57 protein-coding genes, 2 tRNA genes and 3 pseudogenes (2 of these 62 cut by a window edge) are annotated in these 57,671 nt (G+C 38.6%); 20 read left to right on the top strand and 42 right to left on the bottom strand.

What is annotated here, in order from left to right:
- Window positions 1-872, top strand: the 3' portion of a protein-coding gene (gene dprA, locus B9T28_RS12990; RefSeq protein ID WP_086204411.1) for a DNA-processing protein DprA. Its footprint begins 253 nt before the window's first position; the window shows 872 of its 1,125 coding nt (coding positions 254-1,125); the start codon falls outside the window, past its left edge; its stop codon occupies window positions 870-872.
- 46 nt (window positions 873-918) lie between these two features.
- A complete protein-coding gene (tsaC, locus tag B9T28_RS12985) occupies window positions 919-1,488 on the top strand; it encodes an L-threonylcarbamoyladenylate synthase type 1 TsaC (RefSeq protein ID WP_086204410.1) in 570 nt (189 codons plus the stop codon).
- A 444-nt stretch (window positions 1,489-1,932) separates the two neighbouring features.
- Here tsaC and B9T28_RS12980 read toward each other — a convergent pair whose 3' ends face one another.
- On the bottom strand, window positions 1,933-2,844 hold the full coding sequence (locus B9T28_RS12980; protein WP_086204409.1) for a DMT family transporter: 912 nt from the start codon (window positions 2,842-2,844) through the stop codon (window positions 1,933-1,935).
- A gap of 448 nt (window positions 2,845-3,292) precedes the next feature.
- Here B9T28_RS12980 and B9T28_RS12975 point away from each other — a divergent pair, with 448 nt between their 5' ends.
- From B9T28_RS12975 to B9T28_RS12955, 5 genes are all read left to right on the top strand, one after another.
- Entirely contained in the window at window positions 3,293-4,057 is a 765-nt protein-coding gene (locus B9T28_RS12975) for an AraC family transcriptional regulator (protein WP_086204408.1), read from the top strand.
- 191 nt (window positions 4,058-4,248) lie between these two features.
- A complete protein-coding gene (locus B9T28_RS12970; protein ID WP_086204407.1) occupies window positions 4,249-4,773 on the top strand; it encodes a PM1805 family lipoprotein in 525 nt (174 codons plus the stop codon).
- 144 nt (window positions 4,774-4,917) lie between these two features.
- Window positions 4,918-5,460, top strand: coding sequence for a glutathione peroxidase (locus tag B9T28_RS12965; RefSeq protein ID WP_086204406.1), 543 nt, complete (start codon window positions 4,918-4,920; stop codon window positions 5,458-5,460).
- Between the two features lie 154 nt (window positions 5,461-5,614).
- Entirely contained in the window at window positions 5,615-6,211 is a 597-nt protein-coding gene (locus B9T28_RS12960; RefSeq protein WP_086204422.1) for a PM1805 family lipoprotein, read from the top strand.
- Between the two features lie 185 nt (window positions 6,212-6,396).
- Window positions 6,397-6,840, top strand: coding sequence for an AAA family ATPase (locus B9T28_RS12955; protein ID WP_086204405.1), 444 nt, complete (start codon window positions 6,397-6,399; stop codon window positions 6,838-6,840).
- Between the two features lie 4 nt (window positions 6,841-6,844).
- On the opposite strand, the gene B9T28_RS12950 is transcribed toward B9T28_RS12955, so the two are convergent.
- From B9T28_RS12950 to B9T28_RS12900, 11 genes are all read right to left on the bottom strand, one after another.
- Window positions 6,845-7,147, bottom strand: a complete 303-nt coding sequence (locus B9T28_RS12950; RefSeq protein WP_086204404.1) for a hypothetical protein — start codon at window positions 7,145-7,147, stop codon at window positions 6,845-6,847.
- Between the two features lie 213 nt (window positions 7,148-7,360).
- Window positions 7,361-7,780: a F0F1 ATP synthase subunit epsilon gene (locus B9T28_RS12945; RefSeq protein ID WP_086204403.1), complete on the bottom strand. Its 420-nt coding sequence runs from the start codon at window positions 7,778-7,780 to the stop codon at window positions 7,361-7,363.
- A 27-nt stretch (window positions 7,781-7,807) separates the two neighbouring features.
- Entirely contained in the window at window positions 7,808-9,202 is a 1,395-nt protein-coding gene (gene atpD / locus B9T28_RS12940) for a F0F1 ATP synthase subunit beta (RefSeq protein WP_086204402.1), read from the bottom strand.
- Window positions 9,203-9,228: 26 nt separating this feature from the next.
- Window positions 9,229-10,098: a F0F1 ATP synthase subunit gamma gene (atpG, locus tag B9T28_RS12935; RefSeq protein ID WP_086204401.1), complete on the bottom strand. Its 870-nt coding sequence runs from the start codon at window positions 10,096-10,098 to the stop codon at window positions 9,229-9,231.
- Window positions 10,099-10,174: 76 nt separating this feature from the next.
- Window positions 10,175-11,719: a F0F1 ATP synthase subunit alpha gene (gene atpA, locus B9T28_RS12930; RefSeq protein ID WP_086204400.1), complete on the bottom strand. Its 1,545-nt coding sequence runs from the start codon at window positions 11,717-11,719 to the stop codon at window positions 10,175-10,177.
- A 43-nt stretch (window positions 11,720-11,762) separates the two neighbouring features.
- On the bottom strand, window positions 11,763-12,299 hold the full coding sequence (locus B9T28_RS12925; protein ID WP_086204399.1) for a F0F1 ATP synthase subunit delta: 537 nt from the start codon (window positions 12,297-12,299) through the stop codon (window positions 11,763-11,765).
- 12 nt (window positions 12,300-12,311) lie between these two features.
- Window positions 12,312-12,782 carry a F0F1 ATP synthase subunit B gene (locus B9T28_RS12920; RefSeq protein ID WP_086204398.1) on the bottom strand — a complete coding sequence of 157 codons (471 nt, stop codon included), beginning with the start codon at window positions 12,780-12,782 and terminating at the stop codon, window positions 12,312-12,314.
- A 38-nt stretch (window positions 12,783-12,820) separates the two neighbouring features.
- Window positions 12,821-13,072 carry a F0F1 ATP synthase subunit C gene (gene atpE / locus B9T28_RS12915; protein WP_039620623.1) on the bottom strand — a complete coding sequence of 84 codons (252 nt, stop codon included), beginning with the start codon at window positions 13,070-13,072 and terminating at the stop codon, window positions 12,821-12,823.
- A gap of 84 nt (window positions 13,073-13,156) precedes the next feature.
- Complete coding sequence (atpB, locus tag B9T28_RS12910) at window positions 13,157-14,032, bottom strand: F0F1 ATP synthase subunit A (RefSeq protein WP_086204397.1); 876 nt, start codon at window positions 14,030-14,032, stop codon at window positions 13,157-13,159.
- A 100-nt stretch (window positions 14,033-14,132) separates the two neighbouring features.
- Window positions 14,133-14,531, bottom strand: coding sequence for an ATP synthase subunit I (locus tag B9T28_RS12905; protein WP_086204396.1), 399 nt, complete (start codon window positions 14,529-14,531; stop codon window positions 14,133-14,135).
- A gap of 170 nt (window positions 14,532-14,701) precedes the next feature.
- The gene (locus B9T28_RS12900) at window positions 14,702-15,544 is read right to left on the bottom strand and encodes a metal ABC transporter substrate-binding protein (protein WP_086204395.1); all 843 of its coding nucleotides are present in this window, start codon (window positions 15,542-15,544) and stop codon (window positions 14,702-14,704) included.
- A 138-nt stretch (window positions 15,545-15,682) separates the two neighbouring features.
- On the opposite strand from B9T28_RS12900, the gene B9T28_RS12895 reads away from it, so the two are divergent.
- From B9T28_RS12895 to znuB, 3 genes are read left to right on the top strand one after another with little or no spacing between them, the layout of a single operon-like run.
- Entirely contained in the window at window positions 15,683-16,180 is a 498-nt protein-coding gene (locus tag B9T28_RS12895; RefSeq protein ID WP_086204394.1) for a transcriptional repressor, read from the top strand.
- On the top strand, window positions 16,153-16,941 hold the full coding sequence (gene znuC, locus B9T28_RS12890; protein WP_086204393.1) for a zinc ABC transporter ATP-binding protein ZnuC: 789 nt from the start codon (window positions 16,153-16,155) through the stop codon (window positions 16,939-16,941). The genes B9T28_RS12895 and znuC overlap by 28 nt, the downstream gene beginning before the upstream one ends.
- Window positions 16,942-16,944: 3 nt before the next feature.
- The gene (gene znuB / locus B9T28_RS12885) at window positions 16,945-17,745 is read left to right on the top strand and encodes a zinc ABC transporter permease subunit ZnuB (RefSeq protein ID WP_086204392.1); all 801 of its coding nucleotides are present in this window, start codon (window positions 16,945-16,947) and stop codon (window positions 17,743-17,745) included.
- A gap of 268 nt (window positions 17,746-18,013) precedes the next feature.
- On the opposite strand, the gene B9T28_RS12880 is transcribed toward znuB, so the two are convergent.
- Together B9T28_RS12880 and B9T28_RS12875 are read right to left on the bottom strand one after the other, a co-directional pair.
- Window positions 18,014-18,403: a hypothetical protein gene (locus B9T28_RS12880; protein WP_143222619.1), complete on the bottom strand. Its 390-nt coding sequence runs from the start codon at window positions 18,401-18,403 to the stop codon at window positions 18,014-18,016.
- Window positions 18,404-18,532: 129 nt separating this feature from the next.
- The gene (locus tag B9T28_RS12875) at window positions 18,533-19,021 is read right to left on the bottom strand and encodes a hypothetical protein (protein ID WP_086204390.1); all 489 of its coding nucleotides are present in this window, start codon (window positions 19,019-19,021) and stop codon (window positions 18,533-18,535) included.
- Window positions 19,022-19,143: 122 nt separating this feature from the next.
- Here B9T28_RS12875 and B9T28_RS12870 point away from each other — a divergent pair, with 122 nt between their 5' ends.
- The gene (locus tag B9T28_RS12870; RefSeq protein ID WP_086204389.1) at window positions 19,144-19,569 is read left to right on the top strand and encodes an IS1 family transposase; all 426 of its coding nucleotides are present in this window, start codon (window positions 19,144-19,146) and stop codon (window positions 19,567-19,569) included.
- Window positions 19,570-19,889: 320 nt separating this feature from the next.
- On the opposite strand, the gene B9T28_RS12865 is transcribed toward B9T28_RS12870, so the two are convergent.
- The 5 genes and pseudogenes from B9T28_RS12865 to B9T28_RS12845 form a co-directional block, all read right to left on the bottom strand.
- The gene (locus tag B9T28_RS12865) at window positions 19,890-20,492 is read right to left on the bottom strand and encodes a hypothetical protein (protein WP_086204388.1); all 603 of its coding nucleotides are present in this window, start codon (window positions 20,490-20,492) and stop codon (window positions 19,890-19,892) included.
- 28 nt (window positions 20,493-20,520) lie between these two features.
- The gene (locus B9T28_RS12860; protein ID WP_086204387.1) at window positions 20,521-20,763 is read right to left on the bottom strand and encodes a hypothetical protein; all 243 of its coding nucleotides are present in this window, start codon (window positions 20,761-20,763) and stop codon (window positions 20,521-20,523) included.
- Window positions 20,764-20,962: 199 nt separating this feature from the next.
- Entirely contained in the window at window positions 20,963-21,877 is a 915-nt protein-coding gene (locus B9T28_RS12855; RefSeq protein ID WP_086204386.1) for a hypothetical protein, read from the bottom strand.
- Window positions 21,878-21,920: 43 nt separating this feature from the next.
- Window positions 21,921-22,757 (bottom strand): annotated as a pseudogene (locus B9T28_RS12850) (phage late control D family protein); the annotation flags it as partial.
- A 153-nt stretch (window positions 22,758-22,910) separates the two neighbouring features.
- Complete coding sequence (locus tag B9T28_RS12845) at window positions 22,911-24,608, bottom strand: NAD-dependent malic enzyme (RefSeq protein WP_086204385.1); 1,698 nt, start codon at window positions 24,606-24,608, stop codon at window positions 22,911-22,913.
- A 276-nt stretch (window positions 24,609-24,884) separates the two neighbouring features.
- On the opposite strand from B9T28_RS12845, the pseudogene B9T28_RS12840 reads away from it, so the two are divergent.
- The 3 genes and pseudogenes from B9T28_RS12840 (at window position 24,885) to B9T28_RS12830 (ending at window position 28,208) form a co-directional block, all read left to right on the top strand.
- A pseudogene (locus B9T28_RS12840) lies at window positions 24,885-25,462 on the top strand (YfjT/YkfB family phage-associated protein).
- A 304-nt stretch (window positions 25,463-25,766) separates the two neighbouring features.
- Complete coding sequence (gene argS / locus B9T28_RS12835) at window positions 25,767-27,572, top strand: arginine--tRNA ligase (protein WP_086204384.1); 1,806 nt, start codon at window positions 25,767-25,769, stop codon at window positions 27,570-27,572.
- Between the two features lie 27 nt (window positions 27,573-27,599).
- Complete coding sequence (locus B9T28_RS12830; RefSeq protein ID WP_086204383.1) at window positions 27,600-28,208, top strand: SPOR domain-containing protein; 609 nt, start codon at window positions 27,600-27,602, stop codon at window positions 28,206-28,208.
- A 39-nt stretch (window positions 28,209-28,247) separates the two neighbouring features.
- Here B9T28_RS12830 and B9T28_RS12825 read toward each other — a convergent pair whose 3' ends face one another.
- The 3 genes from B9T28_RS12825 to B9T28_RS12815 form a co-directional block, all read right to left on the bottom strand.
- A complete protein-coding gene (locus tag B9T28_RS12825) occupies window positions 28,248-28,850 on the bottom strand; it encodes an alpha/beta fold hydrolase (RefSeq protein WP_086204382.1) in 603 nt (200 codons plus the stop codon).
- A 14-nt stretch (window positions 28,851-28,864) separates the two neighbouring features.
- Window positions 28,865-29,506 (bottom strand): glutathione S-transferase family protein, encoded by a 642-nt coding sequence (locus tag B9T28_RS12820; RefSeq protein ID WP_086204381.1) that lies wholly within the window; start codon window positions 29,504-29,506, stop codon window positions 28,865-28,867.
- Window positions 29,507-29,798: 292 nt separating this feature from the next.
- Window positions 29,799-30,746, bottom strand: coding sequence for a pirin family protein (locus tag B9T28_RS12815; RefSeq protein ID WP_086204380.1), 948 nt, complete (start codon window positions 30,744-30,746; stop codon window positions 29,799-29,801).
- Window positions 30,747-31,086: 340 nt separating this feature from the next.
- Here B9T28_RS12815 and B9T28_RS12810 point away from each other — a divergent pair, with 340 nt between their 5' ends.
- Window positions 31,087-32,358: a GGDEF domain-containing protein gene (locus B9T28_RS12810; RefSeq protein WP_086204379.1), complete on the top strand. Its 1,272-nt coding sequence runs from the start codon at window positions 31,087-31,089 to the stop codon at window positions 32,356-32,358.
- Here B9T28_RS12810 and B9T28_RS15075 read toward each other — a convergent pair.
- The 3 genes and pseudogenes from B9T28_RS15075 to B9T28_RS12800 all read right to left on the bottom strand — a co-directional run.
- Window positions 32,359-32,560: pseudogene (locus tag B9T28_RS15075) on the bottom strand (restriction endonuclease); the annotation flags it as partial.
- 189 nt (window positions 32,561-32,749) lie between these two features.
- Window positions 32,750-34,318: a glutamine-hydrolyzing GMP synthase gene (gene guaA, locus B9T28_RS12805; protein WP_086204378.1), complete on the bottom strand. Its 1,569-nt coding sequence runs from the start codon at window positions 34,316-34,318 to the stop codon at window positions 32,750-32,752.
- 151 nt (window positions 34,319-34,469) lie between these two features.
- On the bottom strand, window positions 34,470-34,886 hold the full coding sequence (locus B9T28_RS12800; RefSeq protein WP_086204377.1) for a DoxX family protein: 417 nt from the start codon (window positions 34,884-34,886) through the stop codon (window positions 34,470-34,472).
- Between the two features lie 194 nt (window positions 34,887-35,080).
- Between B9T28_RS12800 and B9T28_RS12795 the strand changes: the two genes are divergently transcribed.
- Entirely contained in the window at window positions 35,081-35,713 is a 633-nt protein-coding gene (locus B9T28_RS12795) for a DedA family protein (protein WP_086204376.1), read from the top strand.
- Between the two features lie 32 nt (window positions 35,714-35,745).
- On the opposite strand, the gene B9T28_RS12790 is transcribed toward B9T28_RS12795, so the two are convergent.
- The 5 genes from B9T28_RS12790 to B9T28_RS12770 all read right to left on the bottom strand — a co-directional run bounded on the left by B9T28_RS12790 (window position 35,746) and on the right by B9T28_RS12770 (window position 38,580).
- Window positions 35,746-36,336 (bottom strand): LysE family translocator, encoded by a 591-nt coding sequence (locus tag B9T28_RS12790; protein ID WP_086204375.1) that lies wholly within the window; start codon window positions 36,334-36,336, stop codon window positions 35,746-35,748.
- A gap of 209 nt (window positions 36,337-36,545) precedes the next feature.
- Window positions 36,546-36,935, bottom strand: a complete 390-nt coding sequence (locus B9T28_RS12785) for a hypothetical protein (RefSeq protein ID WP_086204374.1) — start codon at window positions 36,933-36,935, stop codon at window positions 36,546-36,548.
- Window positions 36,936-36,949: 14 nt separating this feature from the next.
- Window positions 36,950-37,786, bottom strand: a complete 837-nt coding sequence (locus tag B9T28_RS12780; RefSeq protein ID WP_086204373.1) for a ParA family protein — start codon at window positions 37,784-37,786, stop codon at window positions 36,950-36,952.
- Between the two features lie 80 nt (window positions 37,787-37,866).
- Window positions 37,867-38,259: a SirB2 family protein gene (locus tag B9T28_RS12775; RefSeq protein WP_086204372.1), complete on the bottom strand. Its 393-nt coding sequence runs from the start codon at window positions 38,257-38,259 to the stop codon at window positions 37,867-37,869.
- Window positions 38,260-38,271: 12 nt separating this feature from the next.
- The gene (locus B9T28_RS12770; RefSeq protein ID WP_086204371.1) at window positions 38,272-38,580 is read right to left on the bottom strand and encodes a BolA family protein; all 309 of its coding nucleotides are present in this window, start codon (window positions 38,578-38,580) and stop codon (window positions 38,272-38,274) included.
- A gap of 239 nt (window positions 38,581-38,819) precedes the next feature.
- Here B9T28_RS12770 and B9T28_RS12765 point away from each other — a divergent pair.
- Both B9T28_RS12765 and B9T28_RS12760 read left to right on the top strand, forming a co-directional pair.
- Window positions 38,820-38,895 (top strand) — tRNA-Gly (locus B9T28_RS12765).
- 43 nt (window positions 38,896-38,938) lie between these two features.
- Window positions 38,939-39,014 (top strand) — tRNA-Gly (locus B9T28_RS12760).
- A 60-nt stretch (window positions 39,015-39,074) separates the two neighbouring features.
- Here the strand turns inward: B9T28_RS12760 and B9T28_RS12755 are convergent.
- The 7 genes from B9T28_RS12755 to B9T28_RS12725 all read right to left on the bottom strand — a co-directional run bounded on the left by B9T28_RS12755 (window position 39,075) and on the right by B9T28_RS12725 (window position 47,693).
- The gene (locus B9T28_RS12755) at window positions 39,075-40,424 is read right to left on the bottom strand and encodes an MFS transporter (RefSeq protein WP_086204370.1); all 1,350 of its coding nucleotides are present in this window, start codon (window positions 40,422-40,424) and stop codon (window positions 39,075-39,077) included.
- 120 nt (window positions 40,425-40,544) lie between these two features.
- Entirely contained in the window at window positions 40,545-41,579 is a 1,035-nt protein-coding gene (locus B9T28_RS12750) for an enoyl-CoA hydratase/isomerase family protein (protein ID WP_086204369.1), read from the bottom strand.
- Window positions 41,580-41,589: 10 nt separating this feature from the next.
- Window positions 41,590-42,363, bottom strand: a complete 774-nt coding sequence (locus B9T28_RS12745) for an enoyl-CoA hydratase (RefSeq protein WP_086204368.1) — start codon at window positions 42,361-42,363, stop codon at window positions 41,590-41,592.
- Between the two features lie 21 nt (window positions 42,364-42,384).
- Window positions 42,385-43,512, bottom strand: coding sequence for an acyl-CoA dehydrogenase family protein (locus tag B9T28_RS12740; RefSeq protein ID WP_086204367.1), 1,128 nt, complete (start codon window positions 43,510-43,512; stop codon window positions 42,385-42,387).
- A gap of 21 nt (window positions 43,513-43,533) precedes the next feature.
- Window positions 43,534-45,189 carry an AMP-binding protein gene (locus tag B9T28_RS12735; RefSeq protein ID WP_086204366.1) on the bottom strand — a complete coding sequence of 552 codons (1,656 nt, stop codon included), beginning with the start codon at window positions 45,187-45,189 and terminating at the stop codon, window positions 43,534-43,536.
- 85 nt (window positions 45,190-45,274) lie between these two features.
- Window positions 45,275-46,165 carry a 3-hydroxyisobutyrate dehydrogenase gene (gene mmsB / locus B9T28_RS12730; protein ID WP_086204365.1) on the bottom strand — a complete coding sequence of 297 codons (891 nt, stop codon included), beginning with the start codon at window positions 46,163-46,165 and terminating at the stop codon, window positions 45,275-45,277.
- Between the two features lie 10 nt (window positions 46,166-46,175).
- Window positions 46,176-47,693 carry a CoA-acylating methylmalonate-semialdehyde dehydrogenase gene (locus B9T28_RS12725; protein ID WP_086204364.1) on the bottom strand — a complete coding sequence of 506 codons (1,518 nt, stop codon included), beginning with the start codon at window positions 47,691-47,693 and terminating at the stop codon, window positions 46,176-46,178.
- Between the two features lie 168 nt (window positions 47,694-47,861).
- Here B9T28_RS12725 and B9T28_RS12720 point away from each other — a divergent pair, with 168 nt between their 5' ends.
- Window positions 47,862-48,743 carry a LysR family transcriptional regulator gene (locus B9T28_RS12720; RefSeq protein ID WP_086204363.1) on the top strand — a complete coding sequence of 294 codons (882 nt, stop codon included), beginning with the start codon at window positions 47,862-47,864 and terminating at the stop codon, window positions 48,741-48,743.
- Window positions 48,744-48,864: 121 nt separating this feature from the next.
- Here the strand turns inward: B9T28_RS12720 and B9T28_RS12715 are convergent, their stop codons facing one another.
- The 3 genes from B9T28_RS12715 to B9T28_RS12705 all read right to left on the bottom strand — a co-directional run bounded on the left by B9T28_RS12715 (window position 48,865) and on the right by B9T28_RS12705 (window position 53,725).
- On the bottom strand, window positions 48,865-50,016 hold the full coding sequence (locus tag B9T28_RS12715; RefSeq protein ID WP_086204421.1) for an HlyD family type I secretion periplasmic adaptor subunit: 1,152 nt from the start codon (window positions 50,014-50,016) through the stop codon (window positions 48,865-48,867).
- A gap of 92 nt (window positions 50,017-50,108) precedes the next feature.
- Window positions 50,109-52,241, bottom strand: coding sequence for a type I secretion system permease/ATPase (locus B9T28_RS12710; protein WP_086204362.1), 2,133 nt, complete (start codon window positions 52,239-52,241; stop codon window positions 50,109-50,111).
- Entirely contained in the window at window positions 52,238-53,725 is a 1,488-nt protein-coding gene (locus B9T28_RS12705; RefSeq protein WP_252053641.1) for a TolC family protein, read from the bottom strand. The genes B9T28_RS12710 and B9T28_RS12705 overlap by 4 nt, the downstream gene beginning before the upstream one ends.
- Before the next feature lie 433 nt (window positions 53,726-54,158).
- Here B9T28_RS12705 and B9T28_RS12700 point away from each other — a divergent pair, with 433 nt between their 5' ends.
- On the top strand, window positions 54,159-55,529 hold the full coding sequence (locus B9T28_RS12700; RefSeq protein ID WP_086204360.1) for a phosphohexomutase domain-containing protein: 1,371 nt from the start codon (window positions 54,159-54,161) through the stop codon (window positions 55,527-55,529).
- 60 nt (window positions 55,530-55,589) lie between these two features.
- Here the strand turns inward: B9T28_RS12700 and galE are convergent, their stop codons facing one another.
- Both galE and pgi read right to left on the bottom strand, forming a co-directional pair.
- The gene (gene galE, locus B9T28_RS12695; RefSeq protein ID WP_086204359.1) at window positions 55,590-56,609 is read right to left on the bottom strand and encodes a UDP-glucose 4-epimerase GalE; all 1,020 of its coding nucleotides are present in this window, start codon (window positions 56,607-56,609) and stop codon (window positions 55,590-55,592) included.
- A gap of 3 nt (window positions 56,610-56,612) precedes the next feature.
- Window positions 56,613-57,671: the 3' portion of a glucose-6-phosphate isomerase gene (gene pgi, locus B9T28_RS12690; RefSeq protein ID WP_086204358.1), read on the bottom strand. It continues 600 nt past the right edge of the window; only the last 1,059 of its 1,659 coding nucleotides appear in the window; its start codon lies beyond the right edge, outside the window; its stop codon occupies window positions 56,613-56,615.

The following is a 57,671-nucleotide window of genomic DNA, read 5'->3' as shown; positions in this document are numbered from 1 at the left end:
ATTTTGTCATACTTGAATCTGAAAGCCATTACCCACCACAACTGCTCCCCTACTCAGATCGGCCACCCATTTTGTTTGGAAAGGGCTCCGTCCAAAATTTGAGTCAACCGCAAATTGCGATCGTTGGTAGTCGTAAACCCAGTCCACATGGTAACCAAGTCGCTTATTATTTGAGTGAAAAAGGATTTTTTATTACCAGTGGTTTGGCTCAAGGCATAGATGCAGCTGCACATTTAGGTGGAATCAAACATCATCGAAGTATTGCCGTTATTGGTACTGGACTCGATCAAGTTTATCCATCTCAAAACCATCATTTACAAGATCAAATTTTACTGAACTCCGGTACTATCTTGAGTGAATTTCTACCCGAGTCCAAGCCTTTACAGCATCATTTTCCACGTCGAAATCGCATCGTTAGCGGTCTCAGCTTAGGCGTACTTGTTGCCGAAGCCGCCTTGAATAGCGGTTCTCTGATTACAGCCAAGGCTGCTGCAGAACAAGGAAAAATCATCTTTGCTATTCCGGGGCATATTTACAGCGAATCTCATCAAGGCTGCCATCAATTGATTCGTGAGGGTGCGATTTTAGTCGATCATCCTGAACAAATTATTGAAGACCTCGCGTTACCGACCCAATGGCATTATCAGCAGCAATCTGAATCTGTAGAATCTGAAACAGCAAAACTCGATATTCCTACACATTTACTCCAAATCTATCAACAACTGGAATGGGTTGGGCAAGACTTAGACTCACTGGTCAAAAAACTCAACATAGAGACCGCCGAACTTACGAGTAATTTGATGGAACTGGAACTATTGGGTCTCTGCATGCAACAAGCTGGGTTGTATTTACGTTGCCGCAATAGTTATTAAGGTTCACAATAGCCCTCTTTCTGAATAAATAACAAGGTAAGGATTCATGCTTACAACCTCTGTCGCTGAAGCAGCTCAAGTTTTACAAAGCGGCCACGTTTTAGCCTATCCAACAGAGGCAGTTTGGGGTTTAGGTTGTGACCCTTATAATGAGCTCGCTTTTTTAGAAATCCTACGTTTAAAACAAAGACCGATTGAAAAAGGGGTCATTTTACTGGCAGGTCAAATTAGTCAAGTTGAACATCTTTTGGTTGACTTAGATCCCAATATTCGCAAGCAAGTACTTGACTCTTGGACCGAGCGCTCCACGCTTGATCGCGCCACCACGTGGTTACTTCCAGCAGATCAAAATATTCCAGAATGGATTAAAGGACAACATACTCAAGTTGCTGTACGGGTCACCAATCACCCGTTATGTATCGCATTATGCAATGCTTTTAATGGCTTCATTGTTTCAACCAGCGCCAATCCAGCGGGTTCAGAGCCAGCCCGATCACTACAACAAGCCAGTCAATATTTTGGTTCAGAATTAACTTATTTAAATGGCGACTTAGGACTCAGTCATGCCCCCAGTAGAATTATTGATGCAGTGACGGGTAGCATCATGCGTGAATAAAAAAATTTATATTCTTTTTCCACTTTAAATGAATCAAACCCTTTCACTAAAACTAAATTTTAAACAAAAAAAAAACTCAGTCATATAGAGTATGACTGAGTATAAAAAGGATGTGATAAATCACATCCAGAGGGTTCGTTAAATCTGATGCCAGCAAAATAAGTTTAGACAAACTTAAATATCTGCTCTCTGCAAGGCACGCATTATGCAATAAACCATATTGATATACAAATATAATATTTATATACACCTTATGATGCACCAGCTTCTTGAGATAAAGAAATCAACCCGATAATAAAATTAAGTACTTCTATTTATTTTACAAATTTTTAAATTAATTGAATGAACTATAAACAATGAACCAATTTAGATACAAAATTCATGTAAATAATAATATAAAAAATAATTCAATTGAACATTTTACAATCAATTATATATTAAAAATCAAGTTGGACTCAGCTTTTCTACAGCTTTAACTTTCTTTTGCGCCAGTACAATCCCAATAAGAATAATCACACCACCAATGGAGTGATAAATCGTCCAGGCTTCTTTTAACCAAAAATAAGCAATAATTGCAGTAAAAACTGGCATTAAATTCATGAATATACTGGTTCGATTGGGTCCAATATATTGCACCGCCATCATCCAAAGTAACGGTGCGAAGAGCGAAGCAAATGCACCAGCATAGAATACACTGGCAGCATTTTCTACATTAATGGCATCTAGACCAAACCACAGCAGAAAAGGTAAATGATAGATTAATGCAAAACCGATCTGGATATAAAGACTCAATAAGAGTGGAACCTTTAACTGCCATTTTTTTAAAAAGACGCCATAAAATGCATAGAAAAATACCGCAATAATCATGATGATATCGCCAGAATGCCCCCCCATTTGCAACAAACTAGCAAAGTTTCCTTGCCCCATCACGTAGAGCAAACCGCAAAATGATAAAAGGCTACCAATGATCGCAAAGCGATTTGGAATTTCTTTTAAGATCGCCATTGAAACAAAAATAGTGAAAATTGGAATAAATGCATTAATAATGCCCATATTCGTCGCAGTGGTATAATGCGATGCTGAATAGGCTAGGCCCTGATAAAGCACCATGCCAAAGGCACTTAATACTGCAAATTTAAAGAAATACTGCCGAAGAAGATGACGTTGCTTCCATGCTTTAACCAGCATAAATGGAGTCAAGATAATAAAAGCAATCAGCCAGCGGTAAAAACTAATACTTACAGGTGAAATATAATCTGCAACATAACGCGTAACAGCAATATTCATCGACCAAATTAAAACAGCGATCACCGGCAAGCTAAATGCCCACCAATGATTTTTAAGCTTTAAATTCATTTAAACTGATTCGGTATTAAGATAGGTACTATTTTCAATTAAGTCTGATTTAATTAATATAATGAATTTCAGACATCGGTATGGATATTAAGACATCTCAAATTATTTTCAATCCAACCTCACCCAAGATTGCATAACGTAGCTGACAAGCTGATGCAATTTTTTGTATAACGATATCTCTTGGCTGTAAAATCCGACCATGAATAATAATCTGCCGTTAAACGCTCAATCATGAGATGAATTTGATGCTTTGTCCTTAACCACGCACTAGAATTTCCCATTTAGTAGAGCTCGTTTTGATCATTTTAATACCTATACTTTGTTGTATAGTGTACTTAGCTTTGGGGTTTTAGCAATCATTCCAATTTTCATTGAGTCACGCGGTCTAAACAACTTCAAAATAGATTATCAGGCTTAAATTTATAATAAATATGATGTATTCAAAACTATGCAAATTCCATTACCTTTATTAAGCACTTATATTGAAATTGAAGAATTTCATTATCAAAAAAATGATACCGTCACGCCCCATAGCTGTTTATGGGGAGATTTTAATTTCAGTTTCAATGGTTTGTTAGAGTTTTCGATTAATCATCAATCCTTTTTATCGCCACCAAGTTACGGTTTCTGGATCCCCCCGAAAACCGAACATTGTTGCGTCGCTGTAGATGAACATATTACGCATTATATTTGTATTCGCATTCATCCAGAACTCTGCAATAAATTTGCTTCTAGCTGTAAGACCCTGAGTATTCGTCCATTTTTCAGACATACTGTGGCTGAACTCTTGGCACAAAAAAAATTAAATTATCCTTCCGCTGAATATCAACAACATCTTTTACAAGTTTTATTGGATCAAATGCAATTTGCACCTTGCTACGACCAATATTTACCACAAAGCAATCATCCCATTTTAGAACCTATTCTAAAAAAACTCGCAGACCCATTACTCTTTACCCAAAGTCTGCAACAAATTTTTGCAAGTTTTGATGTTAGTGAACGACATATTTTGCGCTTAAGCCAACAAGAGTTACACATTTCAATTTCGGAATGGCGTAATCGAGTCAAAATTATTTATGCAATCTCACAACTGAAACATAGTCTAAGTATTAAGCGTATTGGTTATGAACTGGGTTATCAGCACAGCTCTAGCTTTATTGAATTTTTTAAACGCTATACGGGACAAACACCCTCACAAATGCGCGAAACTTAAAATTATTGATTATATATTTCATCGTTAGACTTTCATTTTTCATCGACTTATCTACAAAAAAACTATAGAACTCTGCATGATAAATATGCAACTTTAGGCGAATGCTTAATTTTTAGCATCAATAGTTTTTTTAATGTGAATAAATAAACTTAACTTTATCAATAATGATTTGAAAAAATAAGGATCAATAAATGAAAAAATTATTACTTGCATCACTGTGCATGGCTTCAATCACCTTAACCGCTTGTGATAAAAAACCACATGAATCGACTTCAGGCTCAACTACTGCATCAGAAAAAGCCATGGCTAGCTTAAGTACCCATAATGCAGCGGACATTAAAAGTGATTTAGCTCAAATTCAAACCCTTTCAACCTCCAAGGCACAAGAAGCAATCGATTTTCAAACAGAAATGATGCACGCAGCACAAAAAAAAGATAAGCAAGCGATTGTTGCAGTCTTTGATAAAATGAAAAGCTATATCGAAACCCTCAACAAAGATCTGGATAAATTAACGCTAAAAAGTACCGAAGTCCAAGCACTCCGCGAGAAAATGAAAGAATCAAATAAACTCAGTATTGAACTAACAGAAGCCACTACTGCGAATCCACCGGATATGAACAAGCTCACTGAACTACAAAAGAAAGCAGCTGAAATTCAAAAAAGCTTATTAGCAGATATGCAAACTTTGCAAACAACCGCAAATACTGCAAAATAATTTTCAAAAAACAAACAGCAGATGACTGAAGCTGCTGTTTGACTCAGCAAACGTTCTTCCTTCAAAAGAAAGACTTGTTGTTATTCTGAATTCAAGCTAAAACATTACAGTAATTCACACAGCATATTTTGTAAGGATAGCTCTATGACTTCAGTTTATAACATTCCAGTCAAAACCATAACCAACGATGAAATCACATTAAATTCATATCAAGGTCAGGTTTTACTCATTGTGAATGTCGCCTCAAAATGTGGTTTAACTCCACAATACGAAGGCTTAGAAAAACTGTATCAAGCAAAAAAACAAGATGGTTTAGAAATTTTAGCTTTTCCGGCTAATAACTTTTTAGCACAAGAACCAGGTAGCAATGAAGATATTCAACAGTTCTGCTCTGTAACCTATGATGTACATTTCCCACTTTTTGCCAAAATTTCAGTGGCAGGTGAAGATAAACACCCACTTTATCAAACTTTGATTAATGCTATTCCTGAACGTATCGGTGAAGGCCCATGGTGGAAAGATTTAGTCGATTATGGTCTAACGCCAAATCCTAAACCTGAAGTGCTATGGAACTTTGAAAAATTCTTAATTAATAAAAAGGGTGAAGTTGTCGCACGCTTTGCACCAGACATTACCGCAGATGATCCACGGATTGTGGATGCGATTAATGCCGAACTCGCGAAATAAATAATCGGTTTAAAAAGAGTGTTCTAAACACTCTTTTTAAACTTTAGACGATCAACTTCAATATTATTCTGTTATTACTTTGCAACAATTCGATTTTTCTTCACATTTCACATCTATATTGAAGCGATATACTCTATTTTGAATTTCAAAGATGATGAAAAAGCTTTTCCACGGTGCAATACTGCCCTTTGTAATTTTTACTTCGGGTATTTTACTGATCGGTTGTGATCAATCTCCACAATCTAGTGCTGATCAAAGTGAGCAAGCTGAAATTCAAGCCAATCAATCTGATTCAACTATCGAAAAGCAAGCTACATCAGCTCCATCCGAGTTAAAAGGCGGAAATATGTTCTACATCGCGCGTGATGTTGCCAGTGTTCAACTTAAAACCGGTGACTATGTTACAAAGCTGCAACAACTGCAATCGGATTTACAACAAGCCATTGACACACAAAACCAACAGCACTTACAGCAGACTGCTCAGGATTTAAGCCAACAATTACGTGGTTTTAATACAACTTTGATTTCTTTAGAGCTTAAAAGTCAGGAAATTGATGCAATTCGCCAACAAGTCATTCAAGCCAATCAACAAATGTTGAAATCCTCATTTTTAAATGGTGACCTCAATTTAAGTCAAGTTGACTTTAAAAAAATTGAAAAACAAATGAATAGTATTCAAATGGATATGCTAAAACTGGCCAGTATGCTGATCCCGTCAGGTGGCTCATCAACAAATTCTGAGCAAAGCTAATACAGACTACTTATAATGATGCGCAATTCATTTTAATGCTCAGATATAAAGCAGATGTTGGCTATAACTACATCTGCTTATAATACTGACAGTCATCTATTTTTCAGATCTAAGTATATAGTCACAAAATTTTGACTCTGTTTCACTGTATAAATAAGTAAACAAAATTGAGTATATGAGCTGCTATGCAACTGATAATTTTTACAGGTGTTCAAGCATCGGGGAAATCAACTTTTTATCAACACTATTTTTATCACAGCCATTTGCGCATCAACTTGGATATGTTAAAAACTCGCCATCGGGAAAATATAATATTTGAAGCAGCCTTAGTCTCTAAAACTAAAATGGTAATTGATAATACCAACCCTACCAAAGAAGCGCGCGCTCGTTATATTCAACGCGCTAAAGATGCCGGTTTTGAAGTAATTTCTTATTATTTTACAACAGATTTGAACAGTACTTTAATACGAAATAGTCAGCGACAAGGCAAAGCCAATATTCCAGAAATAGGCATTCGAGCAACTTATAAGAAATTAGAGCAACCCAGCTCAACTGAAGGATTCGATGAGGTTTTTCAGGTCAATATTATTGATAATGGTAAATTTTCCATTCACCCCATATCTGTATAAATGATTATGAATTTTGATTGATTCGCCAAACTGTATACGTCGCTTGCATCATTTCTTTTACCTGTGGTGTTGCGACACGGCTTTCCATCATTGAAAAATCGCCTTTATAAGCGGCATCAATAATCTGTTGAGCCAAGTCCTTGATGCTGTCACGGCCTATATTTTGATAGTCTAAGATCTCCTGTGCTGATAAAACCAAGTCCCAACAAGAAACCACCGAACTCATATCTACAGCAATACCTAGATAATAATGATCATTATGTTGATAAAGTTCCCAGAAATGTGGTTCGTGTTCGATGAGCTTCATCATCACTCTACTTATATTAAAAATCAGTTTATTCAGATTATGCTAAAAAATAGCAAGCCAATATATAACTTTAGCCGTAGTTTACGAAATTAAAAAATGCGGTGTTTAGCATGATTTTTAATTCGTAATGGCTTATTCCTCATCATCATCCAATAGAAAAAAATCAATAAAAAAAGCCACCTTTCGGTGGCTTCTTCAATCTCGAACCGTCCCTTATTGAGCGCGGTTCTTGATTTTGCGGATCGTTTCCAACTGTGCAGCCGTTTCTGCCAAAGCAGCAAGCGCAGCAGCTGAGTCCAAATCGCTCTTTTGATTTGCAAGCAAAGTTTCAGCATTTTTACGCGCTTCTAAAATTGCAGCTTCATCTAAGTTTTCAGCACGGACTGCAGTATCTGCAAGAACCGTGATGACATGCGGTTGAACTTCTAGAACACCACCAGATACATAGATTAACTCTTCTGTACCGTTTTCCAACAGAACACGAATTGCGCCCGGTTGAAGCAAAGTTACAAGCGGAGCATGGCCAGGCATAATACCCAACTCACCGCCTGCACCTTTTGCAATTAGCATCGTTACAGTGCCTGAGTACAACGACTCTTTTACACTTACAACATCACATTGCATAGTCGCCATGAGAATCTCCTAAATTAGAGTCGCTAATTAAAGTTTCTCGGCTTTAGCAATAACTTCGTCAATACCACCAACCATATAGAACGCTTGTTCTGGAATATGATCGTATTCACCAGCGAGAAGACCTTTAAAGCCACGAATCGTTTCTTTAAGAGATACTAATTTACCAGGAGCACCAGTAAATACTTCAGCTACGTGGAATGGTTGAGAGAAGAAACGTTGGATTTTACGCGCACGGTAAACAACCAATTTATCTTCTTCAGCCAATTCGTCCATACCCAAAATTGCGATGATGTCTTTAAGCTCTTTATAACGTTGCAAGATGTTCTGTACAGAACGTGCAATTTCATAATGCTCAACACCAACAACTAAAGGATCTAGCTGACGTGAAGTTGAATCTAGTGGATCGATCGCTGGGTAAATACCAGAAGATGCGATATCACGGCTCAATACAACAGTTGCGTCTAAGTGAGCAAATGTTGTAGCAGGCGATGGATCTGTTAAGTCATCGGCAGGTACATAAACCGCTTGGATCGACGTGATCGAACCAGATTTAGTTGATGTAATACGCTCTTGAAGAAGACCCATTTCCTCTGCAAGTGTAGGCTGATAACCTACTGCAGATGGCATACGACCTAGAAGTGCAGACACTTCGGTACCAGCCAATGTGTAACGGTAAATGTTGTCAACGAACAACAATACGTCACGGCCTTTACCGTTTTCATCTTTCTCATCACGGAAATATTCAGCCATAGTAAGACCAGTCAACGCTACGCGTAAACGGTTACCCGGTGGCTCATTCATCTGACCGTAGACCATCGCTACTTTGTCTAGAACGTTAGAATCTTTCATTTCGTGATAGAAGTCATTACCTTCACGAGTACGCTCACCAACACCAGCAAACACAGATAAACCTGAGTGAGCTTTCGCGATGTTGTTGATCAATTCCATCATGTTTACAGTTTTACCAACACCGGCACCACCGAACAGACCAACTTTACCACCTTTAGCAAACGGGCAAAGTAAATCGATTACTTTAATACCAGTTTCTAAAAGATCAGTAGAAGCAGCTTGTTCTGCATATGTAGGCGGTTGACGGTGAATCGGCAAACGCACTTCAGTTGCAACTGGACCAGCTTCGTCGATAGGGCGTCCTAAAACGTCCATGATACGACCTAAACATGCTGTACCTACTGGTACAGAAATTGGTGCTTCAGTATTCGTAACAGTTAAACCACGTTTAAGACCTTCAGTAGATCCCATTGCGATAGTACGAACTACGCCATCACCAAGCTGTTGCTGAACTTCTAAAGTAGTTTCAGTACCAACAACTTGCAGAGCGTCATAGATCTTAGGAACGCTATTACGTTCAAACTCGACGTCGATAACCGCGCCGATGATCTGAATGATACGACCGCTATTCATTGCTGTCTCCTCAATTCAAAATAATGTTAAACGGCAGCGGCACCACCAACGATCTCAGAAATTTCCTGAGTAATCGCGGCTTGACGCAGCTTGTTATAAATAAGTTGTAGGCTCTTAATGATATCACCTGCATTATCAGTCGCTGCTTTCATAGCGACCATACGTGCAGATTGCTCACATGCGATGTTTTCAATCACACCTTGATACACCACAGACTCGATATAGCGAACCAATAAGCCATTTAAAAGCTGTTCAGCTTCTGGCTCATATAAGTAATCCCAACCGTAAGAACGATTCAGACTCTCGCCTTCTTCAGCAGCAGCTAAAGGAACGAGTTGTTCAACTTTTTGATTTTGAGTCATGGCATTAACAAAGCCGTTTGACACAAGATAAATACGATCTAACTCGCCTTTATCATAAGCATCTAACATCACTTGTACAGAACCAGATAACTGTTCAAGACTTGGAGAGTCACCGACATTCGTCGTTGCACCAAGTACTTTACCGCCGTAGTTTTTAAAAAACGAAACCGCTTTTTGACCAATTAAAGCAAATTGAACTTCAATTGACTGCTCTTGTTGCTGTTGTACGTGCTTAACAGTTTTCTTAAACAAGTTAATGTTTAAACCACCTGCCAAACCACGATCTGAAGAAACAATGATATAGCCAACGCGCTTAACAGGACGTTCAACCATATAACGATGTTTGTATTCAGGATTCGCTTGTACTAAGTGAGCAATTACACGGTGCATATTTTCGGCATACGGACGGCCTTGAGCCATGCGCTCTTGCGCACGACGCATTTTAGAAGCAGCTACCATTTGCATCGCTCGAGTAATCTTTTGCGTGCTCTTGATACTAGCTACTTTGGCGCGAATTTCTTTTAAATTTGCCATACGCTTAACCTAGTATTCGAAGGCTCTTTCAAGCCTCCGAAGGTTGATCCGTGAACCAAACTTAACCAAGTTGAACTTAGTAAGTTTGAGTCGCTTTAAAGCTCTCAATACCGGCTTTGAATTCAGCTTCGATGTCTTTAGTATAGTTACCAGTTTCATCGATATTTTGCATTAACGCAGCATGTTCAGCACGGAAGTAAGAAACAAGTGCAGCATCAAAGTCTACAATTTTCTTCACTTCAACGTCAGTCATATAACCTTCGTTAGATGCATAAATTGAAACAGCTTGATCAGCAATTGAATATGGAGCATATTGTTTTTGCTTCATTAATTCAGTTACACGTTGACCATGTTCAAGTTGCTTACGCGTTGCTTCATCAAGATCAGAAGCGAACTGAGCAAATGCTGCCAATTCACGGTATTGCGCTAGAGCAGTACGGATACCACCAGACAATTTTTTGATGATCTTGGTTTGTGCAGAACCACCAACACGAGATACAGAGATACCCGCGTTCACAGCAGGACGAATACCTGCGTTGAATAATGATGTTTCTAGGAAGATCTGACCATCTGTAATCGAAATTACGTTCGTTGGTACAAATGCAGATACGTCACCGGCTTGAGTTTCAATAATCGGCAATGCAGTTAATGAACCAGTTTGGCCTTTAACTTCACCGTTAGTAAATTTCTCAACGTAGTCAGCAGATACACGTGAAGCACGTTCAAGTAAACGTGAGTGTAAATAGAATACGTCACCAGGATATGCTTCACGACCTGGTGGACGACGTAAAAGCAATGAAATTTGACGATACGCAACAGCTTGCTTAGACAAGTCATCATAAATGATTAACGCATCTTCACCGCGGTCACGGTAGTATTCGCCCATTGTACAGCCAGAATACGGAGCCAAATACAGCATTGCTGCTGGATCGGCTGCACCAGCAGCGACAACAGTGGTATACGCCATAGCACCAGTTTCTTCTAGCTTGCGCACTACGTTAGCGATAGTCGATTGTTTTTGACCAATTGCTACGTATACACATTTAATGCCAGAGTTTTTCTGAGCGATGATCGCATCGATCGCCATTGCTGTTTTACCAGTCTGACGGTCACCAATGATCAACTCACGCTGACCACGGCCTACAGGGATCATTGTATCTACTGATTTATAACCAGTTTGTACAGGTTGATCCACTGATTGACGCCAAATTACACCTGGTGCTACTTTTTCAACAGCATCAGTTAATTTTGCATCAATTGGGCCTTTACCATCAATTGGGTTACCTAAAGCATCTACCACACGGCCTAAAAGTTCTGGACCAACCGGAACTTCTAATACACGACCTGTGCAACGCGCTTTTTGGCCTTCTTGAAGGCTTAAGTAGTTACCTAAAACAACGACGCCCACTGAATCCTGTTCTAGGTTCAGTGCCATACCAAATAAGCCGCCGTCGAATTCGATCATTTCACCGTACATTGCATCAGCAAGGCCGTGAATACGCACAATACCGTCGGAAACCATAACAATGGTCCCTTCGTTCTTAGCGGTCGCGCTGGTGTCCAGATCGCCGATACGCTGTTTAATGAGCGCACTGATCTCGGATGGATTCAGTTGTTGCATTGCGCTATACCTCAATCTTTAATTAGTTCAGTCTTCTACGCTATTACGCAAGAAGGCGAGTCCGCATTTTTTCAAGCTTGTTAAGCGCAGAGTCATCTATCACTTGATCGCCTGCACGAATAACTACACCTGCGATTAACGCAGGATTCACTTCTACAGATACCTTAACAGCAGAGTTCAAGCGTTTTTCCAACGCATGCGCTAATTTCTGTTCTTGAACTGAATCAAGTGGAAATGCAGATTCAATAACAACATCTACAGTGTTGTTATTTTGTGATTTGAGCTGTTCGTATTCTGCGTCAATTTCAGGTAACAGAGCCAAACGGCCATTTTCTGCAAGCAATGTCAAAAAGTTTGACACAGTAACAGAAGACTGTTCACCTAATACTTTCGCAAAAAGACTTACCTGCTCAGCAGGAGTAAGCTCAGGACGATTTAAATAAGCGGAAAATGCTTCGTCTTGCACCGCAGCACTAAGCATTTGTAATGCATTTGACCAATCGTCAGTTGCATTATGCTCAGATGCGTAAGCAAATGCTGCTTTAGCGTACGGGCGTGCCAACGTCAAGAGTTCAGCCATGTTTCGCCTCGCTTATAGTTTAGCAGCCAGCTGATTAAGCATGGCATTGTGAGCTTCTGCATCAACTTGTTGGTTCAGAATTTTTTCTGCACCAGCAACTGCCAAGGCAGCAACTTGTTGACGTAATTCTTCACGAGCTGTATTGATGTCTTGATCAACAGCTTCTTTAGCCTGTTGACGAATACGCTCACCTTCTGCAGATGCTTGGGTACGCGCTTCTTCGACCAATTGAGCCGCACGGCGGTTCGCTTGTTCGATCAATTGAGCCGCTTGTGCTTTTGCTGCATCGATTTCTTGCTTAACTTGTGCTTGCGCATCAGCAAGATCAGCTTTCGCTTTTTCAGCAGCATTTAAGCCGTCAGCGATGCGACGCTGACGCTCACTAATCGCATTGATTAGTGGTGGCCATACAAATTTCATACAAAATGCGACAAAAATCGCAAATGAAATCGCTTGACCAATCAATGTGAGGTTAATATTCATTGCTATTCCTCAATAGTTTAATTTAGGAATTAAGCTGATTAACCTACAAATGGATTAGCAAAGATGAAGAACAAGCCAATACCAACACCGATCATAGGCACAGCATCAAGAAGACCTGCGATTAAGAACATACGAGTTTGAAGTTGTGGAGCCAATTCTGGTTGACGAGCAACAGCTTCAAGGAAGCGGCCACCTAAAAGACCAAAACCAATTGCAGTACCCAAAGCACCAAAAGCGATTAGGATTGCAGCAGCAATAGCAACTAAACCTGGAATAATAGTTGGTTCCATGAAAAATTCCTCAGATGTTAGGTTTTCACCTAATTAAGTTTAAAAAACTGTACCCAACCATCAGCTGATAGTTAGGCAATACCATTAATGTTTTTCGCTTGCCATGCTCAAGTATACGATAGTCAGCATCATGAAAATGAACGCTTGTAACGTAATAACAAGAATGTGGAAGATAGCCCAAGGCACAGACAACGCCCACTGGATCCAGAACGGTAGTAACGCGATCAAGATGAAGATTAACTCACCTGCATACATGTTACCGAACAGTCGGAGTGCCAATGAAATTGGACGTGCAAGGAAAGTTACCAATTCCAAAATAAGGTTTACTGGAATAAGTAACGCTTTTGCAACTGGATTGCTTGGGTTAAATGGATTCAGCGCCAATTCGCCAACAAAACCACCAATCCCTTTTTCACGAATACTATAGAACAAAATTAAAACAAATACAGATAAAGACATACCTAAAGTAACGTTTGGATCTGTAGATGGAACAATTTTGAAGTATACGTGATGAGGATCCATACCAAATACGTTAGAACCAATAATTCCTGCAAGATGTGGAATGAAATCTACTGGTAGTAAATCCATCGCATTCATCAGGAAAATCCACACAAAAATTGTGAGGGCTAAAGGTGCAATCAAACGTGATTTGCCGTGGAATGTGTCGCGGACACTTGAGTCAACAAACTCGATGATCATTTCAATTGCAGACTGGAACTTGGTAGGAACACCAGAGTTTGCAGCTTTCGCTACACACCAGAATAACAAACAGAAAATTACACCCAGCGTAATTGACCAACCCATTGAATCCAAGTGAATTGCAGTGAACCCCATCGAATGAGCTTCTTCACCAGTCTCAGCCAATTTCCAAGAACCATCTGGCATTTTGCCATAGGTCATATTGGTCAAGTGATGCTTGATATACTCGGTCGAAGTAAGGGCATGTTCTTCAGCAGCCATAAATCACACCTGGTCAATGTCAAATACTAAAAGAGTCAACGAATATCGCGTGCTGCATGATATCTCGTTTTCCTCAAAAAAATTTTCAATTCTGCTGCGTTTAAACTTGTTTTTGTTGACGTGACACCCAAAAAGGAGCAACCCACGTCATCGTTTGTACAAGTATAAAACCACAAAACAATGCTACCGGAGATAACGGTTGAACATTGCTTAAAATTAAAATGAAACCAACGATCATAATTGCAAATTTGCCCATTAAACCTCTATACATGTTCGAAAGAACATCTCTAGAAGCTCTCGCGCCTGCTGCTCGGAACGACTGCCAAGAAAAATAACAACTGGCAAGCCAACATACAAATGCACCTAATGCTGCACTGAGAGCCGCAGTCGAGTCTTTCAAGACCCACGCTATCAAGGCTGAAACAGGTATCATTATGGCTTGTAAGAAGACCAAAGCTTTCGCTAATCGTCGGTCAATCAAGCGACTAGTTCGGCTCATTTTTATCCACTCACAGCATTAATGCTTGACAAGTTTAGCTGATGATCGTTTTTAATCGCAGGCATTATAGAGTTCCCCCCCTGAACTTGCAATCTTTTCCCGACCTTAGTCGATTTTTTTTCGATAGGTGTGTTGCTTTTGATATGTACAATTGTTGCTTATTTTTTGCATTACTTTTGTGCACTAAGTACACAAGTCCGAATTTCTTTGGCTAAAGTTTGCCATGCCACGACGAAATCTTGCTGTTGAGCCAAACTCTCATCTACCGATTGGAAGGATAAATCACCCAATTTTCGATACTGACTTGGATTGGCGCTCACCTCAGCCAACAAACACATTTTACGATATGGGCGTGTCTCATTAAGGTATTTAATTTGTGCCACCGTAGGCGCAATATGTGGATCATCCGTTAAAGCACCGGCAAATTTTAAATTCAATGGCCGCTCTAAATATTGATAGGCATCATGAAAAGCCCAATACGGTCGAGCCGCACCTATACCACTATATTGCTGAGATGCCACTTTTAATTCTTTCGCAAAATTATTGGCATTATTCCAATAAGCTGCTTTATTTTCAGGATGTTGTTGAGAGCGTAAAGCTGCAATAAAGAAACCAATACGTACAGCATTATTTGGATCTAACCACACATGCGTATCAATGGTATCTTTTAGTGCAATCCCTCGTGTATTTCTTAAAGGTAAGGGCTGGAGAATCCCAGATTTCAATATTGAAATCGCTTTATTATTGTCTGCTAACACTTTTTCTAAAGGTGCTTCATGTTCTTTACCCAACCAAATCAGCAAAGAAGCATCTTGAATCATTTTACGATGTGCAGGTGTAAGTTGCACATCATGACCCGTTTGATGTTCCAATAATAGTTGCGGCTCTTCTATTCCTTGCGTGATCTTTTTTGCAATCAAATATATGGGATGAGTCGATACCACCAAGGGAGCTTGCGCCCAACTGGCACTCATACAAATAACGCTCAAGAAAAACACAACAAAGCGGGACATGAGAATAGATTACCAAGATGAATTTAGCGTTATAGTATAACACAAGTTAAAAAATACCTATGCTATTCGTAAGATGGCGAGCCTTCATGTTAATATTTGCGATCGTCTCTTACATTAAAAGAACTCTTGAGGTCTGCTATGAGCTTATGTTCACACGAGCATCATGAAACTTTACACGGCGTACATGATCATCCTAACGTCGAAGCTCGTCTTACAGAAGCAGAGATTTTATGTGCAACCTCGGGTGCAAGATTGACGCCGTTACGCAAAGAAGTGCTTGAACTGATTTTAAGCGCATCAGGACCAGTCGGTGCCTATGATCTTTTAGCAAAACTCAAAAGTGCATCTGAACGCCCAGCGGCTCCGCCAACAGTCTATCGAACTTTAGACTTTTTATTAGAAAAAGGCTTTATTCACCGCTTAACGTCTATTAATGCCTATATCCCCTGCTGTCATCCACGCGAAGGACATCAAGCTGCATTTTTGATTTGTACACAATGTAATACCGTAAAAGAAGCCTCTGCACATGGGCTTATTCAGCAACTCGACCATCTCGCAGCTTCTGACCAATTCAATGCGCATCACAGTATTATTGAAATATCAGGAATTTGTCAGTCGTGCTCGAACAAAGTTTAGACCCTGTTTTAGTTGCACTCGAAAAAATCAATGTGCGAATTGATGATCGAGATATTCTCAAAAATGTTGATTTCTCCCTGCATGAGAAAGAAATTGTCACGCTCATTGGTCCCAATGGCGCAGGAAAATCAACCCTGATCAAAGTACTCTTAGGCATTGTTAAGCCTAATTCAGGGCAAATCATCAGTCAGAAAAAACTAAAACTTGCATACGTTCCACAAAAGTTCAATCCTTCACACAGCCTGCCTTTACGCGTTAAAGATTTACTCAATTTAGAAAAATGCGATAAAGCCATCAAAGCTGAAATCATTCAAGATACTGGTATTGCCAAATTAAATGAATCGAAAGTGCAACAACTTTCAGGCGGAGAACGGCAACGGGTTTTATTGGCTCGAGCATTACTACGTCAGCCTGATGTTTTAGTACTCGATGAACCGATGCAAGGTCTGGATATTCAATCTGAAGCTGAACTTTATGATTATGTGCGGAGTATTCCTGAGCGCTACGGTTGTTCAATTCTGATTGTTTCACATGACTTACAATGGGTAATGCAAGGCACACAACGTGTGGTGTGTTTAAACAAACATATTTGTTGTAGTGGTCTACCAGAGAATATTCAGCAACATCCTGAATATCAGGCCTTATTTGGTTCACAACGCGTACTTTATCAACATCATCACAATCATTGCGCGCATGGCGATACCGCCACCCCTTGCCAGCATGATTCTCGTCCACATATTCACCCTGAACCGGAAGCTTAAGCCATGATGGAATGGTTACAACTACTATTACCGGCATGGATTATGGGAACACTTTTGGTGTTTCTAACTGCCCCACTGGGTTGTTTAATGTTATGGCGTCGAATGTCTTTTTTTGCTGACACGATGGCACATGGAACGTTATTAGGTGTGGCACTTGCAGCAGTATTAGCCCTCCCCCTCTGGATAGGTGTCACATTCACGGCTATTTTACTGGTGGCGGTATTATGGGTTTTACATGATCCGCGCTTACCGAATGATGCATTATTGGCACTCTGTTCTGCGACTTTATTGTGTTCTGGTTTATTATTGATTCAACATTTACCAGCGTTACGACCTGAACTCTTAAGTTATTTATTTGGTGATCTACTCACTATTGAATGGTCTGACTTACCTATTTTTGCAAGTGTCATTGCTATCGCTTTAGTGATTTTATATAAAAACTGGCAGGCTCAAATTCAAATCGCAATTGATCCTGATATCGCAATTAGTGAAGGTGTGAATGCGAAGTGGCAACGTTTAGTGTTCATGTTGCTATTGGCTGTATTTACTGTTTTAGCTTTACGCGCAGTCGGCTCTTTATTGATGGGCGCTTTATTGGTGATTCCAGCACTTACAGCACGTTTACTTTCGCACTCACCCAAGCAAATGGTCATTTTTGCTTTTATTGTTGCACAGAGTGGTATCACTATTGGTTTATGGTCCAGTGCCGCTTTAAATATTTCAACAGGCTTAAGTATTGTCTTATGCATGTCAATTTTATTTGCTGTGATTTTTTGTGTGCAGAAAGTAAAAAGATTAGCTTAAGTGCTGCGCTCAATTTTCCCATGAAAAGCCCAAAACAATTAGATTTAAATATTACTTACTAATCTGAAAACCTCGACTGCTAATTCCGTATAAGCGACTAGCTCAAGCACATCAATATTAATCATGGTTACAGTCATTATTAAATACTGTATCCATTGTAATTTAGATAAACGTAAAGATTATGGCAGCTCTGAATAAAATACTAATGACGCAACAAGGAAGTAAATAGGTTAATCAAATTCGAACAACTCTATGAACTATTTTTCATTTAAGGCCCATTAGAATTTCGTATTTCAAGTGCATTATTACAATCCTTTAAATTAGAATAAATAAAAATTCTTTGTTTTTTATTTTCTAATAAGATTGCATCCCTATCTGCACCAAAAGCATTTTTTGAAACTTCACATTTGTAAGAGATTAAATTAAATTTCTCTAATACGTCACATTTTGGTTCTTCTAAATATTCATTAAAACCAAAAGTTTGCTTAAAATCCAAATGACCACATGAAAATTCAGTATGATCATTCTTTTCAGCATGAGTAGATTGTTTAGTCTTTATTGATTGAGTAGCATCTTTCATCTCTTTTTGATCTTGTACTTTATCACTACATGCACTGACAAATATGGCAGTTAAAATCAGCATCAAACTCTTATTCATATCTTCACTTTAACAATTTTAAATAGACTTCAATATTATCGGAACAAATTCCATAAAAGATATCAGAATAATTATTTTTAGGATTTAATTCGTACATTATGAGAACTCATTTTTAAATTAAAAATAAGGCTAGTTAGGAATACAATTTTTTTCTACATAACTATTTTTATAATCTAATTTTCTTGTTTCCATATTCAACAAACTCAAACACGATGGATATTTTATTTTTTTTAAAACTTTAGAATCTTTATAAAAAACCTCAACACCACACTTAACAAAACAATTATTAGAATTACCTACAGAATAACTCGTAGAAGATATTTTTCCATTTTCATAATCTGATGTTTTAGTAATTTGGTAATAATCATTATACGATTTCAAAACTATTGGATTAATATATACTGATTCATTTTTTTTAATTAATTTGTTATTTTTTTTACTATATTCCTCAATAACAGCAACAAAATTATTATTAATTCTTTTTTCTATATAATAAGTATCTCCCATATCCTCTTTCAAAAATTTATTATAAGTTTCTTTCATATAGAAATCTTTAGGTGGAACTTCAGCATTTAATACTGAAGAACAAAAAAATATAAATAAAAGACTAATTCTCATTGATATGCTCACTTATAGCTGTAAATATATTATCCACAATAACACTATGATTTATAATTAAAATTTTCGGTGGTGTTTAATTTTAAATACAACTCAAACTTAATGAATAATAAGTACTGATTATGATCATAGAAACCACAACCTATGTCTGCACTCATTGCCAACCATCCAATATCCATAAGAATGGTCAAAACAAAAGTGGGAATGCACAGTTTAAATGTAAAGATTGTGGGCACTCCAGTGCGCTCAAACCCAAAATTAAATATACAGAACAACAGAAAGAACTCATTGTTAATAGTTCTCTTGAACGAGGTAGTTTAAGAGGAACTCAGCGTTTATTTGGTGTTGCACCTGAAACACTGACAGGATGGATAAAAAAAGTAAAAAATAGGAAACTGAGTCATGACTTACTGAGTACAGAATCAACAGATATCCTAAAACTGGATGAGTTATGGAGTTTTGTAAAAGCTCATCGTCACAAGGTGTGGACTTGGATTGTATTATGCCGACGTACGCGCCAAGTGGTGGCTTATGTATGGTCAGTGTAATGATGAAACTTGTACAAATTTACGTTGTCGTATCCCTACAGAATATTTTAATTTAGCAACATGTAGTGATTATTGCTCAAGTTATACGAAGGTATCAATCCTGATATCCATCGTTCTGTGGGTAAAATACAGGTTTAACCAATCAGGTTAACGATTCAATGCTACATTAAGAAATCGTTTAGGACGCTTTACACGAAAACTTTGAGCTTTTCCAAAAATAAAGAAAATCACGAAACAGTCTTACATATGTTCTTATTGATATATAATCAGGGCATGAGAAATAAATGGATAGCACGTCATATTAGACACTACCAGAAAAGCTAAGGTTCGGAATAATCTTTCTCTTGGCAGTTATTAATAGTATCAAAGTCCAAATATATGGCATCATGATAAAATTTTACTTTTTTATTTGATGAATCCCAAATATTAAAATGGGAGCCTTCAGAAGAATAACACATATCTAAAAAATCAGCTTTACCATCTTGATTTAAATCTAAAGCTAAAGGTTGTCCATTTTTTTGCTTTAAAATCATTTTTTCTTCGCCAACTATGAAATAGTCTACAACACCAGATTCAATTTTCTCATCTAAACCATAAAAATAAGAAAAGTTTCTTTCTACTGATGATCTGTTTAAAGCTTTCACACATTCATTATCAGGCGATGAATTTATTTTTACACGTCTATACCCAATATTTTTTACATTTCCACTTTCATCATCCAAATCAAATTCAATTAATATTGGTATTAAATTATTTATCGGCTTAACACTACCAATACAACTAGAATTTAAGAATTGAACTCGACCAATAGTATAATCTATCTTGTTCTTAGATTGCTCAATTCGATTAGAATCATAATTTTTTTGTACAGATTCAACAGGAATTTCATCTTCATATGAGGTACATGAAATCAAAAACATCATACTGATATATATATAATTTATTCACAATTTAATGTCCATCATAAGACCAATGTGGTGTATCACTACTACCAAACCAAAATACACTATACTCTCTACCAATAGATGCCAAGTCCTCTATTGAATTAACTTTTTTGCTCCCTCCTTTAAACTTTACTATTTTTCCACTTATATTAGTAATTGACATATCTACAGCTAAAGCCTTTACTGGATTATGATTTGATCGACCAGGATGTGCTATTTTATTGTTTCTAACACCATATTTTGCATGCATGGCTGCTGCAGTCTTTGCTTTGGCTATATCTTCACTTTAACAACTTTAAATAGACTTCAATATTATCGGAAAAAACTCCATAAAAGATATCAGAATAATTATTTCCAATGTCTAAGTCATTCCTATAATAGACCTCTATCACAACTCATTTTTATTCAGTTCCAAGTAGTAATTTTTGCAATCAAGTTAAATCTTAAACTTATAAAAATGGCGCACTACCTTTCATAATCGTTCCATCATTTGCAATTTTATAATAGTTATATTTTAAATTTTTACCGTTATAACTCTTAACCTTAATATTATATCTACTATCTATATAAAAATCAGATCCTGTGCCAAAATTTACAAAATGCCCCTTCCCATTACTATTAAAAGTATTTAAAACATAAGATAATTTTTCACTCTCGTCTGTGAAAAATTCAACAAAAACAATATTACCCTCTTGTCTTGGAAGTTTAATAATGGCATTCCCAACACCTAAGCTTCCTCCATGACTAACCACATAATCAATAAAACCATCAGAAATATTTGATGCTAAAACTACATTTCTATTACCTATTTTCACTTTAGAATCGAAAGGTAATTTAACAGACTCAACCGTACTTAATTCTTTTTCAATTAAATGTAATCCTTTTATATTATCTTTTTGTACAAAGCTTCTCTTATCTTCATTAAATAGCGTAAATTTTTTATTTGAAAACTTATAACAATATCTACCATTCTCGACAATATCTTTATACGCATATTTCATTCCATCTATACATATTTTATTGTTTAAACTAGAAAAATCTATTGTTTTATTCTTTATTACTTTACCTCCATCATTCTTCTCATCAAAATACTGTCCATATAATGGAAATACCTCTTTACCAATAGGATCTAGAACAACAATTGCATCATCTAAGCTGAATAAAATAAAGTCTTTATTAAAATTTTTCGTAGCACCCAAATTTTTATTATATAAATTTAAATATTTTTTTGAGCAAAAATCAATTTCCCCATAATCAAATTTACATTGGTTTTTATTGCCATTAATAGTGATAGTAAAATCATTTTTGGCATAACAACCCGCGATATTAAAAAAAATAACTGCATATAAAAAAAATCGAAACATACTTTTACCTTTAACTATAAATTGCTTTATCCGTAGCCAGGCTATGCTTACTGAGACGACTATCGCCTAAATCTTGTGCCAAAATATCAGCTTGCCAGCGCTGAACTTGAACAGCTGTAGATTGAAGATTTCGTTGAGCAACTAAGCTAGTCATTGTATCAAAGTGCTCTGTGGCATTACTTCGATGAAAGCGAATACTTCTGCGACTCAATGCCTCATATTGACTATTGTCATCAATTAAACGGAGCTTCTGCGCTTGAATCTGTGTTGCAGATATGGCAACAATTTTTGCAGATTCATCAACCAACCAATTAATGCCCTCACTACGCCATAAACGCGTTAAGAATTCATAATCGGTTTCATTTGATTGCATCACAAAAGGGCGAATATCATATTCTTGTTTTAAGCCACTATTATCCAAAGTTAAACTTGAAGCAAATAAAGTACTTTTAGCCTGCCACTCTTTAAATAAAACTTCAGTAATTTCAGGCACATTTTTATTCATAAACACACGACTATTGCGGCGCTTATGCCAAAGCGCTGTCGCATCCTCAATCGTGAGTTTATATAACGTTAATGCCCCATCACTTTGTCCCTGACTTGCACCCGTAACAATACCTGTTGTACGGTAAAGCTCGCCAAAATCAGTGACCTGATCAACAGCAACCTGACAACCAATAAATTGCTTGAGTGCGATATGGGCATTCGTAGACAGGCATAAAATTTCAGCTTTAAACCCCTGATTTATAAAACTTTTCCCTTGGACATACTGAATAAAGGCCTGAGCGTTCAATATAGGATTCGAAAATTGTAAATGCAAAGCCCGTTTTTGTAGACTCAATCCCAAACTCTCAATCAAAGTACTTATATTTTTCAACATGAATATTATTTTTTGAAATTATTTTGCGCAATTCTAACCAAGCTTACCCAGATGTCTAGAGTAAAAATTGTTAAGTTTTATGATTACAATCCTAAAAATGATAAAAGGAACCAATGACTGATTCCTTTTATCCCACTTAATTAAGAGGCATGACTAGCTAGGAATACGTTTATAACGACGATATTCAGGTTTCCAGAAATTATCCTCTAAACGTTGTTGCAATACCTCATCCGAAATCGCGGGTGCGACTCCATCATGAATCGCTGCTTTTGCAACTTTAAACGCAATAATTTTAGATACTTGTTGCAAGGCATTTAAATCTGGTAATAAATCCGCATCAATATCATTCAGTTTCGGTGAACAATCTGCCAAAGCATTACTGGCCGCCATCAACATATGATCGGTGACACGTGTAGCTTGCACCGCAATCACACCCAAGCCAATTCCCGGGAAAATATAAGAATTATTACATTGCGAGATGTTATAAATTTCACCTTGATAATTCACTGGTGCAAATGGGCTTCCTGTTGCAATTAGAGCCTTACCCTGCGTCCATTCGATAATATCTGCTGGAACCGCTTCTACACGAGATGTCGGATTTGAAAGCGGCAATACAATCGGTCGCTCACAGTTTTCTGCTAAAGTCCGAATCACTTCTTCGGTGAATAATCCTGGTTGCCCCGAAACACCAATCAACACGGTTGGCTTCGCATTTTTCACAACATCAAAGAGGGAAATTGTACCTTCTGCATCACCCCAATGTGCAACCTCATCAATTTTTTGTACCAATTTACTTTGAAAATCAAGTAAGTTTGGCTGATTTTCAGTGAGCAAACCAAAACGATCGACCATGTAAATTTGTGATCTTGCTTGCGCGTCGGTCAAACCCTCAGCCATCATTTGCGCCACAATTTGTTCCGCAATACCACAACCCGCTGAACCTGCCCCTAAGAAAGCAACTTTTTGATCTTTAAGTTGTTTACCTGCAGCACGACTGGCGGCAATTAAACTTCCGACAGAAACTGCGGCTGTACCTTGAATATCGTCATTAAAACAACAAATTTGGTCGCGATATTTTTCCAATAACGGCATCGCATTTTTTTGGGCGAAATCTTCGAATTGAATCAAAGCAGTCGGCCAACGGCGTTTAACTGCGCTGATCACTTCATCAACAAAAGCGTAATACTCATCACCGCTGATGCGAGGCTGTTTCCACCCCATATAAATTGGATCATTTAACAATTGTTGATTGTTTGTCCCAACATCAATGGTAATTGGTAGCGTATAGGCTGGGCTAATCCCGCCACATGCGGTATACAACGATAACTTACCAATCGGGATGCCCATCCCACCAATGCCTTGATCGCCTAAACCGAGAATACGTTCACCATCCGTGATCACAATCACTTTGACATTCTTTTTGTTTACATTATGTAAAATATCATCAATATGATTACGCTCTGGATAAGAAATAAAAATCCCGCGATGACGACGATAAATATCGGAAAAACGCTGACATGCCTCACCCACTGTCGGGGTGTAAATAATCGGCATCATCTCACTTAAATGATTTTCAATTAAATGATAAAACAGCGTTTCATTGGTGTCTTGAATATTTCGTAAATAAATATGCTTATTGATCGCATCATTAAACGCGCAGTACTGCTGATACGAACGCTGACTCTGTTCTTCAATGGTTTCGATCACATGCGGAATTAAACCATGAAGATTAAAGTGAGTACGTTCTTCTTCATTAAATGCAGAACCTTTGTTTAACAGTGGTAGTTCTAAAAGGGCGTTGCCTGCATACGGAATATATAAAGGATACTTTTTCAAATGTTCAGTTGTCATTTCCATTCTCATTTGTGTGGACAATAATGTAATGACCTACGTTTTTTGCCACGAATACTACTTTCGTCGTAGCTAAGCTTAAGCCTATTTTTGCGTAAATAGGTATTTAGATACGTGATAATGATATGCAGAGTATTTTACAGATTGATAAATTCATTCCTTTTTACTTATTTATAATGACTTTATTCATGCTGTTCATCTTCCGGTTGATTTTTTGGCTGAATTCACGAATGATGTAGTGAAACTACATATCCATAATGACTTCAAAATAAAAATATGCTGAAATTTTCTTTCAATACCTTGCTAATTTGCTCAGTAGTTGCAATCAGTGGCTGCCATACAATTTCAAAAACCTCAAATCAAGTCAAAGATATGGTTGGGTTAGGCGAAAAGAAAATGCCTGAACTTGATCAAAAAGGTGTTGTCGATGTGAGTAAAACCACATTAGAAAAAATTGAGCAAATGACGCTGAATATGCCGACAGTTCAATGGGTTTATATCGAAAATGATTTACACGGGATTTATACCCTGCAAAATAAATCTGTGGACGGTAATATGCTGCTGTTACGTTTAAATTGCAAAATGCCATCGCAAAAATCAGGTTTTATTCTGCGCAATAAAGCAGGTCAAGACATTTTAAAAGCGCATGACGAACAAGCAGGACCAATTCAGTTTTTATTGGACAATAAAAATTATACCAATCCATTTCATTTGAGCAACAGCAAAAAAATAGAGGCGTTTAAAACAGCACTAAAAAAACCAAAGTGATTAAAATTTTTAATGCCTCCAAATTGTATACCTTTCAAAATGGTCATGCTGAACGCTTAGAACAACCCGTTAGCTGCAAAGATTAAAATATGGTGATTTGACAAATATACCTATTAAAATAGCAACTTAAATACCAATAAATACAGTAATGAGATACATTTCACATAATGTACAACAAAAAATGGCATAATTTAAGCCGTATTTCCCCCTGTGTAAAACAGAACCATGACTCACTTTTACACTATTGATTTAACCCAAATACAGTACAAAAAATTCACGATTTTTACTCTTCAATCTGAATAAGTTTTATTCATACAAATGCTTTCACCTAAAGCATTCGAAATTTGCTATATTTAGCGTTTTTCTGCGACATTTATTTTTCGATAGATTATGAATACGGCCATACAAGCAGCTCTTGATCATGCAATGCAATCCCTCCAAGCTGAAGGGTTACTTCCATCTGACTGGAAAAACACCAGTACATTAACGCGAACCAAAGACCGAAGTCACGGCGATTTTGCGTCTAATATTGCCATGATCGCCTCCAAACCTGCAGGTATGAAGCCACGTGATCTTGCAGAAAAAATCTTAGCTCACTTACCAGAAGTGGCAGATATTACTAAAGCTGAGATTGCTGGCCCAGGTTTCATCAACTTCTTCTTAAATGCAGATCAACGCTTTGCGATACTTGATCAAATTCAAGCCCAAAAAGATCAGTTTGGTAAAACCCAAGCCAATGCAGCAAAAAAAATCCAAGTCGAATTTGTATCTGCAAATCCAACCTCTAGCCTACATGTAGGTCATGGTCGTGGTGCTGCCTATGGTATGACAGTTGCAAACTTACTTGAAGCCACCGGTGCTAAAGTTGATCGTGAGTACTATGTGAATGATGCAGGCCGTCAAATGGACATCCTTGCAACATCAACTTACTTACGCTATCTCGAGTTAACGGGTCAAAGCTTAGTTTTTCCGAAAAATGCCTATCAAGGCGATTACGTTAAAGAAATCGCACAAAGCATTATCGACAAAGATGGCGATGCTTATGTACGCCCTGTCGCTGATGTCTATAAAGATGTTCCTGAAGATGTGCAATATGCAGCAGAACTTGATGCAGATGGTAACAAGGTTGTACTTTCAGGTGATAAAGAAAAACACATTGATGGCTTAATTCACAATTCACAAGCATTGATTGGTGCAGGTTATCGCGTATTCCACCAAGCTGCTTTAAACGCCATTTTAGATGACATTAAAGATGATTTGGGTGAATTTGGGGTTACTTTTGACCAATGGTTCAGCGAAGCTGCTTTAACAGAAAAAATTGAAGAAGCACTGCAAACCTTAGATCAACGCGGCTTCCTATACGAAAAAGATGGCAATATTTGGTTTAAATCAACAGATTTTGGTGATGAAAAAGACCGTGTGGTTAAACGTCGTAATGGCCAAACCACCTATTTTGCTTCTGATATTGCTTACCACCTAAATAAATTACAACGTGGTTATACCGATATTATTGATATTTGGGGTTCAGATCACCATGGTTATATTGCACGTGTTAAAGCGGCAATTGATGCAATGGGCTATGATTCGAAAAAACTGACGGTACTTCTAGTACAATTTGTCAGCTTATGGCGTGGCGGTCAGATGATTCAAATGTCATCTCGTTCTGGTCAATTTGTGACTTTACGCGATCTGCGTAAAGAAGTGGGCATTGATGCAGCACGTTTTTATTATGTGATGCGTAAATCTGAGCAACACATTGACTTTGACTTAGACCTTGCTGTGTCACAAAGTAAAGATAATGCGGTGTATTACATTCAATACGCTTATGCCCGCGTCAATCGTATGGTTGACCTAAAAGCGCCAGAAAAGAATATTCCTTTCGATCGTGAACAATTGAGCAACTATGATGCTTCATTGCTCACACTCGAAGCTGAAACTGAGATTTTAGCAAAATTGGCAGCGTATCCTGAGATTGTGATTCGTGCGGCAAATAGTTATGAACCACATCAAATTGGTAATTATTTGAAAGAACTCGCAGCTTTATTCCATGCTTGGTACAACTTAGATGATGCAAAAATTTTGGATGACCAAAATATTGCTTTATCTCAGGCACGTTTATTGTTATCTATAAACGTACAACAAGTGCTCAAAAATGGTTTAACATTATTAGGTGTTTCAGCACCTTATGAAATGTAAAAGCAGCTAATAGAAGAGGAATTCCACGTGTTTGGAAAAACGCAGCGCGGTGTGTCTGAACGACCGAACAAACCCAAACAACCATTAATTCCAAAATGGTTAGGGATGCTTGTAGTCATTTTAATCGTGTTAAGTTTTGCAGTAGCACTGATGCTCTGGAAACCGTGGGCACCTGTTCAGCCGAGAAATAATGATGTAACTTCCCCACATTATCAAGAAGATACCAATAAAGATTATCGGTTCTACGACTTATTACCTCAGCAACAAGTGACGCCTATACCTGAACAAGCTGTTCCTGAAAGCAAAACACAAACTCAGCCAGTGATTGTAGAAGCACCAACCCAACCCACCTCGAATGATATCAATGTCGGTGCCGATGGTTCTGAACAAACGACTCCAGCAACTCAACCTGAATATATTTTACAGGTTCGCAGTTATCCAGACCCTGATAGTGCCGATGCACGTCGTGCAGAAATTATTTTGAATGGACTTTCTGCTGATGTGGTACAAAGTACTGAAGGTGGAAAAACTTGGTATCGTGTAATTTCAGGACCATATGAATCACAAAATGCTGCAGTGCTTGCACAACAAACGTTGCAACATAGCGGTATTGATTCAATTGTGGTGAAACGTTAGTCAATAACGTCATAAAAAAGGATACTTCGGCATCCTTTTTTATTGTTCAATTTTCCTGATCAATTTTTTGATTAATTCAACAACTTGATCTACATACACATTGGCTAAATCATGTTGTCCATGTTCAACAATATACAAATCTGAATTTACCAACTGCGACTGTAAATATTGCCCAACTGGTACAAGACTAATTGAATCATTCTCTCCCCAAATCAACAATACTGGACATTCAATTTCAGCTAAACGGCCATCAAGATGTGATTGATGCTCAACAAACCAATCAGGGACATCAAAGGAAAGTTGGTAATCCTGTCGCCAATCTGCAACATCAAATGGGCTTAAATCAATTCCACCTGACGTAGCCACCAAAACTAATCCTTGAACCCATTCAGGTTTTTGCAATGCGGCTTGAACCGCAAAAATTCCGCCCATGGATTGTGCAACAACCAATGTAGGCTCATAAATTTGACTCAGTACATCGGCTTGTAAATCATCAAAATTCTGAATTGAAGAATTAAGTGAATGACCACCAAAACCTGAATAAGCCACAACTGTTTTAATATACTGCTCAGGTAGCATCTGCATCACAGGTTGCCAAAATTCAGTACTGCCAGATGCACCAGGTAAAAAGAGTAATTTCATACGACTCAAGCACCTTAGCTTTCACTTTTGGCTTTTGCCCGTTGAAATGCAGGACGTTGCTGAATTAGATTTGCATAAGCGACCATGTGAGGTTTCTTGCCTTTTACCCGTTCCTGCATTGCAATCATTGGAAAACTCATCTGAATATCGGCAAAAGAAAAATCACCCGCAAAATATGCGTGTGTGGTTAAGTAGTTTTCCAAATAAGCCGTATGCTCTTTCAATCGGGGATTAATAAATCCACCCTTTACACCATCTGCAATTTTATTGGCAATCGGTTTAATTAAAAATGGAACATGCTTAGGCATATTGCTCATAACCAAATTCATGACTAAATAAGGCATCAATGAGCCTTCTGCATAATGCATCCAATACTTATATTGTTGTATATTGGCTTGATCCTGAGGTCTAAATTTATTTTCAGTATCATATGTTTCTTGTAAATATTCCAAAATAACTGCGGACTCCGCAATGGTCAAATCACCATCCGTCAACACCGGTGACTTGCCTAAAGGATGGACTTTTTTTAATTCAGGAGGCGCTGCAAATGTCGGCAAGCGTTTGTAATATTTAATCTGATATTCAACCCCCAATTCCTCCAGTGCCCAAATAATTCTTAATGAGCGTGACTGTTCAAGATGATGTAAAGTAATCATTATTGTTGCCTCTTATTTTATGATTCGACTATAACCATAGCCATAAAAAAATGACATCCTGATTTACACAAAATGTCATTCTGAATTAAATTCGGCTTAAATCATTAACGTATCAATCTTAATACTTCTCAATAAAGCTTTTATCACTGAAGTCTTTTGACCAATCTCTAATCTCTTCTGTCGTAATTCATTGCTTAATACACGAGTAAAAGAGAAACGACGATCAACCAAGATTCAAACCATGTTTACTTTCCACATTGATGATAGTTGCGAGCATGGTTTTCTTATTTTATTAATTCGATGGACGCATCCGGTCTGGCAACACTGGCGCTTCCAAACGTGGACCTTCATAATCAGGAATGTTGCCAAAACGTTGATCTTGATTCATCCATTGTTCCCGTGCAATGCTCAACTCTTCCTGAGTCCGTCCTACAAAATTCCACCATAATAAAATGGGCGACTCAAATGGCGCTCCCCCTAATAATAATAATCGACTACCCTGATGTAACTGCACCTCGATATCGTTTAAACCCGGTTCGAGCACGATCATATTATTATCATCCAGTTCATGACCATGAATGGTTGCCGTTCCTTCTAATGCAAGGAAGCCATATTCATACTTTGGGTTTAAAGCAATCCGTGTCACAGTCGATTGCATTGCCGTTAAATCGACGCCCAGAAGTTCCGAATGGACTTTAACTGGAGATTGAGTCTTTAAAAATTCACCAACCAATACTGTGAATTCAATCTGATCCTGTACTACAACTGGCAATTCAGGATAATGATCAAATTGTGCCGCCATGTTCCGTTTATCATCTGGCAGTGCAATCCATAACTGTGCGGCATGCATATGGGTTTCTGTATCAGGTGCCACTTCAGTATGTGAAATACCATATCCTGCTGTCATTAAATTGACCTGTTTAGGACGAATTAATTGTTTAGAGCCGATGCTATCAGTATGCATCATGGTGCCTTCAATCATCCAAGTAAAAGTCTGTAAACCCATGTGTGGATGTGGACCGACATCCAAACCATCCCCTTGTGGAAAGGTTACAGGCCCTGCATGATCAAGGAAGCACCATGCACCAATCATACGCTTATGGCGACTGGGTAATGCACGTTTAATCACTGTACCTTTACCAATTTCCGCAGAACGAATGGTAAAATCTTGAATAAATTGAGTGACGTATTTTTCACAATCATCTGAATCAGATAGTTCGGTATAATTGGCATTAGTCATATTTTTATCCTAAACATACTCAACAATACAAATGTTAGTTAAAACATCATGTTTTCTTGTCATTATCTTAGCGAATCACTTCACTTAAACCTATCATTCATTTAATACGCTAAATAGCATAAACAGAACAATATTATTTGTGAATTTTTTCTTAAAAAATTATTTTCTATACGTCTTGTTAATTAGATATTAATACCTTATTCACATGAATTTTATAAATAAAATCTAATTACAATTATCAACCCAATTATATTCTTTATTTTATATACAAAATTTATGCATCAGAATATGATTCCTATATATCTTATATAAATATAAAATCACATATAGGAGTAGCTGTATGTCGATAGGAAATCGAAAAAAATATAATCACAATGACAAGAAAAAAATGAACTCTCTCGGAAAAACTGGAGAGCAAAATACCCATAATGACACGGCTTATATTATACCCGAACAGTTATGTACCAATAAAAATCGAGTCGCAATAGAACAAGCGTTAACAAGTCCGATAACTCGTATTCCTACACAATTTAAACAATACTATTTGGACTATCAAAATAAACATCAACGACAGTTACTACAGCGAGTCAACCTGATTGGGCAACTGACATTTTTAAGCTATTTTTTTGTAGATTGGTTCTTATTACCCGATATTGCTACGCTTTCAGCTCTACTGCGTTTAATTTTGATTATCAGCACATTATTAATCAATGAATTTTTGTTTCGTTATTGCAAGAATATTAAAATTTTAGATAGTTTACTTCCCATCTATGTCGCAATTGCTGCAGCAGCATGGTTAAAACTACTGTTGATCTCCGATAGTCCTGTGGTAACAACGTATTTATATGCCTCGGTGATTTTTATTTTATTGGGGAATTTATGTATACAAATCTCGTTTCGATATTCTATCTTTACATCACTACTCATCAGTAGCGTTATTTTTCACGGCGTATCCAAACTCGTCAATCTTCATGGGTTAATCTTATTTTCATTAACCTATATCCCCATTTTACTACTCAGCATGTATATTAGTTGGAATAATACTTTAAATTCAAAACGAAGCTTTTTACGTATTTTATTAAATGATTGGAACTATCATGCTTTATGTGAATTGGCGCATACCGATGAATTAACTCAATTAAATAATCGACGACAATTTATGCATGTTGCTGAACAAGCTATTCAAAAATGGCAAAAACATAATGTTGTGTGTCTATTAATCTTTGATATCGATTTTTTCAAAAAAATTAATGATACCTATGGACATGATACCGGAGATGAAGTACTTCGAATTTTAGCTGAAATTTTACGACAAGAAATGCGCTTCTCTGACGTTTTAGCACGTTTTGGTGGTGAAGAATTTATTGCACTATTACCCAATACCACGTTAGAGGATGCAACCCTGATTGCTCATCGCCTGTGTAAAAAAATTGAAAATCATCATATCTATATTCAAAATAAAATTTCTCTCAATTTGAGTATATCGATTGGATTATCTCAACTGCTTTCTTGCGAAGATGATTTAAGCGTCTTGATTAAACATGCCGATATCGCTCTTTATCAGGCAAAGAATAATGGTCGTAATCAAGTTGCAATTTATAGTTGTGAATAATTAAAAATTATCTTTATTAAAGCGATCTTGATCAATTTTATAAATATGAAAACTCCGCTCAAGTTGTACACCCAAACAAAACAATTAATTAAATAACTTACAGTTAATAACAAACGCCTGACTTTTAGGCTGTTTCCTTTGCCCCTTCATTAAAATCTGAGGTAGTAATAAATACTCCTTTTTTAGCCACTTGATCGGCTAATAACTCCAAAGGAAACATCAAGTACTCCAGTAGGCAGGGCCATTTTTTCTCTTAACTACTCATTTTAATTTTTATATAATAAAAAAAGAGCACCTAAGCGCTCTTTTTTCCTAAGAACTACCTTCACTGCTGCGCGCAGAACGCTTGGCGTAAAATCGGTAAAATGCGTTGCATTTTAAAAGCCCGATTTTACTCCCATTCAATCGTAGCAGGTGGCTTAGAAGAAACGTCATAAACCACACGTGAAACGTCAGCAATTTCATTCATAATACGCGTTGAAATCTTATCAACCAAATCATAAGGCAGATGTGCAAAACGTGCTGTCATAAAGTCAACCGTTTCCACTGCACGAAGCGCAATCACCCATGCATAACGACGACCATCACCAACCACACCAACTGATTTCACAGGTTGGAATACAGCAAATGCTTGCGCAGTTTTATCATACCAACCGCTTGCACGAAGCTCTTGCATGAAAATATCATCAGCAAGACGAAGAATGTCCGCATATTCTTTTTTCACTTCACCCAAAATACGCACGCCCAAACCTGGACCTGGGAATGGATGACGATAAAGCATTTCGAATGGTAAACCTAAAGTAGTCCCTAAACGACGTACTTCATCTTTAAACAAATCACGAATTGGCTCAACCAATTCAAAGGCTAAATCTTCTGGTAAACCACCCACGTTATGGTGTGATTTAATTACATGTGCTTTACCATTTTTAGTTGCAGCAGATTCGATTACGTCTGGGTAAATTGTGCCCTGAGCAAGGAAGTTTACGCCATCAAGCTTACGTGCTTCTTCAGCAAATACGCCAATGAATTCACGACCAATGATTTTACGTTTTTTCTCAGGATCAACTTCACCTTTCAGTGCAGTTAAGAAACGCTCTTCAGCATCGGCACGAATCACACGGATACCCATGTTTTTCGCAAACATGTCCATCACTTGCTCGCCTTCGTTCAAACGAAGTAAACCGTTGTCTACAAATACGCAAGTGAGCTGGTCGCCAATTGCTCGGTGTAAAAGTGCTGCTACAACCGATGAATCGACACCACCTGAAAGACCTAAAAGAACTTTTTGATCACCAATTTGTTGACGTAATTGTTCAACACGTAAATCGATGATGTTTTCAGAATTCCAAAGATTACGGCAACCACAAATTCCATGTACGAAATTAGACAGAATCTCTGCACCTTTTGCAGTGTGTGTTACTTCTGGGTGGAACTGAATCCCATAGAAACGGCGTGCTTCATCAGAAACCATTGCAAATGGGCAGCTTGGTGTACTTGCAGTCACTTGGAAACCTGTCGGAATACGCGTTACTTTATCACCGTGGCTCATCCACACTTTAAGTTGATCTTTTGAATCTTCAAGATCACCAATTAGTTTGTCACGCACCTGAATGTTAACTTCAGCATAGCCAAACTCATGAACTGTACCTGGCTCTACTTTACCGCCAAGTTGCTCTGACATGGTTTGTAAACCATAACAAATACCTAATACAGGCACACCCAAGTTGAATACAACTTCTGGCGCACGTGGACTACCTTCTTCATGCACACTTTCAGGACCACCAGACAAGATGATACCATTCGGATTAAACGCACGAATGTCTTCTTCAGACATGTCATAGGCATACATTTCAGAATAAACACCAGCTTCACGTACACGACGTGCAATAAGCTGACTATATTGAGAACCGAAATCCAAAATCAGGATGCGATCTTCAGTAATTTGGGTATTGGTAGTCATGGGTAAACAACTATGCAGGCAAACGAATATAAGCGCAATATTCTACCATTTTTATCTCACTAAGCATATCTTTCACATACAGTGCTTTTTATCTTGAAATATTCACTTTTCGGAATGATAAAAGTACTTTTAGTGTTCAATATCTTACGCATTATTTTTCAATTACATGATCAAGACTAAATTTTCCTGCACCATGTAACATCAGAAAGAATAGACCACCGGTCATTGCCATATTTTTCATAAAGCTAATCGCATCTTCTGCACTATCATGAAAAATAACAGCTGCAATTAAACTAAAAATAGCCAATCCCAATGCGGCAAAACGTGCTTGTAAGCCAAATAACAACGCTAAGCCACCGCCAAATTCAACCAAAATGGTCAAAGGTAATAAAGCACCCGAAACACCTTTTGCTTCCATATAACTAACCGTGGCGGTATAGGCAGTAATTTTCCCCCACCCTGAAACAACAAAAATATAAGCCATCAGTATCCGCGCAATTAAACTTAGCACTGCATCGACTGTAGGTTGATTAAATATATTTTTAACAACGATATTTAGATTTAACAGGTTGCCACCTATTTCATATTTACTAAGAATATGACTATATATTAATCATTCCTTCATCATACATAAAGCTATAAAAATTAGACTTATCGTTGCAAATATAAAACAATCCTAGGTGTATTTATTTAGTTATTAATACTGACTTTCCGCTCCCACACTGCTAGCATTTGGACACAATTTTGCATAGTTTTTGCCTTATGGATCTTTTTGATTTTATTCTGCACGTAGATGAACACCTCTTTGAATTTATTAAAAATTATGGGGTATGGATTTACGGAATTTTATTCCTCATCATTTTTGTAGAAACAGGTCTAGTCGTCATGCCATTTCTACCCGGTGACAGTTTGCTTTTCGCTGCTGGTGCCTTGGCAGCCTCTACAGGTGCAATGGATCCGTGGGTATTAATCATCTTATTGTTTATTGCTGCAGTATTGGGTGATACCGTGAATTATCATATTGGCAAATATATCGGTCCGCGTGTTTTTGAGATTGAATCACGTTTTATCAATAAACAACATTTGATTAAAACATCACAATTTTTTGAAAGACACGGAGGTAAAACCATTATTTTTGCCCGTTTTATTCCTTTTGCACGTACCTGCGCCCCTTTTGTTGCAGGTACAGGCAGTATGAATTACAAATATTTCCTATCTTATAATGCAATTGGTGCCATTTGTTGGGTCGGTTCTTTTATTACTTTAGGTTATTTATTTGGCAATATGCCCATTGTGAAAGATAATTTTACCCATTTAATTTTTGGTATTATTATTATCAGTATTCTTCCGGGGATTATTGGCTATATTCGGCATAAATTTTTCAATAAAAAATAAGCTGATATTGTTGTTAAATAAACACATTCAGTTTAAAAAAATCGAAAAATCACGGGTAACATACACAACATCAACAACATCGCCGATCCTTTATAGCATTGATCGGCGGTCATACCTCGGATATCCCCTGCGAGTAATTTCCTGCCAAAATAAATCCAAAAAATGGCACTCGGAATTAAACATAAACAGAAAATCCCCAATACCAATGCATAATTAGCAAAAGAATCCCAAGTCTCCATCGGGAAAATACCAGCTGCAAATAAAATCACCTTCGGATTTTTTAAGGTCGATAAAAATAATTGTTGTGGTTTTATCTGTAGATGATTTTTACTATGATTTTCTAAATGTGAACTTTTCCATAAATGGAATGCCAGCCAAAGTACGTAAATCGCACTGGCAAAATGTAAAATATGAATTAACATTGGCCAAGTTGGCATACTCAAATGAATCAGCAATGCCCATAAACTGATGCCGTAGACATAACCCAATAATTCAGCCGGAATTAAAGTAAATGTCTTTGATACTCCTTGATGATGTGCAGCGCTAGCCAAAAATGCATTGCTTGGACCCGGAATTAACAATACCGTAAACATTGCAAAAATAAATAGCCAACTTTCAATCATAGAGTACCCTGTTCATTTGATGTGCCGCACACCTTAAACGAAAAGAGTAAAATTTGACAAGTTTTAAACGATAAAAACATACATGAATAGTGCCAAAAAACCAACAACTAATTACGATAAATATTTGATTTAATTTACTTTTAAAATATTTTGTAAATAATATGACAGGTTTAATTTTATAAAATCGGAAACCTGTCACATTTTGCAAGCTATTTTACGACTTGGCGTTTCGGAATATAAGGACAATTTTTAAATTGGGCCGCTTGAGAAAGCGCTTCTTGTTGCCCATAAAGTTGAGATAATTCAGAATTCTTGGTATTCGAAGATTGACCTAAATTTACCGATACTGAAGGTCCAAAGCCCCAACCACCACGCCCCCAACCACCGCCAAGTCCCAAACCAACGCCAACACCGGTTCTTTTTGCAGGCTGCACACCATTATTGATGTACTGTTGAATTCGATCAAATTCAGCACTAATTTGTGCGCAATTCATCGCTTGATACTGTGTCGGTGAAACATAAGAGGGCTTAACCATAGTGGCACAAGCCGTTAAGAGTATGCTGCTTAAAGCCAAAAGACCCAAATTGAATGCTTTCATATCAAAACCTAAATTTATTTATTTTCAATTTCATTGAACAATAATTGATAAGCTTGCGTCAATTTATGATCTGTAGCCAAATGAATTAAGGGCAAATTTTTATGATGTGATTCTTTCATTAGTACAGATGGTGGCAGCATCTGTTGTAAAACAGGTAGACCTTCGTCTTTCAGTTGCTGTACCACTTCACGTGGCAATTTAGCCTGTGCTTGAAATTGATTCACCACAATCCCTTCAATTTCTAAACGATCATTATGATCATCTTGTGTTTCAATCACGTTTTCAATGAGCGTTTTCAATGCGCGTTGTGAAAATACATCGCAATCGAACGGAATCAACACACGATCCGCGGTAATTAATGCGGATAAAGTGAAAAAATTAAATGCTGGCGGTGTATCAATATAAATACGATCATACTGCCCTGCCAACGTTTGAATCGAATCTCGTAACTTATAAATTTTATGTTTGGCTTCTAATGCATGCTCCAGACCACCCAAAGTTGGGCTAGCGGGTAACACATCTAAATTTTTAAAAGGCGATGCATGAATATAACTGTCAAAACCTTTGCTTTTAGCTTTTAAAATAGAGCCAATGGCATTGCCAAGCAAACCTTTCTGCTGATTGTTTCCTAAAACATCATCAAAAAAATTCTCAATATTTGGCTCTAGCGCCGTCTTATCTGCAGAATATGTTGCATCATCGCCTAACAGATATTGACTGGAATTGGCTTGAGGATCTAAATCAATCACCAAGGTTTTAAAGCCTTGATGAGCACTAATCGCAGCCAAATTGACCGCAATACTGGATTTACCAACCCCACCTTTTTGGTTAAACACAACACGTGTTAACATAAATTCCCCAATCACTTATTATAAAAATTGCCTGTAGTTTAACCCAGACCACTATCTGCTCTAAAATATGTGTCTAACAATTAACCAAAAATGGGTTTAATCATAACTAAAGATATAATTGCAATAAATGCAACAGCACTAATCACCAGTCCTGCACGACGTTGGGTTAACAAAATCGTGTCATCTTTTTTATACACTTTAATTAATGATGACAACAAAACTAGAAATAAGACAATTTTTGCATAAAACCAAGGCTGAACTTTAAAATCATTCATGATCAATAAAATAATGCCGCTAATGGTCAAAACCGTGAAAGCTAAATGCTGTATTGCAACAAAAGCGATTCTTCCTTTCGGATTGGGTTGATTGTTTTGCGTGCCAACAAATAAGGTCAATGCACGTGCGACAAAAATTACTAAGGCAACCGCAACACTCGACATATGAATAATTTTAATCAATAAATGGGTATCCATATTGTTCACCCATTAAACTTTAGGTGCATGAGCACATTCAGGACTAGTCGGGGCTTCACCCTGCCACTCACTTGGAAGATAAGCATGAATGGCCAAAGCATGAATTTTACTTGGACTTAATAATTCTGCTGCAACAGCATAGACTTTTTGATGACGTTGAACCAAACGTAAACCGGCAAATACCTCACTCACAATAATCACCTTAAAGTGTGATTCCTTGCCAGGGAAATAGCCCCCATGTCCAGCAGATTCATTGATCACTTCTAAATGTGATGGCGCCAAAGTGTTTAATCTTTCAGTGAGTTGTTGTTCTAGGTTCATATTGAATCCTTAAGGAAACTGAAAATAGCATTTAAGTATAACGCTGATCTGTATCGCACAGTATGAAAACATGCAATAGATAAGTGAGTGTCATTTCTATCATTTTCATGAGTAAACATCGTGTATTGCAACAAGAAAATACCTTTTTTGCTTCAAAGTGATTTTATTTTATTCAATTAGCACTTTCATATGCAAAAAAATGTTGACCGAAAAAAATCATAATGTATTATAGGCGGCATGCGGGAATAGCTCAGTTGGTAGAGCATAACCTTGCCAAGGTTGGGGTCGAGAGTTCGAGTCTCTTTTCCCGCTCCAAAGTCTTTTTTGTTCAGTTTTTGTAGTAAAAATTGTACACCCCGCGGGAATAGCTCAGTTGGTAGAGCATAACCTTGCCAAGGTTGGGGTCGAGAGTTCGAGTCTCTTTTCCCGCTCCAAATTTAAAAAGCCTCTATTTTTATAGAGGCTTTTTTTATATGTTTAATTTACATTTGAAATTAATTCTCTGGAAGTCCTTCTAATTTAGTTTTCTGTACCGGTGCCTGACGATAAAGCGGCTTCGGATCTTTTTGCATAAAACAGGTACAAAAAATCGCAACGATTGCCATACCCGCAATATACATGGAAATAAGATAAGGGTTTCCATGCCCAATACTCAGCAGTTTTGTCGCAATCATTGGGGCTAAACCACCACCCAATATTCCCGCAAATTGTACCGAAATTGAAATTCCACTATAACGAATTTCAGCAGGAAACTCTCTGGCAAATAGTTGTGCCTGTGGGGCATACATAATTGGAAATACAACTCCTATCGCAACCACAATTGCAGTCCAAACCAATACAGGATCTTTGGTACTCAACATACTAAAGAAAGGATAACAATATAATGCCAGCACAAATAAGCCAAACATAAACATATTGCGCTGTCCGACTTTATCTGACAAGTGACCACAGAGCGGTGTCATGAACATAATCACCGCAGCACCACAGATTGTGGCAAATAAAATCTCCTGCCGTGGCAAACCTAATTGAGTAGTGGTATATGCGAGTGCAAAAGTAGATGCTATATAAAACCATGCATTTTCAGCAGCACGTGCCAAAATAATTAATATGACTTGTTTAGGATGGTTTTTAAAAACTTGTAATGCAGGAATTTTTACTTCTTCAGCTTTGGCTTTAACTTTTTCAAAGTCAGGTGACTCAGGTACTTTAACCCGAATATAAATCCCTACGCCTAATAACAAAATACTAGCAAGAAAAGGTAAACGCCATCCCCAGCTCAATAAAGCAGCCTCTGGAAGTAATGATACGGCTCCTAATGTCAGCGAAGCGAGCAACAAACCTGCACCTGTACTGGCTTGAGGTAAACTCCCCCAAAAGCCCTTTTTCCCTTCGGGCGCATGTTCAACTGCCATCAATACAGCACCGCCCCACTCTCCCCCCATAGCCATACCTTGTACAAAGCGTAGAATGATGAGGAAAACAGCGGCCCAATAACCAATCGTTTCAAACGTCGGCAATAGTCCAATCAAAACCGTTGGTATACCCATTAACATTAGAGTTAATAGTAACATTGACTTACGACCAACTTTATCACCAAAATGGCCAAAAACAATGCCACCGAGTGGACGACCAATAAAGCCCACGGTATAGGTTGCAAAGGCTGCTAAGACCCCAGTCAAAGGGTCTAAATCAGGGAAGAAAAGTTTATTAAAAATTAGTGCGGCGGCAGCGCCATAAATAAAAAAGTCATACCACTCGATCGTAGTCCCCACCATACTAGAGATACCTGCAAGCCGATGCGATGATTTTTTAGTATCTTTAGATATTCCTTTTTGCTGTTCCATATGTACCTCTTTTCCTTTAGTGGTCACATCTTTTTATCTACATTGACGTATGTAATTTATTTTGGTTTTCATTTTTATAAACTTATTGAGTCTCAACACTCATTTGTATAATGATAAAATTTAGGCAGTCGCGGTTAAATTATCTAGAATTTCGGTCAAGGCTGAACTATGCGATTGCCATTTCGGTTGCTTATCTTTATCAATAATTAAAGCTCGTACACCCTCAATAAAATCACCATGCTCAAACCAAATATCTTGCAGATCACGCTCTAACTGCATACATTGTTCAAGCGATAAACTGCGTCCAATCCACTGTAATTTCAGACTAGTCTGTTTAGCCACCAAAGAACGTTGTTTCAAAATTTTGAATAAGTGATGTGCCCAAGCTTGAGCCAGTGGATCGGTTTCGTTCGCCAAACTTTGTTCAATTTCTGCCAGACTTTCATAAGCGAAGTGTTGATGAATACTATCTGCACGCTGTCGTAACTCGCTTTCTACTGGATGAGTAATAAAACCAAATACAATTTGTTCAATCACTGCTTGATTCAAATGTTCATTGGCAACCAATGCTTCTTGAAGTGCAACTAAACGTTCACTTGGAACATGATAGTCAATCAAATCCAAATATAGTGCATCGCTACTGCTGATTTGCTCACCCGTCAGCGCCATATACACACCAATATCATCTAAACGAGACAGGAAATGCGTCGCCGCAACATCTGGGAAAAATCCAATCGCTGTTTCTGGCATCGCAAAACGTGATTTTTCACTGCTCACCACAATATGACATGCCTGTGCCAAACCAAAACCACCACCCAAAACATAACCGTCTAAAAACACGATAATAGGCTTCGTAAATTGGCGAATCGTGGTCAGCATGGTGTATTCTGAGGCAAAATATCCCTGATAATCTGTTGAGTCATTTTGATAGCTTTCGTATAAATAACGAATATCGCCACCCGCACAAAAAGCTTTTGCACTATTAGAATTAATCAAAATTGCCTGAATATTGTGGTCATGCCGCCATTGTTCAAGCTGTGCAGTTATCCCCTGAATCATCTCTAAAGATAAAGCATTTAAATGTGTAGCACGATCTAAAGTCAGAATGCCTAAAGCACCTTGTTTACTGCTGATTAAATTATTTTCACTGCTCATTTTCAGCCCCTTATTGATTGGTAAATTTGGCTGGGCGTTTTTCAATAAATGCCCACATACCTTCTTTTTGGTCTAAAGTAGCAAAAATTGAATGAAATGTTCGTCGTTCAAATCGTAGACCTTCGGCTAGACTGACTTCAAAAGCACGATTAATCGACTCTTTAATCATCATCACGGCAGTAAGTGATTTCTCTGCAATTTTTTCCGCAGCTTGTAACGTTTGTTCTAGTAATTCTTGCTGGCTAAAGACACGAGCCACTAACCCACTGTGTTCCGCTTCCTGCGCACCCATTTGTCGTGCGGTTAAACACATTTCCATCGCTTTAGCCTTACCCACGGCTAGCGTTAAACGTTGTGTACCACCAATGCCAGGCAATACACCTAAAGTCACTTCGGGCAAAGCAAATTTGGCGTTTTCTGCGCAATAAATAAAATCACACATTAACGCCAATTCACAACCGCCACCTAAGGCATAACCGCTGACCGCGGCAATCAAAGGCTTGCGACGTTGTGCAATCCGATCAGCCAGCGTGAAGAAATCATCAAAATAAATATTGGGAAAATTTAACTCCACCATTTCTTTAATATCCGCACCTGCGGCAAATGCTTTTTCTGAACCCGTTAACACGATGCAGCCAATCTCAGGATCTTGCTCTAACTGATCAAGCGCCAGATTCATTTCACGAATCAGTTGTGTATTAAGTGCGTTTAGTGATTTCGGGCGATTTAAAGTAATCAAACCCACACCGTTACGTTTTTCCAATAAAATGGTGTCCCATTGCATAAAATAATCCTTATTAATTGCTTATAAACTACGTGCGATAACTAAACGCTGAATGTCACTGGTGCCTTCATAAATTTGGCAAATTCGAGCATCTCGATAAATACGTTCAATCGGAAAATCTTTCAAATAGCCGTAGCCACCAAACACCTGCAAGGCTTGTGAACAGACTCTTTCCGTCATTTCTGAAGCAAATAATTTCGCCATGGATGCTTCATTCAAACATGGCTGCCCTGCTTCTTTTAAACGCGCTGCGTAATGCACCAATTGTCTTGCCGCTTCAATTTCAGTCGCCATACTGGCTAGCCGAAATGAAATCGCTTGTTGCTCAAAAATAGGTTTACCAAAGGCAATTCGTTCTTTTGCATAATGTGTGGCTTCTTCTAAGGCGGCACGTGCTAAACCCACCGCTTGTGCTGCAATACCAATACGCCCACCTTCTAAATTTGCTAAGGCAATTTTTAAACCCTCACCCTCTTCGCCTAACATTAAGCTCTTGTGAATGCGAACATCAGTCAAAGCAATTTGGCAGGTATCAGAGGCATGTAAACCCAGTTTTTCTTCAATTCGGATTACCTCATAACCCGACGCTTCACGTGGAACCAAAAAGGCACTAATCCCTTTTTTACCTGCGCTTGGATCGGTCACTGCAAAAACAATAATAACGCCCGCGTTATGACCTGACGTAATGAATTGTTTTGCACCATTTAGGATATAGTCATCACCGTCTTTGACTGCACGGGTCTTAATTGCTGCAGCATCCGACCCTGTATGCGGTTCCGTTAAAGCAAATGCACCAATCATTTTGCCCTGTGCTAAAGGCACTAGAAAACGTTGTTTTTGTGCTTCATTTCCAAATTTGAGAATCGGTACACAACCTACCGAATTATGCACACTCATAATGGCTGAGGTCGCTCCATCGGCAGCGGCGACTTCTTCAAGTGCTAACACATAGGCCAAATTTCCTGTTTCAGAACCACCCCATTGCTCAGGAACAAGCATCCCCATAAAACCTAACTCACCCATTTTCTGTAAAGCATGGGCTGGAAATGTTCCATGTTTATCCCATTCACTGGCATAGGGTTTAATTTGTTCTTGTGCAAAGCTTTTCGCCGTATCACGAATTAAAATTTGCTCTTCAGTTAATTGCATACATATTTCCCTTTGCCTGCATTAGCCAGCGGCGGTATTTATATTTTGTTGTTTGGTGATTTCCTGATTACGCAGTAAAAAACGTTGAATTTTTCCACTCGGTGTTTTTGGTAATTCAGAGACAAACTCAACCTCGCGTGGATAAGCATGTGCAGACAAACGCTTTTTCACAAATTGGCTGAGTTCCTCGGCCAATATCAGAGTAGGTTCTACTTTATCCACCAAAATAACAAAGGCTTTGACGATTTCTGTACGCTCAGGATCGGGTACACCCACCACAACGGCTTCAACCACAGCTGCATGTTCTAACAAGGCACTTTCCACATCAAATGGACCAATCCGATAACCCGAAGTGGTAATCACATCATCACTACGTCCGACAAAACTCATATTGCCATCAGCATGGATTTCTGCGGTATCGCCAGTTAAATAGTAGTGTCCAATAAAAGGGGATTTACGGCTTTCTTGGTAGCCCGAGAACCACATCATGGGTGATTGGCTTATATCCACCGCCAGTATTCCTGGTATGTCTGCTGCTAACTCTTGGCCTTGTTCATTTAGCACCACAATCCGATAGCCTTGACTTGGAAAACCGGCTGCGCCAGCACGGACTGGATGCTCGAGACCATGATGATTACACACCACCATCCCAACTTCAGTTTGTCCATAATGATCAAATATTGGCGCATCCAACACCTGTTTAAACCAGCGGATTACTTCTGGGTTTAAAGGCTCACCCGCACTGCTGACCTTACGGAATTGTCCGCGTAACGGCGCAATTTTTTCAGGATCCGCCGCCATCATCATCCGATAAGCCGTTGGAGCACCAGCCAAATTGGTAATTTGATACTCTTCAACAATCTGACATAAACTCTCAATGCTAAAGCCACCGTCATAAAGCAATGTCGCATGTCCTAACAACAATGGCCCAACAATACCGTAATACAAACCATAGGCCCAACCTGGATCAGCAATATTCCAAAAAGCATCATCAGGCGTTAAACCCACGGCATCTTGCATATAATGCCCAAATGCAACCAGTGCTTTTAAAGGGACTTGTAAAGGTTTCGCTGGACCCGTTGTTCCTGATGTAAACATCAATAGAAAAGGCTCATCGCTCTTCAGCATTGCTAGTTCACAATCTACCGATTGCTGCTCGACTTCAGCCCAGAAATTAAAGTCACTTTGAGGTAAGCAATCAAGTGCTCCTAGCACCGTAACAATCGCTGGACAATCCGCAACTTCATTTAACTTACTACGATTACCCATGTCCGTTACCACCAATTTACTCTTGGCAAGTACCACACGATGTTCAATGGCTTTTGGACCAAATGCGGTAAATAAAGGTTGGTAAACCGCACCTATACGCCAAGCCGCTAAAATCGTAATGATCAACTCAGGTGTCCGCGGCAGTAACCCAGAAATGCGATCACCTTTCCCAACACCTTGAGCTTTTAAAAAGTTGGCAAATTGGCTTGAGCGTTGTTTTAGTTCATTAAACGTATACTGGGCTTTTCGACCATCTTTGGATTGCCAATACAAAGCCACTTGTGCTGAATCTGCATAGCGGTCACAGCACTCATAACAAGCATTAAGTGCATCTAAAGAACCTGACAACAAATTATTCGCCGCATTATGTAAATCAAATGCAGATACTGCTTCTTGATATTTCAACATCGGGTTAACCTCAGTCTGGATCTGTTGTTATTCATGACACGTGGGTTAATTTATTCAGTAAAAAAGCCATCCAATGGCAATACCATTATTTCTGAGCAGGTAAATATTGCTGGATAATACTGGAGAAATCCAAGTTTGCATGACCTTGTAAACACAGTTGTTGATAGAGTTGTTGGACCAAGCCACCCAGTAAAACCGGTTGTTTCACCTGACCTGCGGCTTCAATAGCAAGCCCTAAATCTTTCAACATCAGCTGAGTAGCAAAACCATCCTGATAATCTCGAGAAGCTGGTGCATTGGCACAAATATCTGGCCAAGGATTACAGACCTCTGAACTCCAACAACGACCACTCGAACTATTAATCACGCCAGCTAAAGCATGTGGATCAATGCCAAGTTTCACCCCCAGTGCCATGCCTTCAGCTACAGCAGTCATAGAAATACCCAAGATCAAGTTATTACAAATTTTAGCCACTTGCCCAGTACCCACTGCACCACAATGCACTACATTTTTACCCATCAAACTCAATACCGGCTTGGTAGCCTCATACGTTTGCTCAGATGCCCCCACCATAAAGGTCAAAGTACCCGCTTGTGCACCAATGGTGCCGCCAGAAACAGGTGCATCACATACCACAATCTGTTTTGCCTCACCTGCTTCTGCAATATCTTTAATGGTTTGGGGATCAATCGTACTGCAATCAATACATAAGCTGCCTGCTTTGAGCGTGGCCAAGACCCCGTCCTCTCCGAGATAAACATCTCGGACATGCTTTGCTGCTGGCAACATGGTAATAACGATATCTGCTTCTTGGGCTGCTGCTTGAGGAGTACTACAAACAATGCCTCCACCTTCTGTGAAATGTTGTAATGCAACTTCACTTAAGTCATAACCCCAGACCTGTTGCCCTGCTTTAAGCAGATTTTGTGCCATGCAACCGCCCATGTTTCCTAAACCAATAAAGGCAATCTTCATACTTGCCTCCTTAGCGCAAACTGATCGTCGTATTTACAGCACCCGTTTCTTGATCGTCTTCAAACCAACGACTAGTAATGGTTTTAGTCTGTGTATAAAATTGCACAGCCTGTTTACCATATGGGCCTAAATCACCCAATTTAGAGCCTCTAGAACCGGTAAAACTAAAGAAAGGCACAGGCACTGGAATTGGAATGTTAATACCCACTTGACCAATATTGATCAGCTGTTGGAACGTTCGGGCTGTTGCACCATTTTGAGTAAACAATCCAACCCCATTGCCAAATGGATTGGCATTGACCAACGTGATTGCTTCTTCCAAAGTATCTACACAGATAATGGCGAGTACTGGACCAAAAACTTCTTCTTGATAAATGCGCATGTCGGTCGTAACGTGATTAAAAATTGTCGCACCGACAAAGTTGCCTTGCTCATAGCCTTGAACCTGAATATCACGACCATCTAGAAGTAACTCAGCACCTTGTTCAACACCACTATTAATTAAATCAATGACGCGAGCTTTAGCGCGTGGAGAAATCACGGGGCCAATATCCGTATTCGGTTCATGTCCAGCATTCACACTCAAAGTTTTAGCTTTGTTGACCAATTCGCTAATCCAATGCTGACTCTCACCCACCATCACTGCGACAGAAAGTGCCATGCAGCGTTGCCCTGCTGCACCAAATGCTGCACCAACAAGGGCATTTAAAGTTTGCTCTTTATTGGCATCAGGCATCACCACCACATGATTTTTTGCGCCCATCATCGATTGAACACGTTTACCATGTTGCCCTGCCAAATTATAAACATGTGTCCCGACTGCGGTAGAACCGACAAACGAAATGGCCTTGATATCCGAATGGGTACACAGCATGTCTACAACTTCTTTCCCACCATGTACCACATTTAACACGCCTGCTGGAACACCTGCTTCAATGGCTAGTTCAACTAGCATCATGGTTGACAGTGGATCTTGTTCTGATGGTTTTAAAACAAAGGTATTGCCACAGACGATCGCCATCGGGAACATCCACAGTGGAATCATGGCAGGAAAGTTAAACGGTGTAATCCCCGCACATACGCCTAATGGTTGCTGTAAGGTATAAGTATCAACACCACGCGCGACACCTTCAAGATACTCGCCCATTTGTAAAGTTCCAATGGAACAAGCATGTTCAACCACTTCCAAACCACGTTGGATATCCCCTTCAGCATCGGCCAAAGTTTTTCCTTGTTCAGCAGTCAGTACTTGTGCAATGCTTTTGGCATGGGTACGAATTAAATCTTGCAGTTTAAGCATAATCCGCATACGTGCTTGAATCGGCGTTTGTTTCCAGCTTGCAAATGCATTCTGTGCTGCAGCAATCGCAGCGTTGACTTCCTCACGCGTTGCAAATGGTACAGTTCCGATAACTTCCTGAGTCGCTGGATTAACGATGTCCTGCCATTCCTGAGTCTCTGACTCAATAAATTCACCATTGATGAGCAATTTAGCAGTTGTTAATTGTATTTTCTGAATCGAGTTCATAACCTCTCCATGGGGATATTTTTTATTGTGCTGACTGGGCGAAAATACGGACTGAAAACGTATGATCATTATTCTGTTGTGGGATCAGCCTACCAAAGAAAACTTTGACCACCAATGCAAATTGATGCACGATGACTGTGCAAAATTGCACAGGAAGTGAAAAATAAGATGAAAGCGGATTGGGATCATTTACATTTTTTTTTAGTTTTAGCACGTGCCAAAACACTGACCAATGCTGCGCGCTTAATTGGCGTCGAACATAGTACCGTTGCACGGCGTATTCAAGCGTTAGAACTGGCTTTAGGCACACAGTTATTCAAACGTGAAGCTACGGGTTATGAATTAACCCTCGAAGGAATGGCTTTAGTCCCTCGGGTTGAGCAAATGGAATATGCATTTTTACAAATTGAAAAACCGCATCAATCCTTACAGGGCCGTGTTCGGATTGGCGCACCAGAAGGTTTTGGTACGGTATTTTTAGCACATTTACTGGCTGAATTTTCGAAACAATATCCCTTATTAACAATCGACCTCATCCCTGTACCGAAAATGATTAAGCTATCGCATCGCGAAGCCGATATCGTCATATCGATTGATCGTCCCAAGTCTGGCCCTTACATCATTACCCGTCTTTCAGATTACTGTTTAAAAATTTATGGCAGTACCGACTATTTGGCAAAAAATCCCCCCATTCACTGTTTAGAGGATTTAACTCAACATCGCTTTGTAAATTATATTGATGATTTGGTCTATAGCCCCGAATTATATTGCTTAGAACGCCTACCTTTACAATTAGCGGCGAATTTCCGCAGTAGCAGTATTTTAGCGCAACAAATTGCGGTCAGTGCTGGTGCTGGGCTGGCTATTTTGCCCATGTTTATTGCCGAGAGTAAACCAGAACTGAAACAAGTATTAACTCAGCAGGTTCGTTTTATTCACACTTTCTGGATGCTGACCTTAGTCGATTTACAACATGAACCTAGAATCAAATTGGTCTGGGATTTCTTGCGTAAACGAGCCGATATCCAACAGAGTGTCTTGATGGATTAATCCATTAGAAATCATAAAATCACCTTCACAATAGTCGATGCCAAATTTCACTCAACTTCATCTCCAAATAAAAAAGCCAATCTTCTGATTGGCTTTAATGACACACTTTCAAAATAAGTGACTAACGCTCACGCAATGCTTCTTGCGCCTTATTAAAGGGTTTAAGTAAATATTCAATGATGGTTTTTTGACCGGTTCGGATATCCACCGTCGCGACCATACCTGGAGTAATTGAAAAAGATTTTCCAGCCTTATTCACCAATTTATCTTTATCAGTACGAATATAAACCCGATAGTAGAATTGGTCTTGTTTCACTTCATCACGAATGGTATCTGGTGAAATCACGGTCACCTTTCCATCTAAGCCACCAAAGATCGAATAATCATATGCTGTTATTTTAACCAAGGCAGCTTGGCCTGGGTGAATAAAGGCAATATCTCGTGGCGAAATACGGGCTTCAATGAGTAATTGTTCATCAATCGGGACAATGGTCATGAGTTTCCCATTTTGAGGAACAACACCACCAATGGTCGTCACCGCAATTTCTTTCACTACGCCACGCACAGGTGCCTTAAAGGTCGATCTTTTAACAACATCAGTACGGCCTGCTACCACCTGTTGTAAGGACTGAATATCAGAATTTGCTTTGGCTAATTCTTCACGAGATTTCACATAATAATCATTACGCTTATCATTGATTTGATTCTCAAAATTATTAATTTCACGTTTAAGCCGTAAAACTTCTACTTCTGATGCTGCCCCCTTAGCAACTAAGGGCTGCGTCATTTGCAGTTCATTTTGAACCAATTCTAAAGCATGTTTCAAACCAGTAATGGATTCATCCAAATTTGAGCGACGTGAAGTATATAGCGCTGTTTCTTCACGGACTAAGTTGGTCAGACTTAAAACTGCTTTCGGGAAAATTAATGCTGTCCCATTTACTTCTGCTTCCAAACGTGCAGCCGTCGCCTGTGTGGCAAGCAGTTTAGTTTGGCTTTCTCCGACTTGTGATTCAAACCGTGTAGGGTCTATCTGAGCGAGAATTTGTCCTTTTTGAACAATATCTCCCTCTTTCACTTCTAAGCTGGTGAGTACACCACCATCTAAAGACTGAATCGTTTGCTCTTTTGAAGAAGGAATGACTTTACCTGTACCTGTCGAGACCTCTTCAAGCTTGAAAAAACATGCCCACAAAATAAAGGCCAATAATCCAATCGCCACAATCCAAATCACAAAAGTAGATTTAGGTAACGGGGGTTCCGAAAAATGCATTGCCGAAGGATTGGTTGGGCGCTGCAAAATATCGGGAGCTACTTCACTTTTAAGCGGCGGCTTTTGCACTTCAGGTAATTGTTGTTCTTGGCTCATGCTGGAACTCCCCCAACGCTCGGTTGATTTCCAAGGTTTAAGATGGCATCACGAGGGCCATCTTTCACAATTTTGCCATCATGAATCACAATAATTCGGTCGACCAGTTGTAAAACAGCAGGGCGATGCGTCGCCACCACTAAAGTTCGATGGCCTAACCATTCCTTTAAATGCTGAATCAATAATTTTTCAGAGACATCATCAATCGATGCGGTCGGTTCATCTAATAACACGATATTCGGGTTACGCAATAACAGCCGAGTCAGCAATAAAGCTTGTCTTTGCCCGCCAGAAAAACCAACCCCACCTTCAAGCACCAAATAATCCAGACCTTCTTTCTTTTGCTCGACAATTTCCAGAGCATTGGTAATGGTTAAAGCACGAATAATTTCTTGGTCTGAAGCTAAAGGCGCACCTAGCGTTAAATTTTCACGAATTGTGCCGAAAAATAAATGTGCATTTTGATTCAACAAAGACATATCACGACGAATATCATCAGGGTCAATTAAAGATTGATCAATTCCATCTAAACTAATACTACCTTGAACGGGCATTTGCATCCCTGAAAGTAATTGTAATAAGGTCGACTTTCCTGCTCCATTGCGACCTAAAATAGCCACCTTTTCACCAGCACGGATTTTCAACTGTGGAATCATTAAGGTTGGTCGTGGATCATCTTCACCATATTTGAACATCACCCCTTTAAAGTCATAGTCACCTACGATGACTTTACGATGAATCAATTGGGCACGATCAGGACGATCAACTGGCTTTTTCATCAGCTCATCTAAGCCTTCTTTGGCCACTTTAGCCTGTTGCCAACGTCCTAATACGCCAGTAATTTGTGAAATTGGCCCAAGCATCCGTGAAGATAAAATCGAACATGCGACCAAAGCACCCGTAGTCATGTCACCCTTCATAACTGCAAAGCAGCCCACCAACACCACAATCGCATAGGTTAATCCCTGAATTTTTTGTGTCCAAGCATTGAGCCATCCGGTAATCTTTCTTTGACGCATACTAATATCAGCAGAGACCTCATTCATATGGTTCCACTGATTTTGAAACCGCGCTTCGGCTCTTAGTAATTTAATATCTTCAATTCCTTGCACGGCCTCGACAAGAATGGCATTTCGAATTGAAGATTCGCGCATTCCTTCTTTGGCCAATTGCGCAAGTTTTTTCTGGGCCAATAAACTTGGGATGAGCATTAACGGTACAACCAGCACCATCACCCAAAAAATGTTTCCGCCAATCAACCAAAAAATCACTAGGAATAAAAAGAAAAAAGGTAAATCTGCAACAGCACTAATCGTGGTTGAGGTGACCAGTTCACGCACCCCTTCTAATTCACGAATTTGTGAAATAAAAGAACCAGTCGATTTTGATCGATCTTTATTGCGAATGCGTAATGCATGTCCAAAGACACGATCTGAAATTTTCAAATCTGCACGTTTGCCAATAATATCCGACAAATAAACCCGTGCAATTCTTAAGGTAAATTCAAAGATGGCGGCGATGAGTACACCACCAGCAAGCACCCACAATGTTGGAACAGATTGTGATGGAACAACTCGGTCATAGACCTGCATTGAAAAGATAATCGTCGCGAGTGCCAAAATATTGGCAATCATTGATGCCACCATAATATCGGTATAACGCTTCCAGTCTTTTAAGACAATGTCCCAGAACCAGCTCTTTTCATAAGGCTTTATATATTCATCTACACGCGCATCTGGAACGGAAGTTTCTGGTCTAAAAATATAAATTTGCTTAGCATTGGATTGCAGCTCTTGCAAACTAAAGGTTTGTGAAAGCCCTTGATCTCCACTGAGTTGCAAACTGGCATTGCCTTGGTTATCCACTTTTTCAATAACTGCAATTTGCCCATCATTAAACTCAATCACCACGGGCAATCGCCATGGATTTAAGGCATCGGTGGTAAAATCACCTTTACGCACATTGAGTCCAACCTGACGGGTAATGATGAGCAGCAGATCATCCACATTCTGATATTTATTCCAATCCAGTTGCAGCCGAATCTGTTCTTCCGAGGGTTGAAGACGATAATGTTGTGCAACCGTGAATATGGCCTGTAGCCATGGTTGATAATTTAGTGTTTTATTCATGGCTGAATTTCAAACCCTTGAATTTTTGTATTATTTAAATGATAAACGTCTCTACTCTTGCCTGTAACATGAATATACACAGCAACCGTGTCATAAATATCATATCGAGCAGACTCTCTTTCTGCTCTAGAACTATGAAACGACTGTGCTGAGCTGAGCAAGTCTAAAATAGAGCGTTTTCCGAGTTTGTATTGTTCTTCATATAATTCACGCGTTTTCGCCGTGGAACTCTCGCGATCCTGTAAAACAGAAATCTGTTTATTCATATTTTCAATGTTTTCACGTGCTGTACGAGTTGAATCTAAAATATTTAGATAAATCGCATTCAGTTTTGAACGTGCAGCTTGTTCAGCAAAGCCCGCTGCTTTCACCTGAGAACCTACTGCCCCACCCTGATAAAAATTACTACTCATTGAAATGGAAATCGAACTATCCGAATCATTTTCGATCCCCGTATTGGGGTTTTTCCCATTCAATGCTTTATTAACCGAACCGACCAACGAAATGGTTGGATAGCGACTTAATTCAGTTTGTTTTTTCTGACTTTTTGCAACTTCAATCTCTGCTTGAGCCGCAATCATTGCAGGGATGGTATTCATCGTAGGAGTGTCATAGAGTCCAGATTTACTCACCAACTCATCTGGAATAGTAAAATGAACTCGGTCGACCTCAAAACCCAATAAGGTTTTTAATTTTTGCTGTTCTTGGCTCAGAAAATTCTGCTGCGAAATTAAATAAGATTTTGAATATTCTACATAACTTTGGGCTTGCACTGGATCAGCATTACTACTAATACCCGCATTGGCTCTGAGTCTCGCAATTTCATATAAGCGACTCACTCCAGTCACCTGATCTTGCGCAATTTTAACTGTAGCTTGGTATCTGAGTACTCTTAAAATGGTCCGTGCTGTTTGGGCTGCAATCTCATCAATACTACCCAGTACGTTGGCTTGCTCGACGGCCAGTTTATTTTGTTGTGTATTAACGCTGGATTCAACCTTGCCAAAATCATACAAGCGTTGATTTGCTTGGATACTATACACTTGGCGCCCTTTATCACTTGCAGTAAAGTCACCAGTATTCATTCCAGCCTGTAATTGAGGATAATATCCAGCTTTGGCAACATCAATATTGGCATTTTGTGAGGCTAAAGTTGCAATTGATTCTGCAATGGCTGGATTACGTTTCACCGCAATTTGTACCGCATTATCAATACTAAATTGTCTATTATTGCGCGGATCATTTACAGACTTTGCAAGACCTTCTGTATATAAATTATTGAATGGTGCTTTTCGACCAATAATAGATGATTCAATCACTGGCAGTTCATTCAATTCTGCATCGGGTTTAAATTGAAAGTTGGTCAATTGTTGCATTTGAGCCGTTTTATAGCTTTGGTCATCTTGCGGCTTAATTAAACTCTGAACACTGTTCTTAATATTGTTTAAATACCCCAGATCTTGTGCATATATAGATGTATGCATACATACTGTTAGACCAAGAAAGGTACTTAAATTTTTTAAAGAAATAGAGGGATTTTTAGTTTCACACATTCGTAACTTGTACCTAGAAATAGCTTTTAATTTCTTCTCAGCATTCGATTTATTTTCAATAATTCTCAATCAAGAATATTGCTCTTTTCACACTTTTTTTAAATTAAAGAAAGTCATATTTTTACTTATATACAAATAACATCACCCTATACAATTTTATTCTACACTAGAGCTACCTGTAGCTAAACACAAATTTAAATAATTCAACAGTACAGCAAAGTACCCTTTTTTTCACAGACAAAATGCCCATGACCACACCAATACCAATGCCCCACCGTTGGTTTAAAAAATCATCCTAAAAGTTGGGTTTAGTGCAGCATTATCCTTCTGTATACTGAGCGCTTAACGATAAGAAATGAGTACTATGACAAACCTTACTTGCTTTAAAGCCTATGATATTCGTGGCAAACTCGGCACAGAGTTAAACGAAGAAATTGCCTATAAAATTGGTCGTGCCTATGGCCAAATTTACTGTCCACAAAAAGTCGTCATTGGTTGCGATATACGCTTAACCAGTGAAGATCTAAAACAGGCAACAATTCGTGGGTTGAATGATGCAGGGGTAAATGTACTCGATTTAGGTATGACGGGCACAGAAGAAGTCTATTTCGGTGCATTTCACTTAGATGTCCAAGGCGGAATTGAAGTAACTGCAAGCCATAATCCGATGGATTACAATGGTATGAAATTAGTCCGTGAAAATGCACGTCCTATTGGTGCAGATTCAGGTTTAAAAGATATTCAAGCTTTGGCTGAGTCTGGCCATTTCCAAGAAATGTCGCAAAAAGGCACAACAGAACAATATAATATTTTGCCTGAATTTGTTGATCATTTAATGACCTATATCGACCCAGCTAAACTCCGTCCACTCAAATTGGTGATGAATGCGGGTAATGGTGCTGCGGGTCATGTCATTGATGCCCTTGAGGACAAATTTAAACAACTCAGTATTCCAATCGAATTCATTAAAATTCATCATGAACCCAATGGGCATTTCCCCAATGGTATTCCGAATCCTATTCTGATTGAAAACCGTGGTTACACTAGTGATGCCGTATTAGCACATCAAGCAGATATGGGGATTGCATGGGATGGTGACTTTGACCGTTGCTTCTTATTCGATGAAAAAGGCCAATTTATTGAAGGCTATTATATTGTTGGTTTATTAGCTCAAGCTTTTTTACTTAAACAAAAAGGCGAAAAAATTGTGCATGACCCACGTCTGGTGTGGAATACCCTAGATATTCTAAAAGAATATGATGGTATCGCGGTGCAATCTCAATCAGGGCATTCGTTCATTAAAGATATGATGCGTGAACATAATGCCGTGTATGGCGGTGAAATGAGTGCACATCATTATTTCCGTGATTTTGCTTACTGCGATAGTGGGATGATCCCATGGTTATTGGCAACAGTTGTACTTTCAGAAACTAAACAGTCTTTGTCTAGTCTAGTTGAAGACATGATTAAAAAATTCCCGTGTAGTGGTGAAATCAACTTTAAAGTTAAAGACACTCAAAAGACTATTCAAAAGATTTTTGATCATTTTGCTGATCAAAAACCAATGCTTGATCAAACAGATGGTGTCAGTTTAGATTTTGGTGCTTGGCGTTTAAATGTCCGTGCTTCAAATACTGAACCTTTATTACGCCTCAATATTGAAAGCCGTGCAGATCAAAATCCTAAGCCTATGCAAGATTATGTTGATGAATTAACCCAACTGATTCAAAGCTAGATTGAGCCAATATAAAAATAGGAGTCTGATTGACTCCTATTTTTATTACAAAACGATCATTTAGCTTTTATAACCTATTGGATTCTGTTTTTGCCAATTCCAGCTATCCGCCAACATATCTTCAAGCTGATATTGTGGCTTCCATCCTAGCTCTGCAACTGCTCGCGCATTATCTGCGAACGAGGTGGCAACATCACCTTCTCGACGAGGAGCAAATTCAAATGCAACGGCAACTGCATTTACTTTTTCAAATGCATCTTTAACTTCAAGAACAGAAGAACCATTCCCCGTACCAATATTCCAAGCACGGCAACCGTGTTGCTCTAAACGATTATTCAGCGCGCACAAATGTGCATTGGCTAAATCAACAACATGAATATAATCACGCACACCAGTACCATCAACCGTATCGTAATCATTGCCATAAATTGACAACTTATCACGGCGACCAACAGCAACTTGAGTCACATAAGGCATTAAATTATTTGGAATGCCTTGTGGATCTTCCCCAATACGTCCGCTTTTATGCGCGCCCACAGGATTAAAATACCGCAGCAATGCAATAGACCAACGTACATCGGCTTGAGAGGTTTTTTCTAATAATTGCTCAACAATCAGCTTGGTATAACCATAATTATTACTAGGCATACCTGTTGGCATACTTTCATTGAGTGGTGAACTATTGGCTTCATCATAAACAGTGGCTGATGAACTAAATACCAATTTAAATACTTCAGCACGCTGCATCGCTTGTACCAAGCTAATTGAACCGGCAATATTATGATCAAAATACGTCAATGGAATTTGCTGACTTTCCCCTACTGCTTTTAGTCCCGCAAAATGAATGACAGCATCAATTTGATATAGACCAAATAATTGATCTAAAGTTTTTCCATCACGAATATCCCCTTCAACAAAGGTTAAACTTTTATGGGTCAGTTCTTGAACTCGGTTTAAAGATTCAACAGAACTATTGGATAAATTATCCAATACCACAACATCGTGCCCAGCATTTAGTAATTCAACACAAGTATGGGAACCAATATATCCCGCGCCACCCGTGACTAAAATATTTGCCATGTCTTAACTCTCTTGCTGACTTAACAGGATGCGAATTAAACCCTGTGTTGAAGCATCTAATGATGCTAAATCATGTTCAGTTCTATTTAAAATTGGCAACAGTTGATTCGCAATATCTTTGCCTTTTTCAACGCCCCATTGATCAAATGGATTAATATTCCAAATCACCGATTGCACAAAAACCTTATGTTCATACAGGGCAATTAACATCCCCAAACTATAAGGACTCAATTCTTCCAATAAAATGGTGGTGCTCGGCTGATTGCCCGCATATTGTTTATAGACAGGTAAGCTTGATAACTCATCTGGATTGAGTGCCTGATTACCAAAAGCCAATAACCGCGACTGCGCTAAACAATTGGATAAAGCCAAATGGTGTTGCTCAATCAAGGCTTCTGCATTTTCAGCATAAGTAAACTGATTGGCATTATAACGTTGCACGGGTGCGATAAAATCGCAACTGACTGAGTGTGTGCCTTGGTGTAAAAGTTGGTAAAAAGCATGTTGTGCATTCGGACCGACTTCCCCCCAAATAATCGGGCACGTATCTAAGCTCACTTTTTCTTCATTTCTTTGGATGGACTTTCCATTAGATTCCATCTCAAGTTGCTGTAAATACGCCGCAAAGTATTTTAATCGGCCATCATAAGGCAACACTGCATGGGTCTGAATATTGAGAAAATTATTATTCCAAATCCCCAACATTCCCATTAAAACCGGAAGGTTTTTTTCGAAAGATGCTTGCTGAAAATGCTCATCAATTGCGTGCGCACCTGCAAGTAATTGCTTAAAGCCATCGATACCAATATTAAGAGCAATCGGCAAACCAATACAAGACCACAAAGAATAGCGGCCACCGACCCAATCCCAAAGTAAAAACTGATTATCGGGTGCAATCCCCCATTCGGTCATCTTTTCTGGTTTGGTGGATATTCCAATAAAATGACTTTTTAAAATGCAGGCTTTATTGCCTAATGATTTTTCCAACCATTGGCGCACAGTTTGTGCATTAGATAATGTATCAATCGTGCCGAAAGATTTTGACGAGATAATAAACAGTGT

This window comes from Acinetobacter silvestris (assembly GCF_002135235.1).
GTDB classification, from domain to species: Bacteria; Pseudomonadota; Gammaproteobacteria; order Pseudomonadales; family Moraxellaceae; genus Acinetobacter; species Acinetobacter silvestris.
This window is presented reverse-complemented; position numbering and strand designations above follow the sequence as displayed.

Excerpts from the sequence above, each read along its gene's own strand:
- B9T28_RS12790 (WP_086204375.1), bottom strand. The coding sequence starts at position 36,336 with ATGATTGAAAGTTGGCTATTTATTTTTGCAATGTTTACGGTATTGTTA.
- B9T28_RS12845 (WP_086204385.1), bottom strand. The coding sequence starts at position 24,608 with ATGACAACTGAACATTTGAAAAAGTATCCTTTATATATTCCGTATGCA.
- B9T28_RS12975 (WP_086204408.1), top strand. The coding sequence starts at position 3,293 with ATGCAAATTCCATTACCTTTATTAAGCACTTATATTGAAATTGAAGAA.
- atpA (WP_086204400.1), bottom strand. The coding sequence starts at position 11,719 with ATGCAACAACTGAATCCATCCGAGATCAGTGCGCTCATTAAACAGCGT.
- atpD (WP_086204402.1), bottom strand. The coding sequence starts at position 9,202 with ATGAATAGCGGTCGTATCATTCAGATCATCGGCGCGGTTATCGACGTC.
- B9T28_RS12775 (WP_086204372.1), bottom strand. The coding sequence starts at position 38,259 with ATGGATACCCATTTATTGATTAAAATTATTCATATGTCGAGTGTTGCG.
- B9T28_RS12905 (WP_086204396.1), bottom strand. The coding sequence starts at position 14,531 with ATGAGCCGAACTAGTCGCTTGATTGACCGACGATTAGCGAAAGCTTTG.
- B9T28_RS12785 (WP_086204374.1), bottom strand. The coding sequence starts at position 36,935 with ATGAAAGCATTCAATTTGGGTCTTTTGGCTTTAAGCAGCATACTCTTA.
- B9T28_RS12780 (WP_086204373.1), bottom strand. The coding sequence starts at position 37,786 with ATGTTAACACGTGTTGTGTTTAACCAAAAAGGTGGGGTTGGTAAATCC.
- B9T28_RS12980 (WP_086204409.1), bottom strand. The coding sequence starts at position 2,844 with ATGAATTTAAAGCTTAAAAATCATTGGTGGGCATTTAGCTTGCCGGTG.
- B9T28_RS12865 (WP_086204388.1), bottom strand. The coding sequence starts at position 20,492 with ATGATGTTTTTGATTTCATGTACCTCATATGAAGATGAAATTCCTGTT.
- B9T28_RS12735 (WP_086204366.1), bottom strand. The coding sequence starts at position 45,189 with ATGTTGAAATATCAAGAAGCAGTATCTGCATTTGATTTACATAATGCG.
- B9T28_RS12960 (WP_086204422.1), top strand. The coding sequence starts at position 5,615 with ATGAAAAAGCTTTTCCACGGTGCAATACTGCCCTTTGTAATTTTTACT.
- znuB (WP_086204392.1), top strand. The coding sequence starts at position 16,945 with ATGATGGAATGGTTACAACTACTATTACCGGCATGGATTATGGGAACA.
- B9T28_RS12745 (WP_086204368.1), bottom strand. The coding sequence starts at position 42,363 with ATGCAATGGGACACCATTTTATTGGAAAAACGTAACGGTGTGGGTTTG.
- B9T28_RS12700 (WP_086204360.1), top strand. The coding sequence starts at position 54,159 with ATGACAAACCTTACTTGCTTTAAAGCCTATGATATTCGTGGCAAACTC.
- B9T28_RS12720 (WP_086204363.1), top strand. The coding sequence starts at position 47,862 with ATGAAAGCGGATTGGGATCATTTACATTTTTTTTTAGTTTTAGCACGT.
- B9T28_RS12965 (WP_086204406.1), top strand. The coding sequence starts at position 4,918 with ATGACTTCAGTTTATAACATTCCAGTCAAAACCATAACCAACGATGAA.
- B9T28_RS12870 (WP_086204389.1), top strand. The coding sequence starts at position 19,144 with ATGATCATAGAAACCACAACCTATGTCTGCACTCATTGCCAACCATCC.
- argS (WP_086204384.1), top strand. The coding sequence starts at position 25,767 with ATGAATACGGCCATACAAGCAGCTCTTGATCATGCAATGCAATCCCTC.
- B9T28_RS12920 (WP_086204398.1), bottom strand. The coding sequence starts at position 12,782 with ATGAATATTAACCTCACATTGATTGGTCAAGCGATTTCATTTGCGATT.
- B9T28_RS12900 (WP_086204395.1), bottom strand. The coding sequence starts at position 15,544 with ATGTCCCGCTTTGTTGTGTTTTTCTTGAGCGTTATTTGTATGAGTGCC.
- B9T28_RS12815 (WP_086204380.1), bottom strand. The coding sequence starts at position 30,746 with ATGACTAATGCCAATTATACCGAACTATCTGATTCAGATGATTGTGAA.
- B9T28_RS12755 (WP_086204370.1), bottom strand. The coding sequence starts at position 40,424 with ATGGAACAGCAAAAAGGAATATCTAAAGATACTAAAAAATCATCGCAT.
- B9T28_RS12860 (WP_086204387.1), bottom strand. The coding sequence starts at position 20,763 with ATGCATGCAAAATATGGTGTTAGAAACAATAAAATAGCACATCCTGGT.
- B9T28_RS12740 (WP_086204367.1), bottom strand. The coding sequence starts at position 43,512 with ATGCAATTAACTGAAGAGCAAATTTTAATTCGTGATACGGCGAAAAGC.
- B9T28_RS12955 (WP_086204405.1), top strand. The coding sequence starts at position 6,397 with ATGCAACTGATAATTTTTACAGGTGTTCAAGCATCGGGGAAATCAACT.
- B9T28_RS12710 (WP_086204362.1), bottom strand. The coding sequence starts at position 52,241 with ATGAATAAAACACTAAATTATCAACCATGGCTACAGGCCATATTCACG.
- B9T28_RS12770 (WP_086204371.1), bottom strand. The coding sequence starts at position 38,580 with ATGAACCTAGAACAACAACTCACTGAAAGATTAAACACTTTGGCGCCA.
- B9T28_RS12855 (WP_086204386.1), bottom strand. The coding sequence starts at position 21,877 with ATGTTTCGATTTTTTTTATATGCAGTTATTTTTTTTAATATCGCGGGT.
- atpG (WP_086204401.1), bottom strand. The coding sequence starts at position 10,098 with ATGGCAAATTTAAAAGAAATTCGCGCCAAAGTAGCTAGTATCAAGAGC.
- atpE (WP_039620623.1), bottom strand. The coding sequence starts at position 13,072 with ATGGAACCAACTATTATTCCAGGTTTAGTTGCTATTGCTGCTGCAATC.
- atpB (WP_086204397.1), bottom strand. The coding sequence starts at position 14,032 with ATGGCTGCTGAAGAACATGCCCTTACTTCGACCGAGTATATCAAGCAT.
- B9T28_RS12950 (WP_086204404.1), bottom strand. The coding sequence starts at position 7,147 with ATGAAGCTCATCGAACACGAACCACATTTCTGGGAACTTTATCAACAT.
- guaA (WP_086204378.1), bottom strand. The coding sequence starts at position 34,318 with ATGACTACCAATACCCAAATTACTGAAGATCGCATCCTGATTTTGGAT.
- B9T28_RS12945 (WP_086204403.1), bottom strand. The coding sequence starts at position 7,780 with ATGGCGACTATGCAATGTGATGTTGTAAGTGTAAAAGAGTCGTTGTAC.
- B9T28_RS12705 (WP_252053641.1), bottom strand. The coding sequence starts at position 53,725 with ATGCATACATCTATATATGCACAAGATCTGGGGTATTTAAACAATATT.
- B9T28_RS12880 (WP_143222619.1), bottom strand. The coding sequence starts at position 18,403 with ATGAATAAGAGTTTGATGCTGATTTTAACTGCCATATTTGTCAGTGCA.
- B9T28_RS12820 (WP_086204381.1), bottom strand. The coding sequence starts at position 29,506 with ATGATTACTTTACATCATCTTGAACAGTCACGCTCATTAAGAATTATT.
- B9T28_RS12715 (WP_086204421.1), bottom strand. The coding sequence starts at position 50,016 with ATGCATTTTTCGGAACCCCCGTTACCTAAATCTACTTTTGTGATTTGG.
- galE (WP_086204359.1), bottom strand. The coding sequence starts at position 56,609 with ATGGCAAATATTTTAGTCACGGGTGGCGCGGGATATATTGGTTCCCAT.
- B9T28_RS12795 (WP_086204376.1), top strand. The coding sequence starts at position 35,081 with ATGGATCTTTTTGATTTTATTCTGCACGTAGATGAACACCTCTTTGAA.
- B9T28_RS12925 (WP_086204399.1), bottom strand. The coding sequence starts at position 12,299 with ATGGCTGAACTCTTGACGTTGGCACGCCCGTACGCTAAAGCAGCATTT.
- B9T28_RS12875 (WP_086204390.1), bottom strand. The coding sequence starts at position 19,021 with ATGAGAATTAGTCTTTTATTTATATTTTTTTGTTCTTCAGTATTAAAT.
- B9T28_RS12825 (WP_086204382.1), bottom strand. The coding sequence starts at position 28,850 with ATGAAATTACTCTTTTTACCTGGTGCATCTGGCAGTACTGAATTTTGG.
- tsaC (WP_086204410.1), top strand. The coding sequence starts at position 919 with ATGCTTACAACCTCTGTCGCTGAAGCAGCTCAAGTTTTACAAAGCGGC.
- B9T28_RS12895 (WP_086204394.1), top strand. The coding sequence starts at position 15,683 with ATGAGCTTATGTTCACACGAGCATCATGAAACTTTACACGGCGTACAT.
- B9T28_RS12970 (WP_086204407.1), top strand. The coding sequence starts at position 4,249 with ATGAAAAAATTATTACTTGCATCACTGTGCATGGCTTCAATCACCTTA.
- B9T28_RS12725 (WP_086204364.1), bottom strand. The coding sequence starts at position 47,693 with ATGAACTCGATTCAGAAAATACAATTAACAACTGCTAAATTGCTCATC.
- B9T28_RS12750 (WP_086204369.1), bottom strand. The coding sequence starts at position 41,579 with ATGAGCAGTGAAAATAATTTAATCAGCAGTAAACAAGGTGCTTTAGGC.
- mmsB (WP_086204365.1), bottom strand. The coding sequence starts at position 46,165 with ATGAAGATTGCCTTTATTGGTTTAGGAAACATGGGCGGTTGCATGGCA.
- B9T28_RS12810 (WP_086204379.1), top strand. The coding sequence starts at position 31,087 with ATGTCGATAGGAAATCGAAAAAAATATAATCACAATGACAAGAAAAAA.